The following is a 57,671-nucleotide window of genomic DNA, read 5'->3' on the forward strand; positions in this document are numbered from 1 at the left end:
CGAACCCGCCCGCGCGCCCGTGGGATCCGGCGGATGCCCATCGACGGGAGCGTGAACGCCGCGAGCAGGAACGTCGTGATCGAGCGCGACCGATGCAGGATCGCTCGGCAGGGGCGGACCATCTGTCCCCATGATGCGCGGGTCGGTGCTTGACGCTCCGAGGCATGCGCAACTCATGCCCATCCACGTGATCGCGCCCGCCCGGGCGCTTGTAGCCCAGCAGGAACTCGAGTTCGCGGAACTGCGCGGACTGGAAGCCGGAGGATGTCTCCAGCCGGTCGCGGAAACTGGTGAACGACATGGGCGTCATGGTTTCGAGGATGTCGAGCTGGCCCACCAGCGTCTTCATGATGGTGCGGCAGCGCTGCCAGGTGGCGATGGCGCCGTACAGGTCGCCCGCGCTGAAGTCGCGCTTGATCTTGTCCAGTTCGTGCAGCAGCAGCTTGAACCACAGCTCGTAGGTCTGGTGAATCACGATGAAGAGCATTTCATCGTGCTCGGGCGGGCTGGAGCGCGGCTTCTGCAGCGACAGCAGGGCGGGAATGTCCAGGTACGTCGAATAGGTGAGCGGCATCGATCAAGTGTATGGGCCGCCGCTCGAGCGCAACGAACGTGGCGCGGGGTCGCCGCGCCACGGGGCGTCATCGAGTTTCACGACGCACGAGCCGCCGACCGGGCGACGATCACCGTCGGCGCCGTCGCCGACCGAGCACCATCACCCCCGCGGCGGCGAAGAGCAGCCCCGCGCCGGGCGCGGGAATCGACGCCTGTTCGACGGCGATCGAGCGGAAGGTGAAGTCGCCGGCGTTGCTCGGACCGGGGTTGCCCGAGGCGAGCGTGAGCGTGGTGATGGGACCGGCGAAGATGCTGCTGCCGCTGATCGTCCACGCCCCGCCCTGGCCCTGGGTGGCGGGCGAGTCGTTCTGCAGCGTGCCGAAGCCGTTCCATGAGCCGCTCGTCGCGCCGCTGGCGATCAGCAGGTGCGAGCCGAGATCGGTGGTGATGAGCGCCGATTCATGCACCGTGTCGCCGTAGTTGCCCGCGGTGTAGAGCGCGCCCAGTGACAGCGAGATGACGTTGACCGGCTGCGAGAACGAGAATCGGATGAACTCGAGGTTGTCGATCTCGCCGGCCACGCTTCCGCCGCCCACGCCCACGCCGCTGAACCCGCCGACGGTCTTGCCCTTGAAGGCGCCGTTGAAGGATTCGACGGTGACGTTGACCCCCGACAGGGTGAAGCTGGCGGAGGTCTGCCCGTCGGTCAGCTGCCACGAGTTGAGAATGTCCGCGCCGGCGGCGCCGCAGCAGGCCGCCGCCACCGCGCCGGCGATCGAGGTGCTGGTGAGGATTCGACGCTTCTGGGGATGCATCCGTGTGCTCCTTGTCGCGGCGGTCGCCGCGACGGACGTTGGCCCGACCGCGATCCGTCGCGGGGGCGAGTCCTTCAACGGTCGAATTCGGTTGACGTGAACGCCAAGGCCGGCGGCGACAGGGGATCGCTTCGGCTCCGCGTACAGGGAAAATGTTGCCCAGTCGGTCGCACCAGTTGCGCGCGGCGGCAAGCATGCCAGGCGCCTGCCGAGTCGTTACCAGACGTTGCGGATCAGGGGCGGGGGCTTCCGCGCTGCCGCAGGATGGAACCGCAGGCGAGACGCCCGCGCCGTCGTGGAGGTCACGGGAGGGGACGTCTGCACGACTGATCTGGAGGGAAGTTGCTCACCCCTCCGCCGGGCTGATCTGCCAGTATTCCAGGTCGATGGGCGCCTGGCGGCCGAAGATGGTGACGAGCACCTTGACGCGCTGCTTCTCGGGCATCAGTTCGTCCACGGTGCCGTCGTAGCCCACGAAGGGGCCGTCGTTGATCTTGACGTGGTCGCCCTTGCGGAACTCCATCTTGACGGTGGGCGTCTCGTCGGGTCGGCGCGAGTCGAAGAGCATCTTCTCGACCTCTTCGGCCCGCATGGGGGTGGGTCGTCCGGCGGTGCCGACGAAGTCGCCCACGCCGGTGGTTTCCTTGATGAGGAAGAACACGTCCTGGGGGATGCGCCCGTCATCCTCGAGTTTCATTTCCACGAAGACGTAGCCGGGATAGAGCTTGGTTTCGGTGATCTTGACCTTGCCGGCTTTGAGTGTCTTGGTCTTCTCGGTGGGCACCATGATGCGCCCCACGCGATGCTGCAGCCCCTCGATCTCGACCTTGCGCAGCAGCGTCTCGCGGACCGAGTTCTCCTTGTTCGAGGCCACGCGCAGCACGAACCAGTTCATGCCGTCGCGGTACATCGGCAGGTCGGCGGCGGGGTCGAACTTCTCGACCGTCGGGTCACCCTTCTTGGTTTCGGTCTGGTTGGTCACGGCGGGTTCCCCTGCGAAACGGGTGAGTGCAACAGCGGACGGATGCGGCCAGCGGGATACGGAACGCTACGCGGCGTCGATGACCCGCAGAACGCGGAAGAGCGGGCTGAAAATCAGGTAGTCGATCACGAACAGGACGACCGCCATCACCGCGGTCAGGCCGATGACGACCATGGTCATGCCCGTGATCTCACGCCGCGTGGACCAGTTGACCTTCTTCATCTCCCCCTCGGTGGCGATCATGAAGTCCACCGTCCGGGGGCGGCGCCCGATGAAGTGGTACACGAACAGTCCGACGATCGCAGTCACTACGATGACCGTGCCGTACTGGATGTACACCGGCTGCACCCCGCTGACGCGGATGGCGGCCAGTTGCTCGCCCAGCCACAGCCCGCCCATGAAGCCCACCAGGCAGAACGAGGCGGCGGACACCACGCGGGTCCAGTACCCCTGACCCGGCTTGTGAATGGCGAATCCCATGTCGTTGCTCCAGCACGTCGAATCGTGACGCCGGATCAGTCCGGCGTTTGACAACGGAAACACGCCAGGAGTGACTCGAACACTCAACCTGCGGATTTGGAATCCGCTGCTCTGCCAATTGAGCTACTGGCGTTCATTGGGCGATCCGGCGGTGCGGCGGTCTGGTGATCGGGTCAGCCACATCCGGCCGCGCCGCATCGCCAGATCACCCTGTCGCCACACCACCAGGTCCGTTCATTTCCTCTTGATCTTGTGCAGCGTGTGCTTGCGCAGCGAGGGGCTGTACTTCATCAGCCCTTCCTTGAGGCGTTCGGCGATGCCGCCCTTGACCCGGATGTTGGTTCGGTAGTTCAGGTCGCCCGTCTCCTCGCAACGGAGCCACACGTATTCTCGATCTTCGGACTTCTTGGCCATTGTTCGGCGCTCAGCTTTCCGGGACTGTCGGCCAGAGATTCACTCGCCGCCGCCCTGTCGTTCTCCCCTCCGGCCCCGGCCGTCCGCCCGAGGGCGGACGACCGGAGCGGGGGGCGGATTGGTGACTACTCGAGAATCTTCGTGACGACGCCCGAACCCACGGTGCGTCCGCCCTCGCGGACGGCGAACCGCAGCCCCGGCTCCATGGCGACCGGCTTGCCCTGCAGGTCGATGGAGACGGTGATGTTGTCGCCGGGCATGCACATTTCGGCGCCGCCCAGCAGTTCGAGGCGTCCGGTCACGTCGGTGGTGCGGAAGTAGAACTGCGGCTTGTAGCCCGTGAAGAACGGGGTGTGTCGTCCGCCTTCCTCCTTCGTGAGCACGTAGACCTCGGCCTCGAACTTGGTGTGGGGGTTGATGGAGCCGGGCTTGCAGAGCACCTGGCCTCGCTCCACGTCCTTCTTTTCGATGCCTCGCAGCAGCGCGCCCACGTTGTCGCCCGCCATGCCCTGGTCGAGGGTCTTGTTGAACATTTCGACGCCGGTGACGACGGTCTTGCGCTTCTCGGCGGTCATGCCGACGATTTCGACTTCATCGCCGACCTTGACCAGTCCGCGCTCGATGCGTCCCGTGACCACCGTGCCGCGTCCCTTGATGGAGAAGACATCCTCGATGGACATGAGGAAGGGCTTGTCCTGCTCGCGCTGCGGAATCGGCACGTAGGAGTCCAGCGCATCCATGAGTTCCTGGATGCACTTGGTCTTCTCGGGGTCGCTGGGGTTGGTCAGCGCCGGGTACGCCGCCCCGCGGATGATGGGCGTGTCGTCGCCGGGGAAGTCGTACTTCGAGAGCAGCTCGCGCACCTCGAGCTCGATCAGGTCGAGCAGTTCGGGGTCGTCGACCAGGTCCACCTTGTTGAGGAAGACCACGATCTTGGGCACGCCGACCTGGCGGGCCAGCAGGATGTGCTCGCGCGTCTGGGGCATGGGGCCGTCGGCGGCGGACACCACCAGGATGGCGCCGTCCATCTGGGCGGCGCCGGTGATCATGTTCTTCACGTAGTCGGCGTGGCCCGGGCAGTCCACGTGGGCGTAGTGGCGGGTGGCCGACTCGTACTCCACGTGGGCGGTGGCGATGGTGAGAATCTTGGTGGGGTCGCGGCGACCGTCGGACTCGGAGGCCTTGGCGACCTCGTCGTACGCCTTGAAGGTGGCCAGACCCTTGGCCGCCTGCACCGCAGTGATGGCGGCGGTCAGGGTGGTCTTGCCGTGATCCACGTGCCCGATGGTGCCGACGTTGACGTGCGGCTTGGTGCGCTCAAAGACTGCCTTTGCCATGATGGCGTACTCCAGCGTGACGGTTTCGTCGGGCTTCCACCCGACCTGATTCGGAACTCGGCCGACCGCGACAGGCGCAGCAACAGCCGACACACTCACAGCGCGCAGCGCCCTCCACCCGAGCGCTGCCGAAGCCACCGACGGGGCTTGAACCCGTGACCTCACCCTTACCAAGGGTGTGCTCTACCACTGAGCTACGGTGGCGGATTGACGACCCCAGCGTGCCCCCATTCTAGGGCAGCCCACCGGCTCCGTCGTGCCTTCAAGCCCACGTGCGGAACCCTGATTGAAAAACCGTCCCTCGGGGGACGGCTCGCCGGACATGCTAGCCGGTTCCGCAGGCGAGGCAAGTCACCCGGTGGCCTGTATGCGCGGGGGTTCGATGCGCCCGTCAGGCGGGGTCGCGCGGCATGTGGTGAACTAGGATGCAGCCACCCGAACCGGACATTCCAGTCTCCATGCTCTCCAAACTCAAATCCATGCGCAACCGAACCAAGCGGCTGGCGAGGAGAGTCCTCGACGGCCAGTCCGCCAACCCATCGGTCACCCCCTCAGGGGAGGTCGTCATCAAGGTTCCCTTCGACCGGGCGGATGTCGAGGCGTGGCAGACGCTGACCAACGAGGAGCAGAACGAGCGCAACGTCCGCCACCTGCGGCAGAAGGTGCTGCAATGGGAAGGCATGCCCGCCGCCGAGGCGGCCCGCAACCGCTGGTTGGCGCAGCCGTTCTTCTTCACCCACGTGCCCAAGACGGGGGGCACCTCGCTCGAGCACATCATCGCCAAGAACTACAACATCACCGGTGTCAACCGCATGAACGGCCCGGCGGTGTCGGAGAACCCGGCCGGGCTCTTCAAGATGGGCGTCATGCCCCACGCGGTGATGGGCCACTACGAACTCAACTACCTTGTATACCAGGGCTTCACGCAGCCCACCGTGCACACCACCATGCTGCGCGACCCGGTGAAGCGGGTGATCTCGTTCTACAACTGGATCCGCGAAAGCCCCAACCACCCGCAGCACGCCAAGGCCATGTCGATGCCGCTCATCGACTTTCTGCGCGACCACGACCGGCCCGAGACGCGCAACGGCCAGATGCTGCGGCTTTCAGGCCGCATGGGCGCCAAGTACGTGCGCAACCCCAAGAAGGCCCGCGAGGCGCTGGAGATCGCCAAGGAGAACCTGCTGACGATCTTCTCCTTCTTCGGCCTGCTGGAGCGGTTCGACGAGTTCCTGCTCACCTGCCACATCGTGCTGGGCTGGCGCGACATCCTGTATGAACGACGCAACGTGAGCGCCAGGCCCGCGGAGAAGACCGAGGTGACGGATGCGGACCTGGATTTCATCCGCGAGCACAACGCGCTGGATGTGGAGTTTCACGACTTCGCGCGGAAGATCGTCGAGGAGCGGGACGCCCACCTGGGCATCACGCCGGAGCGGGTGAAGAAGTTCCGTGAGGCGAACGCGACCTTCTCGGCGATTCTGGCGGCGGGGCATTGAGGCGGGCTTGGCTGTGACACGTGCGGCCCCGGTCGATACGATGCACCCGGAACGGGGGGCGTCCATCACCCCGCTGGCGGAGCCCGTCTTGACCCTCACCGATCCCGCCCAATCCCTCTGGTCCATGCATCACCGCACGCGACCCCTCACCTGCCTGGGCGACGCGCGCGAGTTGTATTCTCGCCAGCCATCGACGTTCGCCAGGGCCATGCCCGAGCACTACGTGGACCGCCGCGTCTTCCGCAAGTGGTGGGAATGGGAGTACATCGCCGAGTGCGCCGACCTGCTGGGGTGCCTGGAGCGGGGCAGGACCGGCGTGGGGCTGGGCGTGGGCTACGAGCCGCTCATGTTCCACTTCGCAAGCCGCTGCGAGCGGATCGTGGCGACGGACCTGTACTCAGGCGACACCGACTGGAAGGAAGCCCGCTACGACACGGTGCAGAAACTCTACGACTCCGCCCCGATGGTCTTTCCCAAGGAGCGGCTGGAAATCCGCTCCGCCGACATGCGCTCGCTGGGCGTGCCCGACGGTTCATTTGACTTCGCGTGGTCGTGCTCATCCATCGAGCACATCCCCACGCTGGAGGACCTGGTGCAGGTCTTCCGCGAGCTGGCCCGCGTGCTCAAGCCGGGCGGGCACGCGATCCTGACCACCGAGTTCTGCATCACCGAGACGCCGTACCTGCTGCCGCACGTCAACGCCCTGGACCGCGACCTGTTCCGGCGCATCGTGCAGTCGCTGGGCGCGTTCGAGGTGCTGGGGGAGACGGACTGGTCGTACAACTGGACCCTGGCCGCCAACGCGCCTCGCGCCAGGCGGGTGCTCTTTCCCGCGCTGGTGCACGGCACCTACCTGCCGTCGCTGGAGGGCCACTTCACCGGCCACATGGCCAACTACGTGGGCGTGTCGGTGATCTGTCCGGTGGCGTTCGTGCTGCGCCGCGTGAATGATGCAGGAGTCCGGGTGCCGGACTGGAAGGACTTCGACCTCGACCCCCGCGTGCGCGACTTCGCGTGGGCGGTGAAGATGATCCAGCAGCGCAAGCCCGCGGACGTGGTGGAGCGGCTGAGGCCCATCATCGAAGCCGGTCCGCGCGGCTCATCCATGCAGTTCTTCCTGCATGTTTTCCGCTTCTACATCGAGGCGATGGCGCTGGATCACCACTTCAGGCATGCGGACCTGGTGAAGGCGATTCACGACCACCTGCTGCCGAATCTTCCGCCCGGTCCGCTGCAGGACGGCGACTGTCTGGACCTGGTGGGCTACCTGCTGCACGAGGCGGGCGACACCGGCAACAGCGCGGAGATGTACCGCATCGCCGCGCTCAGCCCCAGCACGCTCAACGATCACGCCATCACGCTGGCGTTCGGCTACCTGCGTTCGATGATGAAGATGAACCTGACCGATCCGGGGATTCACTTCGTGGCGGACATCGTGGCCCATCTGATTGCGATGGGCTGGCCGCCCGCGTCGCTCGACGCCGCATGGCGCAAGGGTTTGTCGCTCGTGACGCTCTCGCGCGCTCAGCGGAAGGCGCTGCATGAGAAGGTCGTCGCCGAGACGAAGCGGCGGGAATCGCTGCTCTTCGACCACGCCGCGCTGGAGGGGATGCTCGCGTCCGGCGGCGCATGAGCACGCGAACCCTGGCCCAGGCCGGTCGCTCCGCTCGACGCCTGCAGCGTCAGACGGGGCTGTATCTCTCGCGCGTGAGGTGGCTGGCGCGGGACGTGTGGAGCACGTTCGGTCCGCGCGTCCTGGGCGTGGCCGCCGTCAATCTGCTGGGCGTGGCGTGCGCCATGGCCAGCATGGGCGGGGCGTTTCTCATCGCCAGGCGGCTGGAGAAGGGTGAGGCGATCGACCTTCTCGGCCTGCGCATCGAGCACCTGGGCGAGACGGGCACGCTCACCATCATCGCCTCCTTGATCGCCCTGCTGGGCGTGCTGAGCGCGGCGTTCCTGTACCTGGCCCAGTGGCTGATCGAGCGCATCGCCGCGGCGCACCAGAAGCGCAACGCGGCCCGGCTGTTCCGCGTCGTCACCGACCCGGCGTACCGCGGCTGGCCGGCGCTGGTGGAAGGCGACCCCCGCCGCACCATCTCGCGCATGGCCTCCACGGGGCTGAAGATGACCGGGCTGTCAGTCATCGCCCTGCTGCAGATGATCCTGCCGATCGCGGTGTTTCTCGCCAGCGCGGCCGCGCTGGTGGTGATCGACCCCGTTGTCACGCTCGGGCTTCTGCCGGTGGCGGCGGTCTACCTGCTGCCGCTGCTGCTCATCAACCGGGGCGTGGTGCGGGTGCAGAAGCGCGTCGCCGAGGCGACCAGCGAGTCGCGCCAGTCGATCGACGCGGGGCTGCGCCTGGCGATCGACGCCAGCGCCCCCCACGTCATCAAGCAGTCGTGGGCCGAGCACGCCCTCGAAGGGCCGGAGCACGCCAGGGCCGCGCGGCTGCTCTCGCATCGGCGGTTGTCGGTCCAGCGCATCCAGGCGGCCAACACCGTGGTCTTTGTGCTGGCGATCCTGGGTCTGCTCATCTTCTTCGGCCACGCCACGCGGACGGGTGAGCGCACGTGGTCGGAGTTCCTGGTGTACCTGGTGGCGCTGCGGTTCCTCGTGGGCGCGATCCGGCAGGTGACGAGCAAGTTCATCCGCCTCAGCCGCTTCCACGGCGCGTACCGGGCGTACACCGAGTTCATCGACGACGCCGAATCGCTCCGTTCGATGCTCGCCGCCCAGCCCGCGCCGACAATGCCGGAGAAGATCATCATCCGTGCGCCGGACGAGCCGCTCTTCGAGTCGGACCTGCGCCTGCGGCTGGAGCCGGGTCAGGTCGCCTGGCTGCTCTCGCCCGATCGACCCACGCACGCGGTGATGCAGCGGCTGCTGGCGGCGGCGTCCGATGCGCTGCGCGGGGGAGGCGACCTGGTCACGCCCGCGTTGTGCTACGCCGGGCTGCCCGCGGTGGACCAGTTGCGAACCCTGCGCGAGAACGCGCTTGGTCCGTCGCCGGACGACGCGGCGGCCCGTGCTCACGAGCAGCGCCTGATCGCGTGGGGGTTCGGCGAGGAGATCGAGCGGCTCCCCGACGGGCTTGACACCCGGGCCGATCACCCCGCCTCGCGGGCGATCGACCCGGCGTTCCTCTTCGCGCTGGGCGCCGCCGCCCTGCCCGACGGCGCGCCCGTGCTGGCGCTGGCCGCGAGAGCGGGCGAACTCGGCGCCGACCGGCTCACCCGGGTCATCGACGACCTGCGCCCGACGTACCTCTTTCTCGCGGGAGACAGTCCCGACGATCCCATGAACGGGGCCTTCGAGCCGCTCGACGATCGCATCGTCGGCGCGGCGGTGGTGCTGGACGGCGCGGTGGTCGCCTGCGGCGACGGCGCGTGGCTGGCGCGGGCCCGCGGGTCGATCCGGGCGGCGTTCGACGAGCGGCGCGGCGTCGCCGGGCCGGGCGACGACGAGGCGGAGATCGACGCGATGGACGAGGAGGAAATCTGACCGATCCACGATGCCGGACGCGTAGAATCCGGCGAGGCGACATCCATGACCATCCCCAACATGCTCGCCAAGATCCGTCGGACCCTGGTGGACGCGCGCGACGCCTCGCGCGGCGACGCCGACCCCGGGGTGCATGCCAGGCGGGTGCATGAGTGGCGCGGGCTGTCGCTGGACGAGCAGAATCGGCGCAACAGCGAGCGGCTCAATCGGCTGGTGGTCAAGTGGCCTGACCTGCTGGCCAATCCCACGCCGGTGGGCGAGGCGCGGAAGCGCCCGCTCATCTTCACGCACGTTCCCAAGGCGGGGGGCACCACGCTCGAGTACCTGATCGCCAAGAACTACATTCCCGCGCGGCTGCTGCACATCAACGCCCCGGCCCTGCACAAGAACCCCAGCGCGCCGTTCAAGAAGGGGCGCTCGCGCGACGTCATCATGGGCCACCACAAGCTCAACCACGTGGTGTACCAGCTGGTCAATCAGCCCTTCGTGCACCTGACCATCGTGCGCGAGCCGGTCAGCCGCATCGTGTCCTATTACAACTACCTGCACACCACGCCCAATCATCACCTGCACAAGCAGGCCACCACGCTGCCCATCGAGGAGTTCGTGGAGGCGGACAACATGGTCGAGCTGCAGAACGGCCAGACGCTGCGGCTGGCGGGCGTGCAGGAGCGGCGCATCCTGCGCAACCGCCCCAACGCCCCCAAGTGGCTGCAGCAGGCCAAGGACACGCTCATCAACCGCTTCACCTTCTTCGGCGTGATGGAGGAGTACACGCGGTTCCTCCTCCTGTGCCGGCGACTGCTGGGGTGGGAGGACGTGTACTACGAAACCCGCAACGTCTCCACCAAGTTCGTGCGGATGGAGGATCTGTCGCCAGCGGTCATCGAGCGCATCCGGGGGCGCAACCCGCTGGATGTGAAACTGTGGGAGTTCGCGCGTGGACTGTTCCACGAGCGCTGCGCCGAGGCGGGCGTCACCGACGCCGACGTGGACCTGTGGAAGCAGAACAACAAGCGGTACCTGGAGCTGATCCACGCGCCGCTGACCCGGACCTGAGCCGCATGGTCCGAGGACTCCTCCACGCCGCGACGATCTGGACCTGGCCCCTGCTGCCGGCGTCCGTACGACGGGCGCGCGTGCGGCGGCGTCTCGATCGCTGGGTCATGCCCTTCGAGACGCTGGCGGCCCGCCCCAGGCCCTTTCCGGGGCGCGTGCTCTTCACGCACATCCCCAAGGCCGGCGGCACCACGCTCGAGCACCTGCTGGCGAAGAATCATCCCCCCAACGGCACGGTGCTGATCAACTCGGAGAACCTGTTTCTGCACCCGATGGTGTTCGGCCGCTTCGGCGGACTGCCGCGCGTGGTGATGGGCCATCACAAGCTCAGCCAGCCGCTCTACATGCTGATCGACCACCGGACGGCGCACGTCACGATCCTGCGCGAGCCGGTGTCGCGCGTGCTGTCGCACTACGACTACCTGCGCGTCAGCCCCAACCACCGCACGCATCGGACGGTGCGCGAGATGACGGTGGAGCAGTTCGCCGCCAGCCGCGTGACCCCGGAATTGTGCAACGGTCAGACGCTGCGTCTGGCGGGGATGCTGCCGCGTGTGCTGTCGTCGCGTTTCCGCGCCCCGGCGTCGGCGCTGGCGTCGGCGAAGGAGAACCTGGAGCGACGGTTCTCCTTCTTCGGGCTGACCGAGCGGTACGGCGAGTTCCTGCTGATGGCGGCGCGGCTGCTGGGATGGCGCGACGTGTTCTGCGAGCCGCGCAACGTGTCGAAGCAGCGGACGCAGCGCGACGCGGCGATGGACCGGGCGATCGAGATCATCCGGGAACGGAACGCACTGGACATCGAGCTGTACGACTTCGCCCGCGCGCTCTTTCAGCGGCGGCTGGACGCCCTGGGAATCACCCCCCCCCGCAGGACGCCGCCCGCTACGAACGACTCAACCGACGGCACGCCGACATGTGCGACCGGGTCGTCCGCTCCGCTCCGGCATCGCGCCCGGTTCACGGGGCTCCGGTCAGCGGCGCTCCATCGGATGATTCAGGCGGTTGATCGCTCCCTCAGCGCCTCTTGCGTCGCTCGACGCACGTCGCCCACGCGCTTCGTCACCCCGACCCGGTCAAGGTGCTCCGCCAGCGGCACGGCGTGCCGGCGGCTGACGCCGATCACCTCGCGCAGTTCGCCCATGGTCATCCCATCGGGCCGGGCGGCGAGCGCCTCGATCACGCGCTGGCGCAGCGCCCGCTCGTGCATCGCGTGCATGTAGAGCGGCCCGCCGACGTGGACGAGGTCGCCGGTGGAGACGCCCACGTCGAGAATCCGCCTGGCGTCCTTGTCGCTCAGTCCGGCGGCGCGGGCGACTTCGTTCACCTCGGTCGGAGCCAGGCCCGCCTGCTGGCAGAGCGCGATGGCCTTCGTCAGCGCGACCTGCTGGGCCGGCGACAGCACCGGCCGCGCCCTGGGCGTCCACACGCCCCGCTCATCTCCCGCCAGAACCCCGTGCGCGACCAGGTGATCGAGCAGCGCGTGGAGCGTGTCGGCATCCGCCTCGCGCTTGAGATGCTGGATCAGACGGAGGCGAGGAATGAAGGTTTCGAGGGGCGAGGCCTCCTGCATGGTCCTGACCGCGTCCAGCGCCGCCGTCGTGAGCGCCTGCGCCACATCCGCGTGCAGCCGATAGGCGCCTCCTGATGTCGTCGTGACGGTGACGAGGCGGTCGCCTCGCCGGAGCGCGTCGATCAGCGTCGCGGCCTCGGCGGGCGATACGTCGGCGTCACGCGCGAGATCGAGATCACTCCAGGACCGCGCTGCGAAGAAGCGGATCGCCGCTTCGGCGCGGATTCGGGCGTCGGGCGAGCGCAGTTCCGCCAGTCGCGGCAGCAGGGCGCGCGTTTCGCGCCCGCGCCAGCGGCGGCACACCGGCAGCAGCACGTGACCGCCTCCCAGCGTGACCAGGGGCGACTCGGCGCGGATGACGAAGGGCTGCCCCCCGGACGCGACCACCGGCTGCGCCAGCACCAGCTGGGCATACCCCTCGCCGCCGGGCGGCAGGGCGGTTGATCGCGGCTCCGGGGCGCCGCGGGGGGCGCTGGGGGGGGCGCCGGGACTTGGCGACAGCAACCGCACGCGGGCCATCACCTCCGCCGTGCCCAGGTGCAGCCGCACGCGGGCGCGATCCTTCAGCGGCCACGGACACTCGGGCAGCAGCGAAAGATGCACCGTGAGCACGCGCGAGGGCGCCAGCGACCCCGGCGCGGCGAGTTCGTGACCGCGCGTAATGTCCGTGTGATGGACGCCGATCAGGTTGATCGCCGCCCGCTGCCCGCGCGAAACCGACTCGACATCCCGTCCGTGCGACTGCAGTCCGCGCACCCGCACCCGCTGGCCGCGCGGCAGCCACTCGACTTCGTCGCCAAGGCGCAGCGTGCCCGCGTAGACGGTGCCCGTGACCACCGTGCCCACGCCCTTGCCGGCGAAGGAGCGATCAATCGCCAGGCGGAAGGGTCGATCGGTCCGCGCGGCGTCGAGCGATTCGTACGCCTCTCGCAGGGCGTGCTTCAACTCGTCAAGCCCCATGCCGGTCGCCGCGCTGGTGCGCACGAGGCGCGCGTGTTCCAGGAACGAGCCGCGCACCAGCGAGCGAATCTCCGCCTCGACCAGATCGAGCCACGACGGTTCGGCCAGATCGCACTTGGTGATCGCGATGACGCCGCGATTCACGCCCAGCAGCCGCAGGATCGCCAGGTGCTCTCGGGTCTGGGGCATGATGGCGTCGTCCGCCGCGATGACGAGCATGGCCAGGTCGATGCCCGTGGCCCCCGCCAGCATGTTCTTGATGAAGCGTTCGTGGCCCGGCACATCGACGATGCCCAGCCGCGCGTCGCCCAGGTCGAGATGGGCGAAGCCGATGTCGATGGTGATGCCGCGCTGCTTCTCCTCCGGCAGGCGGTCGGTGTCCACGCCGGTCAGGGCGCGCACCAGCGAGGTCTTGCCGTGGTCGATGTGGCCAGCCGTGCCGAGGATGATGGTTCGAGGCGCGCTCATGGCGTGCGGGGAAGGTGTGGGGGGCGGCCCAGGAACGCCCAGCCGTTGTCCCACAGGATGCCGCGCCGGACTGGCTCCGCCAGGTCGGTCATCGACTCGACCAGCGCGCCGGGCGTCTCCTCTCCGAGCGGGAAGGGGTAGTCCGACCCCAGGGCCACCCTGTCGTGCCCCATCGTTCCCAGCAGGTAGCGCAGGGCGTCGGCATCATGCACCAGCGAATCGACCCAGAAGCGCCCGAGGTACTCGCGCGGGCTGCGGTCGTTGTGGACGGCGCAGAGGTCGGGCCGCGCGCGGAAGCCGTGCTCGATGCGCCCCAGCGTGAAGGCGAACGACCCGCCGCCATGCGCGAAGCAGACGCGCAGCGTGGGCAGCCGCTCGAACACGCCGCCGAAGATCATGGAGCAGATGGCCCGCGAGGTTTCCGCGGGCATGCCCACCAGCCAGGGCAGCCAGTAGTCGGGCATCTCCTGCCGCCCCATCATCTCCCACGGGTGGATGAAGATGCACGCGCCCAGCGCCGCCGCCGCCTCGAACACAGGGAACAGCTGAGGTGCGTTCAGGTTCCAGTCGTTGACGTGGCTTCCGATCTGCACGCCCGGCATGTGGAGTTCACGAACGCAACGCTCCAGTTCGCGCACCGCCAGATCGGGGGCCTGCATGGGAATCGTGCCCAGGCCGACGAAGCGGCCGGGAAAATCGCGGCAGACCGAGGCGACGTGATCGTTGAGCAGCCGCGAAAGGTCCAGCGCGTGCTCCGGCTTCGCCCAGTACGAGAACATCACCGGCACGGTGGAGAGCGCCTGCACGCGCACGCCGCTGGCGTCGCACTCGCGCGCCCGGCGGGCGGGATCCCAGCAGTTCGACTCGACCTCGCGGAAGAATCGATCGTCGATCATCATCCTCGCGCGGCAGGGGGCGCAGTGGTCCAGCCGCACCCAGCCGCCCACGCCGTACCGCTCGCGCAGGTCGGGCCAGCGCTCGGGCAGGATGTGTGTGTGCAGGTCGAGTTTGGGCGGCGATTCGGCGGGCATGGCGTGTGGGCGATGGTACACAAGCGGCATGATTCCATCGAAGTCGGCGCATCCCCGATATCGTGTCGCCATGACACCGGCCCCTTCGCCCCCCGCGCCCCCGGCATCCCCGGCGCCCGCGTTCGACGACGCCTCGGAGGACTTCGCGCGACATCGTGACGCCGCCGACCCGCTGGCGACGTTCCGCGAGCGGTTCCTGATTCCGCGACGCCCGGACGGGTCGGATGTCATCTACCTGTGCGGCAACTCGCTGGGTCTTCAGCCGAAGCATGCGCGCACGCTGGTGATGGAGGAACTGGACGACTGGGCGTCGCTGGCGGTGGAGGCCCACTTTGAGGGGCGCCGCCCCTGGTACCCGTATCACGAGGTGGTGCGCGGCGGGCTGGCCCGGCTGGTCGGGGCGCGCGAGCACGAAGTCGTGGCGATGAACTCGCTCACCGTCAACCTGCACCTGATGATGGTGTCGTTCTACCGGCCCACGCGGCAGCGATTCCGCGTGCTCATGGAGTCGCCCGCGTTTCCGTCCGACACCTACGCCGTGTGCTCGCACGTGGCTTGCCGCGGATTCGACCCGCGCGACGCGGTCATCGAAGTCTCGCCGCGCCCAGGCGAGCACCTGATCCGCGAGGACGACATCGAGCAGGTGCTGCGCGAGCGGGGCGACTCCATCGCCTTGGTGCTGCTGGGCGGCGTGAACTTTCTGTCCGGGCAGGTGCTGGACATGCCGCGGCTGACGCGGGCCGCCCACCACGCGGGAGCGATGATCGGCTTCGATCTGGCCCACGCCGTGGGCAACGTGCCGCTGGCCCTGCACGAGTGGGACGTCGATTTCGCCTGCTGGTGCTCGTACAAGTACCTCAACAGCGGTCCCGGCGCGGTGGCGGGGTGCTTCATCCACGAGCGTCACGCGCGCGATGTCACCCTGCCCCGCTACGGCGGCTGGTGGGGCAACGACCCCGCCACGCGCTTCCGCATGCACCTGGAGCACGAGTTCCGCCCCGTGCCCACGGCGGACGGCTGGCAACTGAGCAACCCGCCGATTCTGGCGCTGGCGCCGGTCAAGGCGTCGCTCGATCTGTTTGATGAGGCGGGCATGGCGGCGCTGCGAGTCAAGAGCGACGGGCTGACGCCCTACCTGCGCTGGCTCATCGAGCGCGAGCGGCCGGAGTGGTTCGAGGTCATCACGCCGCGGGAGACGGTCGCTCGCGGGTGCCAGTTGTCGATCCTGGTGCACGACCGGCCGCGCGAGCGGTTCAAGGCGCTGACGAGCGCGGGCGTGGTGTGCGATTTCCGCGAGCCGAACGTGATCCGCGTCGCTCCCGCGCCGCTGTACAACACGTTTCTCGATGCGTGGCGTTTCGCGCGGGCGCTGACTGAGTTGCGGTGACGTTCAGCCCGCGCCGTCCGATTGGCCGCCGGCGCCGCCCGGCAACTGGGCCTCGAACTCGCGCAGATGCTGCTCGATCTCATCGCGGATGTCGGCTCCCTCGGGCACCAGCGACAGCGCCCGCTGCTGCGTCTCCACGGCCATGCGCACGTTGCCGGTGAGGAACCAGGCGCGGGCGAGGGTGTCAAGGTACGCGGGGTTTCTGTGATCGGTGAGGTTGTTGGAGCGCCTGGCGAACTCCAGTGCAGCCACGGGGTCGCGGGCCTCCGGCGGCTCCATGGTCAGCAGATCCCACGCGGCGTTGTTGAGCGTTTCGGCGCTGGCGTCAGGCGACGCGCCGGCGTGCTTGAGCATGTTGGCGTAGTCGAAGGCGAGACGCCGCGCCTCATCATGTCTTCCGCGGGCCTGGTAGATGCGCAGCAGCGTGGTGCGGATGAGCGCGGTGCCGCCGTTCAGTTCGCCGCGGCTGCGGCGCAGGGCCGAGAGCGTGTCCTCCGCCAGCGGCTCGGCGTCGTCCAGCCGGTTCTGCTGCACCAGCAGCAGCACGATGTTGATGCGCGCGGTGAGCGTATAGGAGTGCTCCGGTCCCAGCGCCTTCTCCGACACGTCGATGACCTCGCGCAGCCGGGCTTCCGCCTCGGCGTGCCGCCCCTGGCGCCTCGCCTGGATCGCGAGCGTGAGCATGGTGGTGATGGTGTCCGGGTGGGACGGCCCCAGCACGCGCGTCTTGCGTTCGAGGGCGTCTTGGTAGAACGCCTCGGCCTCCTCCAGCCGACCGAGGCCGCCCGCCGCGTTGCCCAGGTTGTGCAGGGCGAGGAGCGTGTTGGGGTGGTCGGGTCCGAAGGCCCTGCGATATCCCTCGAGCACGCGCTGGGCGAGTTCGTACGCCTCTTCATAGCGCGACATGGAGAGCGTCAGGTTCGCCAGCCCGCCCAGCGAACTGAGCGTGATGTTGTGAAGCGGGCCGAGCGCCTTCTCCGACAGGGCGAGCGCCTCGCGGAAGAGCGGCTCGGCGTCCTCGTGTCGATTGCGCGCCTCGTAGCACGCGGCCAGGTTGTTCATCAGCCCCAGCGTGGTGGGGTGGTCCGCCCCCAGCGACTTCCGCGCCCGCTCCAGTCCGCGGCTGAAGGCCGCCTCCGCCGCGCCGTGATCGCTGCGGGCCATGGCCACCGCGCCGATGGTGTTGAGCGCCTTGAGCGTGTTCTCATGATCGGGGCCGAGAGTTGCCTCACGCACGCGATGCGCCTGCTCGGCGTGACGTCCGGCGGGCTCCAGCTCGCCCAGGCCCAGGTACGCCCGCGCGATGGTGTGGCGCAGCGTCGCCTCGACCAGGGGCTTGTCCGCGAAGCGCCCGCCGACCGCCGCGGCCTGCTCCATGCGCGCGGCGGCCTTGTCGAGCACGTCCCGCAGCAGCACCCCGCGTCCCGTACCGGCGGCGCCGGATGGTTCGGCGGCCCCCAGCAGGTCGTCGTTGAGAAACTCGATCACCGCCTGCGAGAGCGCCGCCTGCTCCTGCGCCTCGATCATCGCCAGCTTCGACTGCTCCTGGGCCTCCGTCGCGCGGCGTGATGCGGCCATCGCCAGGATCATTCCCGTCGTCGTGCCGACCAGCCCCAGCAGAAACACGCCCGCGATGACCGACGCGGCGAGCATCGCCCCGCGATGACGCCGGGCGAACTTGCGGAAGCGATACCCCGTGGTCGGCGGACCGGCCAGCACCGGCTGGTTCGTCATGTGGCGGACCACGTCATCCGCCAGCCCCGCGGCGGTTTCGTACCGACGGGTGCGGTCCTTCTCCATCGCCTTCATGACGATCCAATCCAGGTCGCCGCGCAGCTCGCGGACGAGTCGATCCGGATCGCTTCGCCGGTGGCGGGCGATGTCGTGGATGGACGAGCCGGGCGTTCCCGCCACGGGAGAGGCCGCGCCGCCCCCGGCGCCGGAAGGTTCTCGCATCGAGCCGGACATGATCGTGCTCAGCCGCGTACTGGGCTTGGGCGGCTCCTCCTCGCGGATGATGCGCTGGATTTCATCCACCGCCGCGGCGCGAAGCCGCCGCCGATCGAAGGGCGTGGTGCCGGTGAGCAGTTCGTAGAGCAGCACGCCCAGGGCGTAGATGTCCGATCGGGTGTCGATGTCCAGCCCGCTCATCTCCGCCTGTTCCGGGCTCATGTACTCGGGCGTGCCGATGAACTGGCGGAACTCGGTGAAGACGGTCTTGTCCGTCAGCTCCGCGTGCGTGGCCTTGGCGATGCCGAAGTCGATCACCTTGGGCACGGGCCTTCCGTCGTGCAGGGTGACCAGCACGTTGCCGGGCTTGAGGTCGCGGTGGATGATGCCCTTCTGATGGGCGTGCTGCACCGCGTGGCAGACCTGGATGAACAGGTCCAGCCGCTGATCCGTGGAGAGATTCTCGGTGTCGCAATACTGCGTGATGGGCACGCCCTTGACGAGCTCCATCACGAAGTAGGGGCGACCCGCGGCGGACGCACCCGCATCCAGCACGCGGGCGATGTTGGGATGGTCCATCATCGCCAGCGCCTGGCGCTCCGCCTCGAAGCGGGCGATCACCTGCCGCGTGTCCATGCCCAGCTTGATGAGTTTCAGGGCGACCTTGCGCTTGATGGGCTCGCGCTGCTCGGCCATGTAGACGGCGCCGAACCCGCCCTCGCCGATCAGTTGCAGCAGCCGGTACGGGCCGATCGCCGACCCCACCATGTCCGATGCGGCGCCGGGCGGGGCGTCGGCGAGGGTTTCGGATTCACGGGGGTCATCGGGCGTCGTGGTCATGGCGTGATTGATCCCGAAATGCACAGCCCATCAGCCAACCGGCTGGTTCGCAGGGATTGGCAAGGTGGTTTCCCGAATTCGCGTTGCACGACCGGCAAAGCGTATCCAGCCGGATGTCCAATGTGCGGTGGCCTGTGGATGCCAGCGGGCGGCGCCTCGATCAGTTGCCCGAGACAGGCACTCGAACCGTGGCTTTGATGCGCTGCAGGCGCGTCCTCAGGGTCATAGCGGAGAGGCCCAGGTGGACCGCGATCTCCCGGTGCGAGTATCCACGCGCCCAGAGCCGCAGCAACGCCTGCTGCTCCGTCTCGAGCGTTTGGAGAAGGTGCGCCAGCAGCCGCTCCAGTTCATCCGAGTTCGGGGACCGATGCGGTTCCAACCCGCTCATTCGAGGAATCACCCCCAGGCCTTGAGCGTGTCGGATCCGCGCCTGTTGCCGGCGCTCCCGTCGCATCGCACTGGCGACGATGTGGGTCGCGGCCTGCTGGGTGTACTTCGTCAGCGTGGATTCGTCCGGCACGCCCCCTCCGAAACGACCGACGACCCAGGCGCGGTCGATCCGTCTTCGCAGCGAAGCCATCACATCATCCAGGTCGTAGAGGTGCTGGACCGACCGTACGCGGGACCGGAACCGACGGCGGATCAGGGGTTCCAGCCGATCAATCAGCCGCTGGACCGCTTCGCGGGCGGCGGCGGCGTCGGGATGATCCGGGCGAAACAAGTGCAATCTCCGATCTTGGATGACGCAACAACGTGGTGGGCGGCGTTATTCCTCTGCGGGGAGGATTCTCCCAGCGTCCGATACGAACATCTGAAACGGATGGTTCCCAAGCCAGCGGATGGCATTCTCAGATTCAGAAGAGAGGTACGACACGATCTGTGGAAAGACCGCGACAATCCTTCTCGTTGTCAGGGCTTTGGTGACTGCCGCCGGAGCGAGTGGGCAGGGTTATCCACCCGGTTACACGTTTGGTGCCGCCGGAGACGAAGACCATCCCGATGGATATCACGGATATCCAGGAGCTCACGCATCAAACACCAACCGACCTGATGGGGGGCGTGGTGGCGATGGCTGGACTTCGAACGATCAATCGGTCTCCGGCGATGGTGGTCCAGGCGGACACGGCGCCAACACGTGGGATGACGTCTCGTTTGGCCGCGCCGGTCATGGTGGGAATGGTGGCCATAGTGGTACTGCGGGCGGCGTAGGGGGAAGAGGGGGCGACGGCGGATGGGCATCGACCGCCCTGCCCGGACAGACGGCAACATTTGCCGGCGGTGATGGTGGACGTGGTGGTCTCGGGTGCGAGTTGGGAGGTCGAGGTGGTGATGGCGGGAATGGCGGCCCGAACCCCTACGGTGGAACTGGGGGTGAGGGAGGCGAGGGCGGCGCTGGGGGAGATCTGTGGCCGAATGAAGTCGGAATGGGTGGACCGGGTGGAAACGGAGGCGACGGCGGGAAAGGGGGAGATTCGGTCAATGGCAACGGAGCGAATGGCGGGAGGGGCGGGAAGGGCGGCGATGGAGACGGTCCGGGTCAGGGTGGCGCCGGGGGTGAACGCGGAGTGTCGGAAAGCAACGGCGTGAACGGTTCGCCCGGAGCCGCCGGCGCCAACGGGATCGTCCTGTGGTGCAATCCGGCTGGGGGCGGAGGGCTTTAGTCACGCGACAGCGTCTGGAACTGCAATGAAGTCTGTCACGCCGTTGAACATCCTTCTTCTGGTTCTGATGGCGGCAAGCCATCAGGAACCGGACACGATCGATTCACCATGGGACCGGATTCCCACGGTGATCAGTGAGTCCCAGTTCCTCCGTGCTTCCAAGCGTCTGCATCTGACCAACGAACAGGAGTTGATTGCTCGTCTTCTGTACGACACGTACGTGAAGGAGCGCCGCGAGCGCTTTCAGAACGAAATCCGCGAGTTTCATCGCGAGGAGGCGGATGCCATCCGCCGCACCAATCTGCCCGGCGTTCCGGTGTCCCGGATTCGGGAAGACTTCCAGCAACTGCGTGACCGCATGGGCGAGATTCGACGGCGCGTGCTGATACATGAACAGGAATTTCTTTCTCACTTTCAGGCCGTGCTTCACGAGGACCAGCATGCGCGGTGGCCGCTGGTCGTTCGAGGACTTGCCCGTGCGCGCCTGACGGCCTTCATGTCGCAGTTTCCGGAGGGACGTATTGATCTCGTCGCGCTGGGTGAGGGATTCGCGATCGAAGATGTTCCATGGATCGACTTCGTGAACGAGTACGAGCCGCTCTACCTCAGCGCGCTGCGGAAGGCCACGAACGCCGCGCATGAGTTTGAGTGGAATCTCCTTGAGATTCGCGAGATTCAACAGCGCCTGCAGCAGGAGGAGCCGGACAGCTTCAGAGCACACCAATTTCGAGAGCGCATCCGCGCGCTTCAAGAGCGATTCGGGCGTGCCCGTGTCACCGCGTCAGAGCAACTGGCTGAAGTGAATCGCGAATGGATCGAGCGACTGATCGCTCGGGTGGATGATCCTCTCAAGCCGGTCATTCGGGAACGGTACCTGGAGGCCGCCTACCCAGAGGTGTATCCCGACCCGACGGCCGCAACTCGACTCTTTGATGTGATTGAAGCGATGGATGACCTCTCTGACGGCCAGCGGGAAGTGATGAGCATGCTTCGCCAAAACTGGAGCAATCATCATGCAGTTCTGTGTGAACGGATGGTGGAGACGATTCACTTTCGATACTGGTCCATGTATGCCGGCAAGCCCAGCCCCATTGGAAACGATCAGGAGCTGTGGGAGGCCCTGAAGTCGATCGGTTATGAGCGAGAAGCCCTCAACCAGGCCCAGATTGGTCAAGTGCGGCCGCACCTGACGGGGGATCAAATCGCCCGTTTGCCTCAATGGGATTTCGTGAAGAACCCCCCGCCGCGGCCGTGGGACCGGGACTATGACCGGCTCTGGCGGCAACGCACCGAGCGGCGGGATCAATAGCGCCTTCTGGATGCGGTTCGGGAGCGCCGACGACTGTGTGCACGATCGGCGCGGACGCCAAGCGTCACGTCGGAGGGGAAGACGCCGCGATCATCCGCCCACGTACTTCCCGAACACCAGGCACACGTTATGCCCGCCGAAGCCGAAGGTGTTGTTCAGGGCGATGCGGACGGGCCGCTCCTGGGCGTGATTGGCGGCGAAGTCGAGGTCGAAGCCCTCATCCGGGTTGTCGCAGTTGATGGTGGGCGGAATCACGTCGTTCCTGGCCGCGAGGATGGCGACGACGGATTCGATGCCGCCCGCGGCCCCGAGGGCGTGGCCCGTCATGGACTTGGTGGAGCCGACGACGAGTTTCTTCGCGTGGCTGCCGAAGAGTCGCTTGATGGCGTTGACCTCCGCCGCGTCGCCCAGGGGGGTGGAGGTGCCGTGGGCGTTGATGTAGTCCACCTGGTCGAGGTTCACACCGGCGTCCTGCAAGGCGAACTTCATGGCGTGCAGGGCGCCCTCGCCCTGCTCATCCGGGGCGGCGATGTGGCCCGCGTCGCCGGTGGCGCCGAAGCCGAGCACCTCGGCGTAGATGGCGGCGCCGCGTTTGCGGGCGTGCTCCAGTTCCTCCAGCACGATGACCGCGCCGCCCTCGGACAGCACGAAGCCGTCGCGGTCGCGGTCGAAGGGGCGTGAGGCCTTGGTCGGGGCGTCGTTGCGCGTGGAGAGGGCCTTCATCGCCGCGAATGAGCCGATGCAGAGGGGGGTGACGGCGGCCTCGCACCCGCCGGCGAACATGAGGTCGGCGTTGCCCCGCTGGATCAGGTGGAAGGCCGCCCCGATGGCGTGCCCCCCGGTGGCGCAGGCGGTGGCGGTGGAGGTGTTGGCCCCCCGCAGGTTGAAGCGGATCGACACGTTGCCCGCGCAGGCGTTGACCATGAGCTTGGGCACGGTGAAGGGGCTGATGCGGCGGGGGCCGGTCTCGAGCAGCTTGGTGTGTCCGGTTTCGATGGTGATGATGCCGCCGATGCCCGAGCCGATGGCCACCCCGTGCCGGTAGGGGTCGCCCGAGTTGGGGTCGAAGCCCGCGTCGCGGGCGGCCTCCACGGCGGCGCAGAGCCCGAAGGCGCAGAAGCGGTCCATTCGCTTCAGTTCATTGTGCTCGATGACCGCGCCGGGGTTCCAGCCGCGGACTTCGCCGGCGATGCGGACGGTCCACTGGTCATCCTGGGGGAAGGCGGTGATGGTGTCGATGCCGGACCTGCCCGCGACGAGCGCAGACCACAAGCCGGGGATGTCGGGGCCGAGGTTCGTCACGGCGCCGAGTCCCGTCACGACGACGCGTCTCGGGGCGCGGGGGTTCATCGTCGGCATGGGCCGTCCGGGAGCGGCCGGGGGGTCGATGCCCACCCGGCCAGGTCCGCTCAGCCCTTGTTTCCGGCGGCCTTGCAGATGTATTCGATGGCCTGACCCACGGTCTGGATCTTCTCCGCCTCCTCATCCGGAATGGAAGTCTCAAACTCGTCCTCGAACTCCATCACCAGTTCGACGGTGTCGAGCGAGTCGGCGTTGAGATCGTTCGTGAAGTTGGTTTCCCGGGTGATTTCGCTCTTGTCGACGCCCATCTGCTCGGCGACGATGTCGATCACCTTGGCTTCGATCTCGGCTTCCGTCACGTCCGTTCTCCTGCGATAGGAAGAGCCAGCCCGCCGGCGGGGCGGTTGGGCCTCGATGGTAGCGTGTCCCTGAGCCAGTTTCAATCCGGGGCGCTTCGCTTCGGGTTCCGGGGACGGGGAATCGTCCCTCATCGACCCGGCGCGGGGGTGGAATCCCTTGACATTTCACGCAACCTCGCCAATCCTCTGCACATAGCCATCAGGGCCGACGCGAGCGGGGAGCCATCAAGGTGCGGAGATGGTCGGGGCTTGCTCGTGGTTCGGCCAACACCCGTCGTCAACCGCATACACCTCACCCTATCGCAGGAGAGAACACATGAGGCGTCTCCTCACGCCCGTCGCGCTGGCGGCCTTGGCACTGTCAGCGTTGACCAACATCGGATGCCAATCCACGCAGTCCACGTCGTCTACGACGGCCACGCAGTCGGCCCCGGCGCAGCGGGCCGGCTGGCCCTCCATGTCGGGAGGCGGAATGACCTGGTCGTCGCTGGCATACCCCACGGGTGATGCCCGCACCAGCGCCATCGGCATTGAGAAGGGCGTTCCGGGAGAGGTCCGCCTCAACCAGCCCTATGAGTATCTGATCGTCGTCACCAACCTGACGGGCCTGACCCTGAAGGACGTGGCCGTGTCCGAGCAGCTGGAAGGCGCTCTGACCATCAACTCGTCCACCCCGGCGGGTCGGGCGGGCACCGCCGGTACGTACAACTGGGTCATCGGCTCGCTGGGACCGAACGAGTCCAAGACCATCCGCATCAACGCCACCGCCACCAAGGAAGGCACCGTCGGCTCGTGCGCCTCGGTGACGTACAACTCGCTGCTCTGCGCCACGTTCCGGTGGTGCAGCCGGCCCTGGCGATCACCAAGACGGGCCCGGCGGAAGTCCTCAAGTGCGAGGAAATCACCTACCGCTTCGTGGTGCGCAACACGGGCACCGGCTCGGTTGACAACGTGGTCATCAACGACCCGCTGCCCAACGGGCTGACCACGCTGGACGGCAAGAACGCCATCTCCTTCTCGGTCGGCACGCTGAAGGCCGGCGAGTCGAAGGAGTACACCGCCAGGGTGAAGGCCGCCGCCAAGGGCAACTACTCCAACACCGCGACGGTGAGCGCCACCGGCGGCTACAACGCCTCGTCGCAGCCCGTCGCCACCGTGGTGCGCGAGCCCGCGCTGCGCATCACCAAGACCGGCCCGGCCCGCGAGTTCATCGGTCGCAACGCCACCTATGAGATCACCGTCACCAACACCGGCGACGGCGACGCCCGCGACACGATGATCGAGGACACCGTGCCCGCCGACGCCCGGTTCATCAGCGCCAGCGACGGCGGCGCGTTCGCCAACGGCAAGGTGACCTGGAACGCCGGTACGCTCAAGCCCGGCGCCTCGAAGAAGGTGACCGTCACGCTTTCACGTGACAGCGCCGGCGCCCTCAACAACACCGCCGTCGCCCGCGCCTTCTGCGCCGAGGCCGTCACCGCCAACGCCCAGACGGTCTACTCGGGCATCCCGGCCCTCCTCCTCGAAGTGATCGACATCGAGGATCCGGACCTGGTCGGCACCACCGAGACCTACGTCATCACGGTGACCAACCAGGGCTCCGCACCGGCCACCAACATCCGCATCGTGGCCACCGTCGAGCCGAACCAGACGCACGAGTCGAACTCCGGCCCGACCCGCGGCACGGTCGCCGGCCCGGTCCTGACCTTCGAGCCGCTGGCTTCGCTGGCGCCGCAGGCCAAGGCCACCTGGCGCGTGATCGTCAAGAACGTGAAGGCGGGCGACGTCCGCTTCCGCGTCTCGATGACCGCCGACCAGCTGACCAGGCCGGTGGAGGAGACCGAGTCCACCAACATCTACGAGTGATTGGCGGCTCGGAGCACTGCTGACTGACCCGACGGTGCGGCGGGAAACCGCCGCACCGTCCTTCACAATCAGGCCGGGAGACGAGGGAGTCCGCATGGGGTCGTTGTGCGATCGTCTGGTCCGTCCGCTCCTGGCCGCCGCGATGGGGCTGGCTGCCTGCCTCGGTCCGATCGGGTGCGAAACCCTGCGGTCAATCGCCGCCGACGCTCCCAGGCCGACCGCGGACATCACGTCCCTGCGCGTCACCGGGCTGTCGCTTGAGTCCGCCAGCGTCGAAGTGGGCGTGCGCGTGGCCAATCCGTACGCCGTTCCGCTGCCAGTCGCCGACATCACCTACGCCCTCTCGTCGGGGCAGGCGACTTTTCTGACCGGCGCCGCCGGGGCGCAGGGGACGATTCCCGCCAAGGCGTCGCGCGACTTCGCCCTGCCCGCCACCATCCGTTTCGCTGACCTGATGCAGGCGGTATCGGGCATCAGGCCTGGGGCGATGGTTCCCTACGCCGTGGACTCGGTGATCTCGCTGGACACCGAAGCGCTGGGCCGGGTGGAGGTTCCGCTGAAGAAGGAAGGCGAACTGCCCGTGCCCGCGCCGCCCACGGTGAGCGTTGACTCCATCGAGTGGGGGGAACTGACGTTCGCCAACGCTTCGGCGACGGTGAACCTGCGGCTGGGCAACCCCAACGCGTTCGGCGTGGATGTCAGCCGCATCGCCTATGGCCTATCGCTGGGCGGGACCGAGGTCGCCCGCACCGACCTGGCGCAGGCGGCGACGATCGCGCCGGGCCGGGACGCCGTGCTGCGGCTGCCGCTGTCGTTCTCGCCCCGCGGCGCGGGGGCGGGGCTGTTCAACGTGCTGATGGGGCGCGGCGCGTCCTACGGCGTGTCCGGTCAGTTGAGCGTCACCACGCCCTTCGGCCCCCTCACGCTGCCGCTCAGCGGCGGGGGCGACACGCGCTTCACCCGATAGACCCGATCACGCTTCGAGCCGGCGCGGTTCCTGGTGGGAATCGGCCTCTCGATCGAGCCAGAGGAGAGTGCAGATGCCGTTCATCAAGGAGTTCAAGGAATTCGCCCTTCGCGGCAACGTGGTGGACATGGCGGTGGGCATCATCATCGGCGCCGCCTTCGGCAAGATCGTCTCGTCGATGGTCAACGACGTGATGATGCCGCCCCTGGGCCTGCTGCTGGGAGGCGTGGATTTCTCGGACAAAACGCTGGTGCTCAAGGAGGCCGTGGCCGCCTCGGAAGGCGTGAAGGAAGCACCCGCCGTCGTGCTCAAGTACGGCGTGTTCATCAACGAGATCATCAACTTCACGATCGTGGCGTTCGCCGTTTTCCTGCTCATCAAGGCGATCAACACCGCCAAGAAGCGCATGGAGAAGGAGAAGCCCGCCGCCCCCCCGCCCGGCCCCAGCGAGGAAGTGAAGCTGCTGACCGAAATCCGCGACGCGCTGGCGCGGCGGTGAGGCCGATCCGTCACATCGCCAGGCCGCCGTCCACCGTCAGCACCTGGCCGGTGATATACCCCGCCGCGTCGCTGGCGAGGAACGACACCGCGTGCGCGATCTCCTCCGGCTGGCCGAAGCGACGTGCGGGGATCACCTTGGCGTACTCCTCCTTCACCGTCTCGGGCAGGGCGGCGGTCATGTCGGTCTCGATGAACCCCGGGGCCACCACGTTGGCCGTCACACCCTTGCTGCCCAGTTCCTTGGCGATGGTCTTGGTCATCCCGACCAGCCCGGCCTTGGCGGCGGCGTAGTTGGCCTGGCCCGCGTTGCCCATCAGCCCTGTCACCGAGCCGATGTTGATGATCCGCCCGAATCGCCCGCGCATCATCGGTCGGGCGGCGGCGCGGCAGGCGATGAACGCCGAACGCAGGTTCACGCGGATCACCTCGTCGAAGTCCGCGTCGCTCATGCGCAGGATCAGCCCGTCCCGGGTGATGCCGGCGTTGTTGACCAGCACGTCCAGCCGCCCGTGGTTGGACGCCGCGCTCTCGATGGCCTGCTGCAGGGCGTCGCCGTCGCCCACGTCGCAGGTGACGACTTCCGCGCTTCCCCCCGCCGACTCGACGCGCTCGCGGACTTCGTGCAGCGACTCCGCCGAACGGGCGACCAGGACCAGGTGCTTGCCGTCGGCGGCGAGGCGTTCGGCGATGGCGCGGCCGATGCCGCGGCTGGCTCCGGTGACGATGGCGACGCGTTTCTCGCTCAACGGCGGCTCCTGAACTCGACAGGCGATCGGGCGGGAGCGTCCGGCTCGCACCTTCCGTCGCCTGGCCCGGATCATACACGCGCCCGCGACGGGGACGCGACCTCGTCGAGGCGCGTCACGAAAACAAGGCGTCGTCCGAAGACGACGCCTTGCGATGAATCACACGATGCGGGCGGCGATCAGAGCGGCACGCCGGGACCGGGTCCGCCTGGCGGGTTGCCGCCGGGGCCGGGGGGCGCGCCGGGGCCGGGCCCCGGGGGCGAGCCGGGTCCGGGTCCGGGCGGGGCGTTGGGATCGCCGCCGGGCCCGCCGCGCTGCTCCAGCACCGTCTGCGGGACGGTGATGTCCACGTCCGGCTGGCTGGCGCGGGCGATCTCTTCCTCGATGATCTTGTGCCACGCGGCGATCATGTCATCGCCGCTGATGCGCTGCAGGATGTCCGGCGGGGTGGGAGCGGAGACGAACTCCGGCCCGTCCACCGAGTAGTCCATGTACCAGAGCGTGGGCTCGAACTCGTCGTCCACGGTGAAGATGGCCAGCACCGCCAGCGCCCCGGCGCCGGTGCTGACGCCCGTGATCTGCGGGTTGGAGCCGGTGACGATGTGGACCTCGCTGATGCCCGCCACGCCGCGCTGCCACTGGCCCGAGGCGAGCAGGTCATCCAGGGCCGCCTGCTCCTCGGGGCGCAGCATCTCGCGCACCGTGTTGGCGTCGCCCTTCACCCAGGCGTCGAAGAAGCGCAGCATGGCCCGCACTTCCTGCGGGTTGTTGGTGGTCAGACGATCCACCTTGACCCGCTCGTCGATGTTCATCTCGGCGCGGAGCTGGTCCACGCTCGGAGGCGGCGGCGGAGGCGGGGGAGGCGGCGGCGTGTTGTTGATCACCACAGGCGGGGGCGGGTCTTCACCGCAGCCGGCCAGCGTCAGCGTCGCGGCGACGCTCGCCAAGGCCATCGTGCCCAGGGGCAGCCAGCCGAGGCGTCGATCAGGCATCCGGTTCATCATGGCTCGTGACCTTTCTGTTGCGGTCGATCCGTCGCATCAACCCGCGGAGAACCGTTCCGGGGGCCAACTCGTGGCATTCACAAGTATACCGCGCCGTCAGGGCTTCGCACGACTGCGACCATCGGACGGGGTTCACCAACTGTTCGACGAGGCGGGTGCGGAGAAGTTCCATGTCCCCGGCCAGATGCGGCTGGGCGGTCACGTTGGACCAGACCACCGTCGAAGGGGGCGTGAGCGCCACCCGTGCCAGCGCGTCGGCCAAACCATCCGCCGCGGGCTGCATCAGCGGGGAGTGAAAGGCCCCGGCCACCTTGAGAATAGTTGCTCTAAACCCTTTTTCAGAAGCCACTTGCGACGCTCGTTCGCACGCGGAAGCGTGCCCGGACAGGACGATCTGGCCCGGTGCGTTGAAGTTCGCCGGCACCAGCACCTCGCCCCGGGCGGCGGCGTCGCAGATCTCGCGGGCCTGATGCTCGTCCGCCCCGATCAGGGCCACCATGCCCCCCTTCGATGCCTCGGCCGCCTGCTGCATGAGCCGTCCGCGGGTCGCCACCAGCCGCAGCCCGGTCTCGAAGTCGAATACCCCCGCCAGGTGCAGTGCGGTGTACTCGCCCAGCGACAGGCCCGCGGCGGCGGCGATCGTCCAATCCGCTCCACGCTCGATCAGTCCGTGCCATGAGGCGATCGAGCAGGCATAGATCGCCGGCTGCGAGATGTCCGTGCGATTGAGACGCTCTTCCGGCCCGTTGAAGCAGAGGTCGGAGAGGGCGCCTCCCAGTTCCACCCGAAGCATGGCGTCGGCCTGCTCAAAGAGGCGTCTGGCCGCGGCGCTCCGTTCGGCCCACGTTCGTCCCATGCCCATCGCCTGCGCCCCCTGGCCGGGGCAGAGCACCGCGATCTGCTCGCTCATGCGCGTCTCCTCGTCTCGTCGCCGGAAGGCGTGACTGTAGCGCGGGGCGGATGCGGGTCGCGGCGGTCCAGCGGTGGACAGTGCAATCGCAATCTTGCTGGGGGGAAGGTGACGGTTAGTGGAGCGAGCGCCCCGCCCGCTCCCTGACGGTCGCGGCTCGCTTTGAAAATCATGTGATCGCCCGGCCGTGGCGGCTCAACTCATCCGCGAAGCGGCATCACCGGTACACTTGCTCAGGGAACCGTTCAACGTCCCGAGGGAACACCCATGCGCCCCGTCATCCGTCTCGCATTCGGTCTGCTGCTCGCGTCAGTGGCTGCTTCGTCCGCCGCTCAGTCGCCCGGGACCGGCATGCCCATCGAGAAGCACGATAAGCCCGCCGCGGGAAAGGGGATCGAGGGCGTGACGGGAACGCTGATCGTGCTGAACAAGTCCGAGGCCAGCGCCTCGCTGATCGACCTGGCCAGCGGCGTGGAGATGAAGCGCGTGCCGACCGGGGTCGGGCCCCACGAGGTGGCCGTATCGCCCGATGGAAAGACCGCCGTGGTGGCCAACTACGGCGAGGGTCAGCCGGGCCAGACCCTCAGCGTCATTGACCTGACCACCGGCACGCTGACGAAGATGATCGACCTGGAGAAGTACCGTCGTCCGCACGGCATCGTGTTCCTGCCGGACGGGGAGCGCGTGGTCGTCACCGCGGAGGCGGAGCAGATGCTGCTGGTGGTCCATGTCGGGAAGGGCGAGGTGGAGCGCGCCATCGGCACCGAGGCAAGGGTGAGCCACATGGCGGCGCTCTCGCCCGACGCCACGCGCGCGTTCGTGGCCAACATCGGATCGCATTCGATGACCGTGATTGACCTGGAGAAAGGCGAGCGCCTTGGCCAGGTGTCCACCGGCCCGGAGGCGGAAGGCATCGACGTGTCGCCCGACGGCTCGCAGGTGTGGGTGAGCAATCGCCGGGGCAACACCGTGAGCGTGGTGGACGCCAAGTCGCTGGACGTGATCGCGACGCTCGACTCGCCGACCTTCCCGATCCGCCTGAAGTTCACTCCCGACGGCGCCAGGGTGCTGGTCTCCAACGCCAACTCGGGCGACGTGGCGGTCTTCGACGCCAGGGAGCGCCGTGAGATCAGGCGCATTCACATGAACGAGAAACCCGTGGATGACACAAGCGACCGTCTCTTCACCGATCAGTTCGGCAACAGCCCGGTGCCCGTGGGCATTCTGGTGCTGCCGGGGGGCACGCATGCCTTTGTGGCCAACACCAACGCCGACATCGTGACGGTGCTCGACCTGCGCAGCATGTCGATCTCCGGGCGGCTCAAGGCGGGCAAGCAGCCGGACGGGCTGGGGTATACGCCTGTCACGCTGAAGCAGTGAGAGCCGATGTCAGAATGGGCAACCTGTGTAGGACAGGCAATTGCTCCGTCAGACCACGGGTCATCGAAGTCATCAGGCAATCGATTGACACAGTCGGTGCTTTCCCGTACGGTGGAACTTCGAAGCCAGCACGCCGGGATTCGCTCGGCGGCTTCGGGAGAGATCATTTCGATTCCCTGAGAGAGGAGAAAGTCGATGAAGAAGTCAGTTTTCGCGGCGTCCGCCGCGGCGTGCGTGGTTGCCTTGGGCGCGTCGGCCGGCAACCCGCTGAACATCGTCCGCTACGATGTGATCAACGCCGCACGGTCCGGCTTCGGCGGCTGGGCCCACACGTACAACGGCACCATCACCGACACGGGCTCAGGCAGCGCCAACGGCATCAGCTTCACCCGCGCCGACTACACGGGCGGCTCCGGCACGCTGAACGACGGCAGCCCCGGCACCAGCCCCGGCGACACCCAGCTGTTCGCCAACAACGCCTTCGCCAGGCCTGTGATCACCCTGTATCTGGACGGCATGTACACCTTCAAGGACATCACGCTGTTCAGTTTCGACAGCGGCAACAGCATTCCGGGCTGCATCGCCAGCTTCGACGTGACCATCGCCGGGCAGACGGCCACCTTCGTCAGCACGCACATCACCACGAATGACGAGTGGGTGCAGATCACCGGCTCGTCGCTCGACGGTCTGGCGGACAACAAGGTGATCCTGTCCAACTTCGTTCACGACGGTCGGAACAACGGGCTGTCCGAGCTGTTCTGCATCGGCGAAGTGGTGATCAACGGCAACGTGGTGCCCGCGCCGGGCGCGCTGGCCCTGCTGGGGCTGGCCGGTTTCGCGGCGCTTCGTCGTCGTCGGGCTTGATCAACGCCCATCCACCTGATCCACGACAAGCCGCACGCCGCCGTGCGGCTTGTTCATTGGTTGCACCATTGCCTGGGTATGAAGGCGTCAGCGCTCACGCCGCCCGCGGGCGACGATCCGCCGGGTCATTCGGACCGGGCAGGTTGAAGGCCCGCGCCAGGTCGTCAATCCGACGACTCATGCACTCGATGGCGTACAGCGCCTCGGCTCCGGCGTCGATCGTTCGTGAGTCCGGGCCCGGCGGCGCGGCGGGAGAGTCCGGGCGGACCAGTCGAAGGCGGGGCCGGGTTCGATCAGGCGTGGTCAGGTCGTGCGACATCGTGGTCACTCCGATTCAGCCGTCCACCACCTTGCAGCATCGGATCGGTTGATGCCCCGCACCTGTCCCGTGGTCCGTCATCCGACCGAACAGTCGCCTTCAGCCCGCAGGGTTTGCCCAGTTTCACGATCCATTCGGACCTCGGCGACGTAGAATCAGCGGCATCGCCGAGTCGGATCGTCGGCAACGCATCACGATGAGGAGTCGCCATGCGGGATCAGAATTTTCGCATCATCATCGGAACCGCCGCGCTCGCCCTGATGCTGGCGGCGCTGACCGGCTGCAACACCATCGAGGGCGCTGGACGCGACCTCAAGGCCGTGGGCGAAGGAATCTCCGAGGCGGCCTCGGACCTCAATCCATCCCAGTGACGCCGCGTCGGGTCAGCCGATGGGCTCCGCCGCCGGGTCCGTTTCGTCGAAGATGCGCTTGGCCCGGCTCAGACGCACGTAGGCCAGTCCCGTCAGAAGCAGCAGGGCGGCATATCCCGCTCCGAAGATGACGCCGGCCCGCTCCAGCCGACGATCCTCGATCGGCGTGGGGTTGATCTGGGCGTAGCGTGTCTGTCCGTCCTGCTGGTGCTCGCCCACGAGTTCGGTGCGCGCCCCGTCGGGCCGCTTGCCGGCCTGTCGGCGTGATTCGGAGACCAGCGTCATCGCCAGCGTGTCAAGCGTGGTGAGCAGCGTCGGCTGGTCGCTGCCGCTCATCGTCAGCACCAGCTCGCCATCGCGGGTGGAGTCGGTGGTGAGATGCGCCTTGAGGTGGCTGCGCAGCGAGGCGTCGTCGGAGAGCATGGGCATCTGCCGATCCGCGTACCGTCGCGCGGCGGTGCGAAGAAAGGCGTCATCCTCCAGCTGACCGGCGTGCCAGAGCTGCCACTGGGCCGCCTGCTCATCGGTGAGCGGGAAGCCAGGCCGCGGCTGGGCCTGGATGGTCACCGACGCGGTGTAGACGGCGGGGAAGAACTGGTCCGCCGCGAACCATGAGCCGACCCCGACCAGGGCGGCCATGATGGTCAGCCACGCCACCGTGGCGACGGCGCGGGGACGCGCCCACCTGCGGATCATGGCCTTCTCGGATGCCGCCAATGCTCGCGCCGCCTCGGCCAGCGCCTCGCGTTCCTGCTGGATGCGGGCCGCCAGGCGCATGCGCTCCTCGGTCTCCTCGCGGGAGGGTCGGTTCGGCGTCGTGGCGGGTGACGCCAGCTGGATCGACTCGGGCGATCTGGAGCGGGCGTGCTCCCGCAGCAGTCGACGGACGCGCGAAAGACGGCTCTTCCGGCGCCGCAGGTGCTCCGCCGCCTGTCGCAGCATCGCCGCCTTCTCGCGCAGTTCGCGGGCGTGCTGATCGCTCTTGCCGGTGACGGCCGAGGCCGCCCGCGCTTCCGCCGCGGCCAGCAGCGCCTCCAGTTCGCTGATGCGCGCCTGCAGCGCGATGGTGCGGTCATCCGACTCCACGCGGATGTCCGCCCTGGCGTCGTCGGCTCCGCGACGCGCCTCCTCGGCGTCGATGCGGGCGCGCTCCAGCTCGGCGCGCAGCGCGTCGATCTCCGCCTGCTGCTCGACGATGCGCCGGTCGCGCCTGGCCAGGTCGTCGTCATCCGCCACCGTCTGGCCTCGCGCCTGACGCAGGGCCTCGGTCAGTTCGCGGATGCGCTCCTCGCGCCGCTCCAGTTCCGCCGGATCGGCGGCCAGCTTGGCCTTCGCCAGCTCCTCCTTCAGCCGGGCCACCTGCTGCCGCAGGTCGCGCACGGCGGCCAGCGCCTCCGCCCCGCGCTGAATCTGCTCCGTCTGCTCGCCGATGGCGGCGGCGAACTCCTCCAGGCGCGCCTTGGCCGCCTCCAGCGTGGACGACTGCCGGGAGATCGTCTCGTCGCGCTCGGCGATGGTCGCCTCCAGCGAGGCGGCGCGACGACGGGCCTCGTCGCGCTCGCGCTCCGCCTGCTCCGCCAGTTGCAGCCCTTCGGCCTCCGCCGCCTCGATGCGGGCCCGCGCCGATGACAACTCCGACTCCAGCGCCGCGCGGGATTCCGACGAGACGTCCAGTTCGGCCTGCATCGACTCGACGCGCGCGATCAGTTCGCCCACGTTCGATTCCGCCTTCTCCACGCGGGCGGTCAGTTCGGCATGTTCGCGCTCCAGCCCGGCACGGTCGCGACCGGCCTGCTCCAGCGACTGACGCGCCTGCTCCAGCTGGGACCGGGTGTTCGAGAGCGACTCGCCCGTGTTCGCCAGTTCCGCGCGAAGCTGCTCCATCTCGGCGGAGACGGCGTCGCGCTCCTGGCGGGCCGCCTCGGCGTCGGCGTCGGCGCGGGCGGCGTGCTCGCGCGTGCGCTCCAGATCGGCGCGCAGCGTACGCTCCACCTGCTCCAGTCGCTCGGCTTCCTCGTTCAGACGCTCGCGCTCGACCTTCAACTGGTCCCAGTGCTCCTTGAGCAGCTGCTCGGCCTGGGCGTGCTGCTCGCGCAGCCGGGCGACCTCAGCCCGTTCGCCGGCCAGCGCCTCACGCTCGGCGTTCAGGGCGGTGCGCGAGGCGTTCAGGTCGTTCTCCGCCGCCTCCAGCACCCCCTCGCGCTCGGTGAGCGATTGCTCCTGCTGACTGAGCTGATGGTGACGCTCGGTGAGAAGACGCTCGACCTGCTCGGCGTCCGCCTGGCGCCGGGCGAGCGCCGCTTCCGCCTCGTCGAGCGCGCGGGCGCGATCCTCCAGCGAGGCCAGCTGCTCGGCCTGCTCCGCCTGCGCGCTGCGGATGCGGCTGAGCTGCGCCTCCACCGAGGCGATGATGTCCAGCACCGAGCCGGAGGCGTCGGAGCCCCGCGACGTGGGATTCGACGGTGCGGCGTCGCCCTTGGATCGAACGGCGGCGGAGGCGTTCTGCGGTGCGTTGCTCATGGCGGTCGGCCCTTGTGCGAAGGCAGGAAGTGGCGCTTCTGTCCGGGGTTATCGACACTCGAACGACCCGTCTGAAGCCGATCCGCCCGCGCGGGTGGAGAAGTTGTCCGAGGTTGACGCCCCCACTACGCTCCCGTCAGGAGAGGCCGCATTCACACCCGCCACGGGCCATCGGAGCGACCATGACCGCGTTCGCCATGACCGAGAACTCGATGCGCGACACCCGCCGGGCGACGCCCCCCTCCTTCGACCCCCGGCTGGAGCCGATCGCCGCCAAGGTGGACGCGGGCGAGCGACTGTCGCTCGACGACGGCCGCATCCTGTTCGACACGCCCGATCTGTGGACCGTGTGCGACCTGGCCCATCGCGTGCGCACGCGTCTGCATGGCGACGTGACGTACTACAACGTCAACCGGCACCTCAACTACACCAACATCTGCGCGCTGTCGTGCAAGTTCTGCGCCTTCCACCGCAAGAAGGGGCAGGACGGCGCCTACGAACACTCGCTGGATGACATCCGGGCCGAGGCGAGGCGGGCCGTGGAGGCCGGCGCCACCGAGATTCACATCGTCGGCGGGCTGCACCCGTGGCTGCCCTTCGAGTACTACACCGACATGATGCGCACCATCCGCGAGGTCGCGCCGCACTTGCACATCAAGGCCTTCACCGCGGTGGAGATCGTCCATCTGGCCCGCATCAGCAAGCGCGGCAAGTTGAAGCAGGACGGCATCCGGGCCGTGCTGCAGGATCTGAAGGATGCGGGCCTCGGCTCGCTGCCGGGCGGCGGGGCGGAAGTCTTCGACGACCGCGTGCATGACGAGGCGTACAAGGGCAAGATCCGCAGCGACGAGTGGCTGGATGTCCACCGCATCGCCCACGAACTGGGGCTGAACACCAACGCGACGATCCTGTACGGCCACATCGAGTCGATCGAGGATCGGCTGCATCACATGGACCTGCTGCGCCGGGCGCAGGATGCGGCGCTGGCGCGCCTCGGGTACGAGTCGGACGCGACCGGTGCGATCACGCTCACACGCCCCGGTGCGAAACTCCCCTCTCCCACGGGGAGAGGTGCTGGTGGCGAGGGTTCTTCGTCAACAGCCCCCCCCGCTTCCCCCGCCGGCTACTTCCAGACCATCATCCCCCTGCCGTTCTTCCCGGATGAGAGCGAACTGGAGCACCTGCCCGGTCCCAGCGGGCTGGACAACCTGCGCACGCTGGCGGCGGCGCGGCTGATGCTGGACAACTTCCCGCACGTGAAGGCATTCTGGATCATGCAGACGCTGTCAATGGCGCAGGTGATGCAGCAGGCGGGCGCCAACGACCTCGACGGCACGGTGGTGTGGTACGACATCACCAAGTTGACGCAGGGTGTGGATGGCGTGGCGACGCATCAGGAGACCACGGTGTGGGATCTGCGCAAGGCGATCCGCGAGGCGGGATTCCGCCCTGTGGAGCGCGACACGCTGTACCGGCCGGTGGTGCGCGAGGGGATGGCGTGGCGGTTGGAAGATCCGGTCCCTCGTTTCAACAACGGGATTGCACGACTGGCAGGTGGATGGACAGCCGAGGAACACAGGGCGTTCGAGGAGGCGATTGCTGATTGCGAGAGGATCGACCCACCCACATCGTGCTGATCTGGCTCAAGCAGGGCGGACGCTGAACAAACTCGTGCGGTGCATCCGATAGGATGAGGCATGCTCCTCGACTCCACAGTCTTGTCTTTGTTTCGAGCGGCCTCAACCCCAGCGAGATGAGATGCTGAATCGCCATCGCGCCATTTTGTCACTCCTTCTCGAATCCGGAGGTGAGGCAGACCACCGACCGGTCACGAAGTGGGCCTTCATCCTGCGTCATGAGTCCACAACTGGCGGCGGTCCAGCGTTCTATCAGTTCCTGCCTTACAAGTACGGCCCGTTTTCCTTCTGTCTCTTTCAGGAAATGGCCGCGCTCGCTCGGGATGGGTTCGTGACAGAGAAGGATCACCGCTGGACGCTGACCGATGCCGGGAGGAAGGCCGCGAACACTACTCAGCCGGACGTGCGGCGCGACATTCGGCGGATTGTGCAGTCGCACACCAAGAGCACTCGCAAGGAAACGGACGACCATCTGATCGACTACGTGTATAAGAAGTATCCTTGGTACACGGTCAACAGCGAGATTCGCCAGTTGGCATCGCGCAGACGCGGCGAGGTCGCTGTCTACACCGCCGGGTATGAGGGATTGCTCGTCGATGGCTTTCTCAATGGGCTGATGGATGCCGGGATCGTTCGACTGATCGACGTCCGCAACAATCCCGTCTCTCGTCGATACGGGTTCCACAAGACAACACTGAGACGCCTGTGTTCGAATGTTGGCATCGAGTACGCTCACTTTCCGCAACTCGGCATCACGAGCGATGAGCGCCAGGATCTTGATCGTCCGGGTGTTCGCCAATCGCTCTTTGCGGAGTATGCTCGCACAACACTTGAGGACGAGGGCGATGCGATCGATGAGGTGGCCCGCCTGGTCAAGGACGCGCCAAGCGTGCTCGTGTGCATGGAGTCATGCCCATCGGAGTGCCATCGATTCCATCTCGCCAAGCCCGTCTCAACTCGGACACGTCTCCCGATTCGGCATCTGGAGCTGCGGGCATGACGGTTGAACGCCTGAAACTGCTGATCACGGTCAAGACTTACCCGATCCCTTCGGCGAAGTACGATGAACTCGTCTGCACTGCGGGTGTCACCGAGGAGGGCAGTTTCATCCGACTCTATCCGATTCGCTTCCGTGATCTGCCCTTCAGCCAGCAGTATGCGAAGTATCAGTGGATCGAAGTGGACGCCGAAAAGCACGCGGGCCGTGACAGCCGCAAGGAAAGCTACCGTCCGCGCGAAGACACGCTGAAGATTGTCGGCGAGAAGATCGGCACGCAAAACAACTGGGCCGAACGAGCCAGGTACGCTCTCCGCAAGCGAGCACCTTCAATGGAAGCTTTGTGGGAGCAGCAGAAGCAGGATCGCACCTCACTCGGCATCATTCGCCCGCGTGAGATCTTCGATTTGGAGATCGCCGCGGACAGCGCGAACTGGAATCCTCGATTCCTGGACGCCATGAAGCAGCAACGGCTCTGGGATGACCGTTCAGCGACACACGAGCCCCCGCGCAAGGTGCCGTGGAAATTCCACTACCACTTCCGATGCGACGATGAGCGGTGCAAGGGGAACCACCGGATGATGATCGAGGACTGGGAAGCAGGCGCGCTCTACTGGCGATGCGTCGATGAGGGGGCGACTCCTGACAAAGCCGCACAGAAAGTGCGGCAGAAGTTTTTCGATCAGATGTGCGCACCAAAAATCGACACGCACTTCTTCGTCGGCACTGTGCTCGAACACGGCACTTGGGTGATCATTGGAGTTTTCTGGCCGGAGAAGGAAACCCTCGGCCCGCTCTTTGACGGCAACCCATGACCAAGTATGTCTTCCGGCGCAACGACCTTGGCGGGAGCCCCTCGCACCTCGCCGCGCCGTTGCGTCGTCAACCTTGGAAGCACTCTGGTTCACGCCGCACGCCCCATCGCCCACCCCAGCTCCGCCATCCCCATCACCCGCGCCAGACCCGCCACCACAGCCCCGCCCACACCCACGAGCACCAGCAGGTGCAGCGCCGTCACGCCCCACCCGTGCGGCCCGGCGGGAAGCAGCAGCGACACGCTCCACACCGCGCCGGCCATGACCGCCGTCGCGCCTGCCGTGCGCGCCCAACTGGTCAGCACGCAGCGGTCGATCACGTGCGCCGCGTAGCGGCGCGTCAGCCGCAGCAGGATCAGCACCTGCACGATCGAGCAGATCGCCGTGGACCACGCCAGCCCGGCTTCCCGCAGCGGCGTGAAGATGAGCGACAGGTTGAGCGCCAGGTTCAGCCCCACCATGCCGATCGCCACCTTGACGGGCGTCATCGAGTCGCCCCGCGCGTAGAACGCACGTGTGAGCGTGTGCGTCATCGAGTACGCCCAGATCGCCGGGGCGTAGCCCATCAGCACGAAGGCGACGCGGCGGGTGTCCTCGGCGGTGAACTGCGCCCCCTGGTAGATCACCGCGGTGAGCGGCTCGCGCACCAGCATCAGCCCCGCGCTGGCGGGCAGCCCGATGAACATCACCAGCCGCAAGCCGCGGCGCAGGATGTCGGCGAACCGCGCCGCATCGTGGTTGACGCGTGCCAGCGCGGGGAAGATCGCCGTCGCCACCGCGATGCCGAACACGCCGAGGGGAAACTCATACAGACGCTGCGCGTTGTTGACCGCGGTGAGCGCGCCTTCCTGGAGCGGAAAGTCGATGCCGAAGATCGTCGGCCCCACGGTGGTCGGGTAACTGGCGATCAGGTCGTCCAGAAACACGTTGACCTGCAGCACGCCCAGCCCGATGAACATGGGCCATGCCTGCCCGAGCACGCGGCGCATCGACGCCATCGCCTCGCGCGCCTGCGCCCACGAGCCCACCCACCACTTCCATCGGCGCAGCGCCGCAAGCGACCAGGTCACCTGCGCCACGCCCGCGAGCAGCACCGAGATCGACACGATCATCACGTGTCCGCGCCCGCCCGTGTCGTCCGGTCGCAGCAGCGCGTAGCCCATCGCCGCGCCGACCAGGAACAGGTTGAGCACGATCGGGGCCGCGGCGGTCGGCCCGAACCGGCCATGCACCTGCAGCATGGCGCCCATGATCGCCACCAGGCACACCAGCGGCATGTAGGGCAGCATGACCATCATCAGGCGCAGGGCGTCGTGTCCGTGCTCGTGGCGTGTTGACAGCGCCCACAGCAGGATCTCGCCGACGATCGTCACGCCGCCCAGCGCCAGCGCCATGCCGCCGATGGTGAGCGTCGCCAGGCGTCGGGCCATGGCGGGGTCATCACGATCCAGCCGCGTGTACTCGGGCAGAAAGGCCGCGGAGAGCGCGCCTTCGCCGAACAGCCGCCGGAACAGGTTGGGCACCATGAAGGCGAACCAGAAGGCGTCCATGATGGCGCTGATGCCGAACAGCCGCGCCAGCGCCGCGTCGCGGGCCAGACCCGTCACGCGGCTGACGAGCGTCAGCAGGGTCACGGTTCTCGCGTTGGTCTCGAAGCGGTCGGACATGGGGGAAGGAGGGCATCAGGCGGTCGAGCGTGGCACGTGAGGTCGTTTCATTCGCCTGGAGCGAAGATCCCGTGTGTCATTCAGTGGTCGAGTGAGAGTGCGGGGCATTGCTTTCCACCGCGGCGAAGACCGTGCCGCATTCACCGCAGGCGCCCAGTCCGCCCTGCGTGGGCGTGGCGCGCAGGTCGTGGCCGCAGGTGATGCACGTCACGCCCTGCTGGTCGAACCGTCGGGCCAGGCGCACACGGTAGCCGTGCGCCACCAGCGCTGCGGCGCCCAGCAGGATCACCGCGTCCATGGTCATGGTGAAGTCGCGCGGCAGCCGCGTGAAGAACGTCGCCGCCGACCGACCCGCGGCGCCGAGAAATCCTGAACGCGCCAGCAGGTAGGCCAGCGCCACGCCCCCATAGATCGCCAACACCAGGATGACCCCGTTGAACAGCGGACGGAGCACGAGCCGCCGAATGGCCGCGGCGTCCATCGACGGCGGCGGTTGCCAGACGATGACGTGCATGCTCGCCGCACAGCGGGGACAGACGACCACGCCGCGTGAATCCTGTTCGCTTGCAGAGCACGGGTATCCGCACGCCGGACATCGCCTGGAGGCACGGGCCTCCTTCGACACCTCGCGCCAGATGACCATCCAGACCCACATCAGCCCGCCCAAGAGCAGGGCCTGCGCCGCGCCGTAGATGATCGCCGGCACGGGGTAGGGCAACGCCGCGACCACCTGGGGCCAGTGGCGCACCAGCCCGTACATGGTGAGCACCACCGTAGCGGTCAGCGCCGCCCAGGCGATGAAACTCCGCCGCGTTGAGATCGTCGAGAACACGTCTCCCGCGAGCAGGGCATTGAGCCGCAGCCGCGCGCGGTTGAGCGGGCCGCCAATGGGGCGCAGCGCCGCCGCCCATGCCGCCGCCACCGCCACCCCGCCCATGCTGGCGGCCAGGTCAGTCCAGGTGAACGTCCGCCTCAGCACGGGCAGCGACTGCGTCCACTCATCCATCGCCGCCCACGTCAGCCCGGTCACCAGCAACCATCCCGGCGAGCGAATCCATCGCGTCATCCACAGAAACCCCGCCAGCAGCGCGAAGGCGTACATGTGAACAAACTTGTCGGGCGGCGGCTCGCCCGGGCGGCCGATGTCCAGCGCGGGCCAGTGCGTCATTGTGGTGAGCGACAGGGCGTACAGCACGAACGCCACGCGCCACCAGAAGGCGTGCCGATGCGTCACGTCATCCGGCGCGGCCGGTTCGACCGCGGCCCCGCGCGGCGACTGCTCCGCTGGCGCTCGGTTGCGCGGGGTGGTCACGCCGCCTCGTTGGTGTGATTCGATCGATGTTCATCCGCCCCGGAGTCCGACGCAACGGCGCCCGGTTCCGGCGAAAGCGCGGCGACCGCGTCATCCAGTTCGATGGCGATTGATCCGTCCGTCGGCCCCAGCGCCTCGATGGCCTCGATGGCTTCCACGACTTCCAGCGCGTCCGGCTTCAGCTCGATCGCCGCGTCCGCGCCCGGCGTCGACTCGTCAGCCAGCGGCACGTTGAGATCATCGTCGTCCGCCGTCGTCGGCTGGATCGTCGCCGGCGGCGCGACGGGGGTTCTCGCCTCGATCGACACCCCCCACGACGCCGCCACGCGCTCGGCGAGCAGCCGGTAGTCGATGGCGCCGGCGCACCACGGCGCGTAGTCGAAGATGGTCTGCCCGAAACTCGGCGCCTCGGCCAGCTTGATGTTGCGGCGAATGGCCGGCTCCAGGACGCGGCAGTCGCGCCAGGGCACGTCCTGGCCGCGGGCCTGCTCGAAGAAGTTCTCCAGATCCGCCACGATCTCGCGCGAAAGCGTGGTATTGGCCTCGTGGGCGCAGAGCACGATGCCGCTCACCCGCAGGTCGGGATTGACGTTCTCACACACCAGCCCGACCGTCTCCAGCAGTTTGCCCACGCCCTGCAGGGGCAGGAAGTGGGCCTGCATGGGCACCAGCACCTCGCGGGCCACCGCCAGCGCGTTGAGCGTGAGCAGCCCCAGCGAGGGCGGACAGTCGAACATCACCACGTCGTACCGATCCAGCACGTGACGAAGCTTGTTGCCCAGCACGAACTCGCGCCCCGGGCGGGTGGAGAGCTCCAGCTCCGCGCCCGCCAGATCCGTTTCGGCGGGCAGCACGTCCAGGTTCTCACGCACGCGCACGATCACGTCATTGGCCTTGACGGGCGGCTCGACGAGCAGGTCGTACACCGTCGGGCGCTCCGACGGCTCGATGCCCAGGTGCAGCGTGAGATGCGCCTGCGGGTCGAGATCGACCAGCAGCACGCGCAGCCCGAGTTCCGCAAACGCCGCGCCGAGGTTCACCGTGGTGGTGGTCTTGCCGACCCCGCCCTTCTGGTTCATCAGGGCGATGCGGCGCGGGCCGTCCGTCCGGTCGTGTGACGTGGGTCTCATGCGGGTTCTATCGGCAGATTCCGCGCGTTTCGATGGCGAAACGGGCGCGCCGTCCGGCCGCCCCGACTCACCGCTCCACGGTGGTGAGCAGGTCGATCCGACGGGGCTGAATGACCATCAGCCGCAGACCGCCGTCGTAGGACTTGTCGCCCACGATGCCGACCAGCTGATCGATCATGCCCACGTAGTCGAACCGTCCGTCCGGCTGCAGGTAGGCGATGGTCCGCCCGGACGCGGGGTCGGTCAGCCGCAGCAGCCGGGGCAGCCGCGAGCCATCGTAAATGAGCGACGCGGCGACGCGGCCCACCGCGGTGTAGTCCGCCGCCAGATCGAAGGCCAGGCGGGCGGCCTTGGCGTCCTCTGACGTCATCTGCGCGCGGGCGCGGACCCGGTCGAGGTTGAGAATCTGCTGCTGAATCTCCAGCCGCGCATCGAGCAGCTCCACCTTCGCCCTGGCGATCGCCTTGTGACGATCCGAGGCCTCAGGCGACTCGATGATGGCGAGATACCGCTGCCGGAGCGGCTCGATCTCCGCCTCGCGGATGGGGGCCTTCTTCATGGCCTCGTAAGCGGCCTCCACGTCGTCGAATGTGACCTGAGCGATCGTCTTGGCCGGCGGCTGGGGCGCGGCGGGTTTCGACGCCTCCTCCGGCCTGGCCAGCGGATCGTTGGCCACGGGCGGGGTCGCCGCGCCGCTTCCAGCGCCGGTCGCTCCGTCGTCGGCCTGACCGTCCGTGTTCGTGCCGGTCGCGGGGGGTTCCGCGGGCCTGGCGTCCGTCGGCTTGTCTGATGCGGCGCCGGCGGGCGGGTTGCTGGTGGTCGAGGTGGATTGCGACGCGCCGCCGCCCGCGGGGATGGTGAGCGTGATGCTCTGCTGGTTGGGCTTGACGGCCGTCGGTTCCGCGTTGCCTGGTGCTCCGCTCCCTGCCGGGTTGGGCTGGGACGACGCGCCGCCAGCCGGGGGCGTGCTGGTCGTCGTGCCGCCCGCGGGTGGATTGGCGGCGGGACGACCGCCGGCGGGCTGATTCGCGGGCGTCGTCGGCGTCGCGGGATTCGCGGGCGTCGTCGGCGTCGCGGGATTCGCGGGATTCGCCGCGGGGGCGGTTTCGCGCGCCACGCGCTCCTTCCACGCGGCCACATCCTCCGCCGTCGCCTTGCGCAGATATGCCGTCGAAATCCAGCCCGAGGCGCTCTCGGGCATGGCGATCTTGAGGAACGTTCCCTGGTCGCCCGTCGCCGTGCCCAGCACGCGGACGCGCGTTTCCGGCTCCAGCCGGACCAGCCACTTCCAGCTGGAGTCGGGCGAACCCTCGCGGAGCAGGTTGGGAGCGATCACCTCGACGGTGCCCAGCGTCAGTCCGCTGGCGCCGTCGGCGCTCACTCGCACCTCGTCGGCCTTCACGTAGGCGTAGAAGCTTCGGAAGGCGTGACCCTCGGTGCGGATGCGCGCCCAGCCGAAGCGCTCGCCCATCACCGTGACCACGTCGCCCTTGTGAATCTTGCCGAAGGGATAGTACGTGTCGCCCGCGCCGGAGCGCACGTTGAGATCATCGCCCGTGACCACCGCCTGGTACGCGGACGCCTCGCCATCCTGACCGCGGGCGGCGAGGGGCGTGCTCGCGCACAGCAACGCGGACAGCAGCACACTCAGGGCACGTCGATGCGGCACGCGTGTCGTGAACATGGCAAGGACTCCTTTCCTGCGCGACGACCGATGAAAAGATGGTGCGTCAGTGTAGCACGTTACCCGGTGGGAATGGAAGAGGATGCAGTTGACAGCCGATGCACGCGCCCCCGGGTCCGGGACGTATCATGCACGCGGCCATGCGCTCTCCCCTGCCCGGCTCGATTCTCGCCTCAGCCGCGCTGTCCCGATCGGGTCGGGGACGCACTGTCGAGGGCGATTTTCCCTGCCGCTCCTGCGGGTACAACCTGCGCGGTCTGCCTTACGGAAGCCGCTGCCCGGAGTGCGGGCTTCCCATGCGGGAGAACGAACGCTGGACCAGCGGGAGCTTCCTGCCGCGACTGAACATCCTGCTGCCGCCCGAGCGCGGGGCGAGACGGCGGCTGGAGATCGGCTTCCTGCTCGCGGCGGCGGCCATGATCATCATGCTCGTGGTCGGCTTCATCCGCGGTCTACCGGTGCAGACGCTCGGCGCGGGGCACGCTTCGATCATCCTGACCGTCGCCAATGGTCTGTGGCTCGGAGCGGTCCTGCTTCTGACGCCACGGACGTTGACCGACTACGGCAGGCGGTTCAAGTTCGCCCGCTGGTTCGTGCGGGGGTCTGCGGTGGCGTGGATCGTGGCCCACGGCGCCGCGCTGCTGGTGGTCTACGGCCCGACCAACCTGCCCGGCGAGTGGGTCTTTCACGTGACGTGGTACCTTGGACGCTTCCTCGGTACGGCGGGGATGCTGGTCTTCTTCCTGATTCTGAGCGTCGCTTCGTGGGACGCCGACCGCGATGACGTGGGCCGGCGCCTGATGACGGTCTTCTGGGGCGTACTGTGCTTCGGTGCGATCATGCTGCTGGCCCCGCGCGGGCTGCTGGGCGTCTCGGCCATGGGGCCGGTCGTGGTCGGGCTGTTCGCGCCCTTCGCGCTGGCGTGGGCCATCTTCATGGGCGTGGGCGTGTGGTGCATGCTCACGCTGCACGGCACGGTGCGCTGGGTGACGACCGGCGCCCAGGGTCTGGCCGGCCGACCCGAGCGCATCAAGTCCACGCGTGAGGAGATCGACCGGCAGGTGAAGGCGTCGATCCGCCCGTGGCCGGGGGATTGATGGATGAAACACGAAGAGCCGCAGAGAACCACAGAGAGAGGCGGGAGAGCGTATTCAGCGTCGTCGTCCGTATTTCAACATGTTCTCACGCACACGGTCTTCGCCTCGGTGAAGAACTTCAGCGCCTCCTCGCCGCCCTCGCGTCCCACGCCGCTCGCCTTGACCCCGCCGAAGGGCACGCGCAGGTCGCGCAGCAGCCAGCAGTTGATCCACACGGTGCCGCTCTCCAGCCGCGCCGCCACGCGGTGGGCCTTGCTCACATCCCGCGTCCACACGCTGGCGCTCAGGCCATACTTCGTGCCGTTGGCCATGGCGACCACCTCATCCTCCGAGTCGAAGGGGATGATCGAGACGACCGGGCCGAAGATCTCCTCCTGATTCGTGCGGCAGGCGTGCGAAAGCCCGGCGACCACCGTCGGCTCGATGAACCACCCGCCCCGGCAGCGGTCGGACCCGGCGGGCATGACGGCCCGGCCGCCGCACAGGATCGTGCCGCCTTCCCGGCGGGCGAGTTCGATGTACGCGAGAATCTTGTCGAAGTGGGCCTTCGAGACGATGGCGCCAACATCCACGTCGTCGGTGAGCGGGTCGCCGACTTTCATGGCCTTGGTGCGCTCCACGAAGTCGCGTGTGAATCGGTCGAGGATGGAGCGTTGCACGAACAGGCGCGAACCGCACAGGCAGATTTCGCCCTGGTTCATGAAGGCGGCCCGCACGCTGGTCGTCAGCGCCTCGTCATACGCGGCGTCGTCGAAGACGATGGTGGGGTTCTTGCCGCCCAGTTCGAGTGAAAGCCGCTTGAACATGGGCCCGGCGGTGCGTGCGATCCACTCGCCCGTGGCCGTGCCGCCCGTGAAGGAGAGGGTCGGCACGTCCGGGTGCGAGACGAGGGCCGCACCGGCCTTGGCGCCCAGTCCGTGGACGATGTTGAGCACGCCGGGCGGCAGGCCCGCCTCGATGGCGAGCTGCGAGAGCAGGAAGGCCGTCATGGGCGTGACTTCGCTGGGCTTGGCGACCACGGTGTTGCCCGTGGCCAGCGCCGGGGCGACCTTCCACGTGAACAGGTAGAGCGGCAGGTTCCACGGCGAGATGCACCCCGCCACGCCCCGCGGACTTCGCGTGACGTAGTTGAGGGCGCGCGAGGCCATCACGCCGCTTTCGGTGGTGTAGCAGGGCGATTCGGTGTGCAGGATTGCGCCCGCGAAGAACCGCAGGTTGCTCGCGGCGCGGGGGATGTCCACGGTCCGCGACAGGGCCAGCGGTTTGCCGTTGTCGATGGTCTCGGCGCGCGCCAGCCGCTCGAGGTTGGCGTCAATCAGGTCGGCCAGCCGGAGTATGAGCCGGGCGCGCTCGGCGGCGGGCGCGGCGCTCCACCCCGGAAAGGCGCGTTTCGCGGCCTGCACGGCGGCATCGACGTCGCGCTCGTCCGAGTCCGCAACGCGCGAGTAGACCAGCCCCGTGGCGGGCTCGGGATTGTCAAGCCACGACCCACCCGCGGGGTCCGCCAGCCGTCCGTTGATGAGGTTTTGAAGATTCAACACGAGAGGTGATTTGAAACACGGAGGGCCACGGAGGGCCGCGGAGGTGAAAGAAGCAGTCAGAGAACTCGGCGGATGAGACCGTCTCGGAGCCGGAGTTCGTTGAAGTTCAGCAGCAGACCGACGGATTTGCCTGAAAGGCGGAGGTAGGTCAGCAGCTGCGCTTCGTGAATCGGCTGGACTTTTTCGACGGCCTTGAGTTCAACCACGACAGCATCCTCCACCAGCAGGTCGATACGAAACCCCGCATCCAGAAGCACGGCATCATAACGCACCGGCACATCGACCTGTCGAGCGAACCGCAGCCCTTCCTTGGCCAACTCGTGCGCCAGGCACACTTCGTACACGGATTCCAGAAGCCCCGGCCCCAGCGCGCGATGCACGCGGATTGCACAAGCGATGATCCGTTCAGTGATTGCCTCGTGAAGCAACGCCATGACCTGCTCCTCAAGATTCGACTGCAAACTTGGCGGCCTCGCGCTCTCACCGTTTCTCTCTCTTGCTTCCCTCTCCGCGGCCCTCCGTGGCCCTCCGTGTTTCAAGACCCTACTGCGTCGCCAGGCGGCCGCCGTCCACTGGCAGGTTCACGCCGTTGAGGTACGACGCCTCGGGGGAGCAGAGAAACGCCACGACATTGGCCACCTCCTCCGGGGCGGCGAAGCGGCGTGTGGGAATCTGCGCCGCGGAGCGCTCCACCACGTCCTCGTAGGTGGTCGCCTCGCGCGAGGCGCGGCCCTGCAGCAGCGTGCGCAGCCGCGCGGTGTCGGTGAAGCCGGGGAGCACGTTGTTCACGGTGATGCCGAACGGCCCGAGTTCGTCAGCCAGCGTGCGTCCCCAGTTGGCCACCGCGCCGCGGATGGTGTTGGACACGCCCAGCCCCTTGATGGGCATGATGACCGACGTGGAGATGATGTTGACGATGCGCCCGTAGCCCGCCTGGCGCATGCCCGGCGCGACCGCCTGCACCAGCGACTGGCCGCACGCGATGTGCATGGTGAAGGCGTCCAGGTACTCCTCCACCTTCGCCTCGATGGCCTTGCCGGCGGGCGGGCCGCCGGTGTTGTTGATGAGGATGTGGATCGGACCGTGCGTGAGCGCGTGCGCCATCGCCGCCTGTCGCACGCCCTGCCAGTCCCTGAAGTCCGCGCACAGGGTGTCGTGCGGTTGGCCGTGTTCACGCGGGAGTTGCTGACGGGTGAGTTCCAGCGCCTCGGCGTGACGGGCGATGAGCGTGACCGTCGCGCCCGCTCCCGCCAGCGCCATGGCGCAGGCCCTGCCGATGCCCTGCGTCGAGCCGCACACGTACGCACGCTTGTTCACCAGTTGCATGGGTTCTCCTTGGCGGGTCTTTCCGGACGGACGTTGTCAGTCCGACGAAACGACGCCCCGCGCCTCGTCCGGTTTCGTCGCGGGGTCAAGGGATGGTCAATGGCGGCCGGGCGAGCGGTGCGCCAGAATCCGCAGTGAGTTGGCCACGACCACCAGCGTCGAGCCCTCGTGTCCCAGCACGCCGATCCACAGGGGAATGTCGCCGATCACCGTCAGCGTGGCCAGCACCGCGATCACGCCCATGGCGAAGAACAGGTTGGCCAGCATGACGCGCCGCACCCGCCTCGCCAGCGAGATGGACCAGGGGATGCGGTCCAGGTCGTCGTGCAGCAGCACCACGTCCGCGGCTTCGAGGGCGGCGTCGGCCCCCACGCCGCCCATCGCCAGCCCCACGTCGGCCACCGCGAGGGCGGGGGCGTCGTTCACGCCGTCGCCGATGACTGCCAGCCCCCCCACTTCCCGGTGCTCGGCGCGGAGTCGGCGGATCTGCTCCACCTTGTCCTCGGGCATCAGTTCGGCGCGCACGTCGGTGATGCCCAGCTGCGCCGCCAGGCGCTCGGCGATGATCCGCGCGTCGCCGGTGAGCATGGTGACGCTCTCCACCCCCGCCGCGGCCAGGTCGCGCGTCAGGTGCTCGGCGCCCACGCGCGGGGTGTCGGCGAGGGTGAGCACGATGGCGTCGCCCTGGTGGGCGATGACGATGGCCTTGGCCCCGGTTTCGAGGATGCGCGACACCACCTCGCGCGTGTGCCCGCGGAAGCACACGTCGATCAGCTCCTCGCAGAAGTCGAGGTTCCCGATGCGGACGCGCTCGCCCTGGAACACGCCCTCCACGCCGCGTCCCGGCACGTCGGTGAGCGAGGCGAGCTCCCGCGGGTGAAGCTGTCTCTGCTGCGCCAGCCGCACCACGGCGGCGGCGATGGGGTGGGTGGAGCGCTGCTCGGCGGCGTAGGCGATGGAGAGGAGCGACTCGACATCACCCGCCGCGATGGGGGTGACGCGCGTCACCTCGATCTGCCCGGTGGTGAGCGTGCCGGTCTTGTCCAGGGCGACGCGGCGGACGCGCGAGAGCCGCTCGAGCGCGTCGCCTCCCTTGATGAGCACGCCGGACCTCGCCGCGCGCGACAGCCCGCACAGGGTGGCGGTGGGCGTGGAGATGACCAGCGCGCAGGGGCTGGCCACCACCAGCAGCGTGATGGCGCGGTACAGGGCGTCGGTGAACGAGTCGCCCCCCAGCAGCATGAACCCCCCATGCGCCAGCCCCGCCAGGATGAACACCGTCACGGTGTAGGGGGTGGAGAAGCGGTCGATCACGCGCTGCAGCGGCTGGCGGCGCTCCTGGGCCTCCAGCACCAGTTCGAGAATGCGGTGGATGCTTGATTCCTGCACCGGGCGCGTCACGCGCACCTCGATGGCCCCGTGCCGGTTGATGGTGCCGGCAAACACGCCGTCATCCACCTTCACGCTGCGAGGCATCGACTCGCCGGTCAGGGATGACTGGTCCACCTCGGTGTGCCCGTCGGTGACGACGCCGTCGGCGGGAATCGTCTCGCCGGGACGGACGAGCACGACATCGCCGGCGTGCAGTTCCTCCGGCTCGATGGGCTGCCAGGCGTCGCCGCGCTTCACCAGGGCGTTCTTGGGCATGAGCTTGTTCAGCCGCGACACCGCGTCGCGGGCCTTGTTCATGGCCCGGTGCTCCAGCCCGCCCGCGAGCGTGAACATGAAGAGGAGCAGGGCGCCTTCCTCCGGGTGGCCGATGCCCGCCGAGAGGAACGCGCCGACCACCATGAGCACATCAATGTCGGGCCTGAAGGCGCGCAGCGACTCGAGCGCCGCGCGCACGCCATGCACCGAGCCGAGCGCGAGGGACCCATACACCAGCCCCAGCCCGACCTGACCCAGCGCGGGGCTTGGCTCGGCGGCGAATTCCCAGAGCAGGAATCCGACCAGCAGCGTGATGCCGCACCAGATCGCCAGCGGCAACTGGCTGGCGTCGCTGACCCACCAGGCCAGGCCGCTGGGTCGGGCTGTCTTTCGAGGTTCACCCGATTCGCGCGATGTCGCCGGGGCGGCTTGCCCATCCGTCCGGCTGGAGAGGTCGAGTGGTGTGTGCATCGTCCGATTAGCGTAGCGCGAAGCGGGACGGAGCCCGGCGACGACGGGATCGCCTCACCGCCCCACCGGGCGCCCATCCGGCCCCAGCGAGGGCGGCAGGTCGGTCCAGGCGCGCAGGTTGACTTCGATGCGGCCGGGGTCGGGTCGCCACGGAACCGCCGGGTTGGGGGCGGTCTCCACCCCCCCGCTGTCGCCGTGCGTGCGCAGGAAGCCGATGCCCACGCCCCGGTCGGTTGAGGCGATCAGCCACGGATCGGGCAGCACCACGCGACAGAACCAGCGATCGCCGAGCGAGCGACGATGCACCTCCATCGCATCCTCGTGTCCGCCCGCCCAGAGCCGGTACCACCCGACTTCCGGCACGGTGATCGCCGCCACCGGGTTCTCCGATGGTCCGATCAGGATGGTGACGGCCTCCACGCCTCGAGTATCCAGCGGACCCGAGGCCCGGTTGAGCAGCACCGCCTGTCCCGGCGGACCCCCGGGGCGGAAGCATTCCACGAAGACCTCCCATCGCCCGTCAGCGCGGCGGATGGCCACGTTGGTGGACCATTCCGGCTCGGCGGGGAGCAGGTTGTTCGCGTTCACTTCCGCCAGGGTGAGTGGGGGTTGGAACGGACCCATCAGCAGACCGGGAGGCGTGGCCTCGAACACCCGCGGACGGATGGCGAAGCGGCGCTTCGATCGACCGGAGTCGATCTCCAGCAGCGGTTGAATGGTCCGCCGCGCTCCCAGCGGACCGGCGGGGGGCGGCGCCGGTCGATCGACGAATACCCGCGTCAGCACGCCCGGAGGCAGTTCCACGGCGGTGGGGATCTCGGCGGCGTCGCGCTGGGCGTCGCCCCACACCCAGCGGAAGCGCACCACCCGCTCCACTCGACCGGCGTTGGTCATGGCCAGACGCACCTGGTCGCCCTCGTCGCCGTCGGGCCAGAAGAGCACCATTTCGTGTCCGTCCACCCAGCCGTTGGCCTCCGCCGGTAGGGAGGAATCGGGTCGTGAGAAGTCCAGCAGCACGCGCAGCAGGGCCGAGAGTTCGAGCCCGTCGGTCACCCAGGCGGCGAAGGGCATGCCCCGATCCTCGCAGATGGCGGTCAACTGCTCGCGGCAGGCGCGAGCGGCGCTGACGCTGCGCGACGCCAGACGCCCCAGCGCCAGCAGCCACAGGTCGGCGTGGTATCGCGCCACCAGCATCTGCGCCTCGTCCCCGGCGGGCGGGGGCGGGGGAACCCGCAGTTTCGAGGCCAGCAGCACCCATCGCCAGTACTCGAAGGGATTGTCGGGATCGGGCCGATGCGGCGCCGTGAAGCGGTCGAGCGGCGGACCCGAGGCGTCGATCGGACCGTCGTCAAACGGGTCGTGCGGGATCGTCCGCCACGTCGGGTTGAGCGTCACGCCCAGCACCCGCACCGTGCCACCGGCGTCCGCCGGAACCCGCGCCACCAGGTGCGGCCGGCCCAGGCCGAGCGACGAATCGTCGGTCGGTTCGATCGCCCGAACGTTGAGCCAGGTGGGCGGGGTGGTCCAGTGCAGATCGCGCGGTCGATCGCTGGCGTAGAGCCAGATGACCTGCCCCGTTACATCGCCCCCCTGCTGATAGCGCACCGACAGCGTGCGCGGCCAGTTGTCGCCGTGCCTCTCCGCGTCCAGAGGCAGGAACAGCGCGCCCCCCGGCGCCAGCACCGGGTCGGCGATGGCGGGATCAAGACGCACGCCCTGTACCGAATCCCCCCGGGCCATCGGTGCATCCGACAGGGTCCACACGACCAGCGCCGTCACCACGATCCGCATCACGCGAGTGAAGGCGCGGCATCGGGCGGCCGACAACAGCAGGAGCGGCGGGTGTTCCGTCGTCATGGGTGGGGTCTTGGAGTCGCTGAAAGAACCTCGGGCCGTTCGCCAAGGAGTAGACGAGGCCGCGAGGCACGCGGGCGCGGAACATGGTACACCCCCGCCCCGGTCGGGAGAATCCGCTCATGGTGCGAATCGAAAGCAGCGGCGACGTGACCTTTGAACTGCACGACCCCGGCGCCCGCCAGGTGCTGCTGGTCGGCGCCTTCGACTCGTGGCACGAGCAGCGCCTGCCCATGCGGCGCGACGAGCGAGGCACATGGCGACTGACGGTGCAGGCCGGACCCGGCTGCCACCTCTTCCGCTACCTGATCGACGGCCGTCGCTGGCGGCTGGATGAGGCGGCGCATGGCGTTCATCGCACCGCCGATGGACAGGTCAAGAGCCGATGCTGGCGTCCGCCTCTTACGCAGGATCCCGACGCGATCGCGGCGTGAAGCAAGAGGAGCGGAAGAGCAGGACGGGCTGTCGGGCGTGCCCGCTGTGCCGCACGGCATATGCCGGGTGTGCCACGGCTCTGTGAGCCGTGCGAGCGCCAGGTGTGCCACGGCTCTGTGAGCCGTGCGAGCGCCAGGTGTGCCACGGCTCTGTGAGCCGTGCGAGCGTTCCGGAGCGATCCGTCGCACGGCCGACACGGCCGTGGCACGCAGTCGAACGCCGCACGCTCGTGGCGCGCGAGCGGCTCACTCCACCCCGTAGGGCTCGACCGTGCCGTTGACCTCCAGCACCACGGGCGAGGCGGGGCGAAGACGGGCGCGCTGGCGACGGATCAGTGATTCGCGTGACGCGGCCCGCACGGCGGGCATGGGCGTCAGGCGATCCGCCGCGATGATCCCGGATGCGTTCGCCGCCGGATGACCGGCGCGCTGGCGTTTCACCATCTCGGCGATGGCGGGCAGGGCCTCGATGACCCGAAGCGTGCCGTCGAAGTCCTCCACCACCGCGGTGCAGTTTTCGATCCAGTCGCCGCAGTTGTAGTAGGTGAAGCCCTCCTCCACGCGCTCCTCCGGCTTGTGAATGTGCCCGCAGATGACCCCCTGCAACCCCCGGCGGCGGGCTTCCTGCATCAGGGCGTCCTCGAAGCGGCTGATGTAGGTGCAGGCGGACTTCACGCGACCCTTCACGTACTGCGCCAGCGACCAGTACGGCTTGCCGCGCCACCGGCGCACCGCGTTGTACACGCGGTTGAGGCGGATGAGCCACTCATACGCCATGCTGCCGGCCATCGACACCAGCCGCGAGTGACGCACCACCAGGTCGAACTGATCCCCGTGAATGACAAGAAACCGCCGGTGGTCGGCGGTTTCATGCACGGCCTGATCCGCGATGCGGACCCCGCCCAGCTGCATGCCCAGGTATTCGCGCACCGCCTCGTCGTGATTGCCGGGAATGAAGACGACCTGAGCGCCATCCTGAATCAGCCGCAGCACCTGCTGCAGCACCTCGTGATGCTCCACCGGCCAGTAGACGCGGGTTCGCATGCGCCACAGGTCAACCACGTCCCCCACCAGGTAGAGCGTCTCGCAGGTCAGGCAGCGCAGGAATCGAACCAGGTCGCGGGCCTGGCTCCCCCGGCTGCCGAGGTGCGTGTCGCTGATGAAGACGGTTCGGTAGTGAAGCATGTCCTGTCTCCCGGAAGCACTCAGAGCGGCACAGGTCCAGCGGCCCAGGCGTCAGTGGCCCAGGCGTCCCGCCTGTGACCCCCGCCTCTCGCAGGATTCTTCGACCACCCCTGTGCGCACCCGGACGGCATCGCGCATGGATCGCGCCACGGATGCGCTCAAACCCGGTTCAAACCCCTGGAACGGCCTCGGAGACCCTCCAAGGCGCGGTTTTCTGACCACCGGCCCATCGAGCGGCATCCAAGTCGGTGTGGAATATGGCATGATCGCGGCCCGTCCCTGTTCCGGGGGTCGAGGGGCTGGGTGCGGCTCGTGCAGGCAGGAAGGAGTCGGACGATGAAGTTGCTTCACCCGGCGTGGCTGATCGGGTTCTCGGTGCTGGCGGCATCGCCGCTGGCGATTGAGCCGTCGCAGGATGACCCCGTCTCCGTGCAGGCCGCCCCCTCGACGCCTGTGGACCCGCAGCACGCCTACATCAAGGCGCTGCTCGAGGAGATCGCGCGGCTGGAGAAGGCCCTGAGCCAGGCCCGTCACGAGCTGGCCAGCGTGAAACTGAAGAACGATCAGGCCGAACGCGAGCTGGCGGAAATCCGCCAGTTCCTGGTCGACCACCGGGAGTTCGGCGACGACTTCGCCCGCTACCGCGAGGTCAAGGCCATCACCGAGCGTGAGGAGCGCCGGCGCACCGCCGAGGAGCTGCGCCTCAAGCGCGAGGAAGAGGCCGGCCGCCGCGCCGCCGAGCGCTCGCAGGGGCGGCAACAGCGCGAGGCGGAACGGGCCGAGGAGGAAAAGCAGGAGAACTTCCGCAAGGCCGGATTCCAGCCGCTGGGGCTGGAAACCTACCTGGGACGCGTGGGGTTCTTCTATCACACCGAGCGGTCCACCGGGGCTCGCGTGGAGTACGAGCCCATCATCGGGCACTTCCTCGAGCCGGTGGAGCGATCGCGCATCGACTTCTCCCGCATGACCATCTCCGGCAGCGTGCTCAACAACTCGGACGAGGTGCGCAACATCGGGGTGGCCATTGCGTTCTTCGACCGCCGGGGCAACCAGGTGGGCGCCGCGACGGTGCAGATCAACAACGCCAGGCCCAACGTCCCCTACCCCTTCACCACCGTGGTGGACATGGCCCTGGACGGCCCGTTCGCCAAGTCGTCGAGCTGGGTGCTCTACGCCGACCCGGTTCCGCCCGCGGGCGGATGACCGCGACGCGACGACGGTCGCGTCATCCCTGCACGCTGATCGACTGCTTGGGCGGGGGCGCGGCGGCGGCCTGCGCCGCGGCGCTCTGGGCCGCGCCCTTCGCCTCGCGGGCCAGCTGCTCCATCAGCATCACCCAGGTTTCGCGCTCGAACTCCAGCAGCCGGAGCACCTCGTCCACGATGCCGGCGTCGCGCTGACGGCTGGCGTCGAGCAGGCGCGTATACATGAAGGTATACAGCGCGGCGAGTTTCTCGCACAGGTCCGGGTCGTGCTCGGGCCGCAGCGAGTTGATCAGCTCCATCAGGATCGCCTGGCAGCGCGTGATCCCCTCGAATGACTTTTCGTAGTCCTTCCCGATCAGTCCTTCCCGTCCGAGGCGGGCGAAGCGGATGGCGCCGTCGAAGAGCATCAGCCGCAGCTCCTCCTGGCTGGCGGTGAGCACCTTGGTGCGCAGGTACGGGTTGGGGCCGCCGTCGCGCCTGGCGCCGCCGGGGGACGATGAACTGGATGCGTTCTGAGGCGTCATGCTGAGGGTCGTCGGCTGTTTCGCGGTGGTCCATCAGTCCGATCATCGTGACTCATCGCCGCGACCCGCTCAGCGAGGCGTTGAGCACCGCGCTCTGGAGCGCGGTGAGCGAGTTCTGCTGCGCCTGCAGGGACGCCAGCGCGGTCTCCATGGCGGTGAACTGTCGCTGCAACTGGGCCCGACGACGATCGAGCCGGGCGTCGAATTGCTCCAGCCGGCGGGTGTTGAGCTCGATGGCCCGCGTGAACCCGTTGTCCGCCGTCTTGAGCGTGCCGTCCACCGAGTCGGTCAGCCGGGTGAGCAGCTGCGCGAACTTCTCCGCCACGCCCAGCGAGGTGAACGTCTCCACCGTGTTGCCGGTGCTGACGCCTCCCTCCAGCGTCTCGGTCTCGGTGGACTTCTGGTAGGCGCTGAGCAGGTTCTCGACGGCGGCGGGATCGGCGGCGTAGGCGTCGCGGAAGCGGCCCTCGTCCAGCGTGATCGTGCCGTCCTTGCCGGGGCGGATGCCGATCTGCGCCAGCGACTGATACTGCGTGCCCACGCCGGTGGGGCGCGACTGCAGCGTGCGGTACATGGCGTCGCGCACGCGGGCCACGGTGCCGTTGCCCAGCAGCACGCCCCGGCGCTCGGTCTTGGGGTCGTACTTGTCGTACTCGTTGATGCGCCCGATCACGTCGTTGAAGGTGGTGACCAGCTGCTTGACCGCGGCGACGACCTGCTCGGTGTCGCGCGTGACGGAAAGCGTGACGGGCGTCTCGCTGGACGCCTTCAGGTCGATGGACACCTTGTTCACCACGTTGGAGAGCGTGTTGCTGGCGCCGGTGATGAGCACCGCGCTGGCCGGATCGCTCGAACCGAAGAACACGCGTGCGTCGCGTCCCTTCGAGAGCGAGGTGACGCCCAGCTCCGCCCCCGCCGCGTCCACGCTCAGTTCGCCACGGGCGCCCGCGATGCCCGACGTGAACGACAGCCGGAAGGGCGCTCCGCCCGAGCCGGTGTTGATGATCGACGCGCTCACCGGAATCCCGGCGTCGTTGATCTTGGTCAGCACCTGGTCGAGCGTGTCCGTCGCGGACACCGACACGCGGCGCTCGTAGGAGCCGTCGATGAAGTTGTTCGCGTCGCCGTCGGCCGCGCTGCCGAGAATGTTGAGATCTCTGGCCGTGGTGCCGCTCACCGATTCGACCTTGATCGCCAGCGCGCCGGAGGCGCTGGTGCTTTCGATCAGCAGGCCGTCGCCGGTGTCGTTGACGCGGGCGGTGATCGCCAGCCCGCGCGAGTTGATCTCGTCGATGACGTCCTGCAGGGTGACGGAGTCGGCGTCGATATCGACCGTGGCGGTGGCGCCTTCGGCGTCCTGGATGCGGAACGATCCCTTGGCGATGCCCCGACCGTAGTTCAGTTCGCTCAGCCGCGTCGAACCCGCCACGTACTGATGCTGCAGGTTCGTGCCCCGCACTGCGGTGCTGGCTACGCCTGACCCGCCCGTGGACAGACCCAGGGCGGCGGCGGCGTCGCCCGTGATGATGAGATTGCCCGACCCGCCCGAAGTGTCTTTGGCCAGCAGGCCGCTGCCCGCGTCGTTGTACGTCAGTTCGATGTCCACTCCCGCGCCGGACGCCGCGGCGTTGATCGCGCTTACCAGGTCCGCGAACGACTCATAGGCGTCCAGTCCGTTCACGGTGACGTTGGCGCCCGAGCGGTCCTGCAGCGTGATCGACGCGGCCGACCCCAGCCCGGCGCCGCCGTTGAGGCGCGAGGTCAGCACGCTGTTGATGCCGGCCAGGATGCGTCGGCCCGCGATGGTGTCCGACGCCACGCCCGCGTTCAGCAGTCCCAGGTCGCGGGCCGTGCGCTCCCCGTTCGTGCCCGCGCCGGACACGATGAACTGGCCCGCCTGCCCGGTGTTGTCGGCGAGCTGCAGCGACACGCCGTCGGCGGCGATCGACGCAGTCACCGCGCCGCCGGTGATCTCGTTGATGCGGTCGATCACGCCCTGAATGGTGGTGACGGCGTTCTCGGTGCCGCTCCCGGTCGTCCGCTTGCCCAGCACGATATTGTGGACCGTTCCGGCGCGGTCAGTGATGCGGAAGTCCGTGGTGTTCAGGCCGCCGTTGATGAGTACGCCCGCGCCGTCATTGAGCGACGCCAGGGACGCGCCGCCGGCCAGTCGATTGATGATCGACCCGGTGATGGACGTTCCCCCGCCGTCATCGCC

General features: G+C 68.1%; 47 protein-coding genes and 2 tRNA genes (2 of these 49 running past the window's edge). 18 read left to right on the forward strand and 31 right to left on the reverse strand.

What is annotated here, in order from left to right; all coding sequences use genetic code 11:
• The 8 genes from HRU76_06280 to HRU76_06315 form a co-directional block, all read right to left on the reverse strand.
• A protein-coding gene (locus tag HRU76_06280) for a hypothetical protein (protein QOJ17205.1) crosses the window boundary here: on the reverse strand, positions 1-574 show its 5' portion. The gene continues 71 nt to the left of window position 1, outside the view; only the first 574 of its 645 coding nucleotides appear in the window; its start codon is at positions 572-574; its stop codon lies off the left edge, out of view.
• Between the two features lie 109 nt (positions 575-683).
• Entirely contained in the window at positions 684-1,370 is a 687-nt protein-coding gene (locus HRU76_06285; protein ID QOJ17206.1) for a hypothetical protein, read from the reverse strand.
• A gap of 346 nt (positions 1,371-1,716) precedes the next feature.
• Entirely contained in the window at positions 1,717-2,280 is a 564-nt protein-coding gene (nusG, locus tag HRU76_06290) for a transcription termination/antitermination factor NusG (GenBank protein ID QOJ19124.1), read from the reverse strand.
• A 138-nt stretch (positions 2,281-2,418) separates the two neighbouring features.
• Complete coding sequence (gene secE, locus HRU76_06295; GenBank protein QOJ17207.1) at positions 2,419-2,832, reverse strand: preprotein translocase subunit SecE; 414 nt, start codon at positions 2,830-2,832, stop codon at positions 2,419-2,421.
• A 60-nt stretch (positions 2,833-2,892) separates the two neighbouring features.
• Positions 2,893-2,965: transfer RNA gene (locus HRU76_06300), tRNA-Trp, on the reverse strand.
• Positions 2,966-3,066: 101 nt separating this feature from the next.
• Positions 3,067-3,246: a 50S ribosomal protein L33 gene (gene rpmG / locus HRU76_06305; protein QOJ17208.1), complete on the reverse strand. Its 180-nt coding sequence runs from the start codon at positions 3,244-3,246 to the stop codon at positions 3,067-3,069.
• Positions 3,247-3,371: 125 nt separating this feature from the next.
• Positions 3,372-4,583 (reverse strand): elongation factor Tu, encoded by a 1,212-nt coding sequence (gene tuf / locus HRU76_06310; GenBank protein QOJ17209.1) that lies wholly within the window; start codon positions 4,581-4,583, stop codon positions 3,372-3,374.
• Positions 4,584-4,715: 132 nt separating this feature from the next.
• Positions 4,716-4,787, reverse strand: a tRNA-Thr gene (locus HRU76_06315).
• A 254-nt stretch (positions 4,788-5,041) separates the two neighbouring features.
• On the opposite strand from HRU76_06315, the gene HRU76_06320 reads away from it, so the two are divergent.
• The 4 genes from HRU76_06320 to HRU76_06335 all read left to right on the forward strand — a co-directional run bounded on the left by HRU76_06320 (position 5,042) and on the right by HRU76_06335 (position 10,642).
• Positions 5,042-6,082, forward strand: coding sequence for a sulfotransferase family 2 domain-containing protein (locus HRU76_06320; GenBank protein QOJ17210.1), 1,041 nt, complete (start codon positions 5,042-5,044; stop codon positions 6,080-6,082).
• An 88-nt stretch (positions 6,083-6,170) separates the two neighbouring features.
• The gene (locus HRU76_06325; protein ID QOJ17211.1) at positions 6,171-7,715 is read left to right on the forward strand and encodes a class I SAM-dependent methyltransferase; all 1,545 of its coding nucleotides are present in this window, start codon (positions 6,171-6,173) and stop codon (positions 7,713-7,715) included.
• Positions 7,712-9,583, forward strand: a complete 1,872-nt coding sequence (locus HRU76_06330; GenBank protein QOJ17212.1) for an ABC transporter ATP-binding protein — start codon at positions 7,712-7,714, stop codon at positions 9,581-9,583. Before HRU76_06325 ends, HRU76_06330 begins: the two co-directional genes overlap by 4 nt.
• 45 nt (positions 9,584-9,628) lie before the next feature.
• A complete protein-coding gene (locus HRU76_06335) occupies positions 9,629-10,642 on the forward strand; it encodes a sulfotransferase family 2 domain-containing protein (GenBank protein ID QOJ17213.1) in 1,014 nt (337 codons plus the stop codon).
• 994 nt (positions 10,643-11,636) lie between these two features.
• Here HRU76_06335 and selB read toward each other — a convergent pair.
• Together selB and HRU76_06345 are read right to left on the reverse strand one after the other, a co-directional pair.
• Positions 11,637-13,640 carry a selenocysteine-specific translation elongation factor gene (gene selB, locus HRU76_06340; protein QOJ17214.1) on the reverse strand — a complete coding sequence of 668 codons (2,004 nt, stop codon included), beginning with the start codon at positions 13,638-13,640 and terminating at the stop codon, positions 11,637-11,639.
• Positions 13,637-14,671 (reverse strand): amidohydrolase, encoded by a 1,035-nt coding sequence (locus HRU76_06345; GenBank protein ID QOJ19125.1) that lies wholly within the window; start codon positions 14,669-14,671, stop codon positions 13,637-13,639. The genes selB and HRU76_06345 overlap by 4 nt, the downstream gene beginning before the upstream one ends.
• Positions 14,672-14,741: 70 nt before the next feature.
• On the opposite strand from HRU76_06345, the gene kynU reads away from it, so the two are divergent.
• Positions 14,742-16,058 carry a kynureninase gene (gene kynU / locus HRU76_06350; GenBank protein ID QOJ17215.1) on the forward strand — a complete coding sequence of 439 codons (1,317 nt, stop codon included), beginning with the start codon at positions 14,742-14,744 and terminating at the stop codon, positions 16,056-16,058.
• 3 nt (positions 16,059-16,061) lie between these two features.
• Here kynU and HRU76_06355 read toward each other — a convergent pair whose 3' ends face one another.
• The gene (locus HRU76_06355) at positions 16,062-18,848 is read right to left on the reverse strand and encodes a tetratricopeptide repeat protein (GenBank protein ID QOJ17216.1); all 2,787 of its coding nucleotides are present in this window, start codon (positions 18,846-18,848) and stop codon (positions 16,062-16,064) included.
• Positions 18,849-19,008: 160 nt separating this feature from the next.
• Positions 19,009-19,569 (reverse strand): sigma-70 family RNA polymerase sigma factor, encoded by a 561-nt coding sequence (locus HRU76_06360; protein ID QOJ17217.1) that lies wholly within the window; start codon positions 19,567-19,569, stop codon positions 19,009-19,011.
• A 965-nt stretch (positions 19,570-20,534) separates the two neighbouring features.
• Between HRU76_06360 and HRU76_06365 the strand changes: the two genes are divergently transcribed.
• Positions 20,535-21,818 carry a hypothetical protein gene (locus HRU76_06365; protein QOJ17218.1) on the forward strand — a complete coding sequence of 428 codons (1,284 nt, stop codon included), beginning with the start codon at positions 20,535-20,537 and terminating at the stop codon, positions 21,816-21,818.
• A gap of 90 nt (positions 21,819-21,908) precedes the next feature.
• Here the strand turns inward: HRU76_06365 and fabF are convergent, their stop codons facing one another.
• A complete protein-coding gene (gene fabF / locus HRU76_06370; GenBank protein QOJ19126.1) occupies positions 21,909-23,168 on the reverse strand; it encodes a beta-ketoacyl-ACP synthase II in 1,260 nt (419 codons plus the stop codon).
• A 59-nt stretch (positions 23,169-23,227) separates the two neighbouring features.
• Entirely contained in the window at positions 23,228-23,611 is a 384-nt protein-coding gene (gene acpP / locus HRU76_06375; GenBank protein ID QOJ17219.1) for an acyl carrier protein, read from the reverse strand.
• Positions 23,612-24,319: 708 nt separating this feature from the next.
• Here acpP and HRU76_06380 point away from each other — a divergent pair.
• The 3 genes from HRU76_06380 (at position 24,320) to mscL (ending at position 26,811) form a co-directional block, all read left to right on the forward strand.
• Positions 24,320-25,345 (forward strand): DUF11 domain-containing protein, encoded by a 1,026-nt coding sequence (locus tag HRU76_06380; GenBank protein QOJ17220.1) that lies wholly within the window; start codon positions 24,320-24,322, stop codon positions 25,343-25,345.
• 94 nt (positions 25,346-25,439) lie between these two features.
• The gene (locus HRU76_06385; protein QOJ17221.1) at positions 25,440-26,312 is read left to right on the forward strand and encodes an LEA type 2 family protein; all 873 of its coding nucleotides are present in this window, start codon (positions 25,440-25,442) and stop codon (positions 26,310-26,312) included.
• 73 nt (positions 26,313-26,385) lie between these two features.
• Positions 26,386-26,811, forward strand: a complete 426-nt coding sequence (mscL, locus tag HRU76_06390; protein ID QOJ17222.1) for a large-conductance mechanosensitive channel protein MscL — start codon at positions 26,386-26,388, stop codon at positions 26,809-26,811.
• Positions 26,812-26,821: 10 nt separating this feature from the next.
• Here mscL and fabG read toward each other — a convergent pair whose 3' ends face one another.
• The 3 genes from fabG to fabD all read right to left on the reverse strand — a co-directional run bounded on the left by fabG (position 26,822) and on the right by fabD (position 29,473).
• Positions 26,822-27,634: a 3-oxoacyl-[acyl-carrier-protein] reductase gene (gene fabG / locus HRU76_06395; protein QOJ17223.1), complete on the reverse strand. Its 813-nt coding sequence runs from the start codon at positions 27,632-27,634 to the stop codon at positions 26,822-26,824.
• Between the two features lie 104 nt (positions 27,635-27,738).
• Positions 27,739-28,551 (reverse strand): hypothetical protein, encoded by an 813-nt coding sequence (locus HRU76_06400; protein ID QOJ16074.1) that lies wholly within the window; start codon positions 28,549-28,551, stop codon positions 27,739-27,741.
• Positions 28,544-29,473 carry an ACP S-malonyltransferase gene (gene fabD, locus HRU76_06405; protein QOJ17224.1) on the reverse strand — a complete coding sequence of 310 codons (930 nt, stop codon included), beginning with the start codon at positions 29,471-29,473 and terminating at the stop codon, positions 28,544-28,546. Before fabD ends, HRU76_06400 begins: the two co-directional genes overlap by 8 nt.
• 267 nt (positions 29,474-29,740) lie before the next feature.
• On the opposite strand from fabD, the gene HRU76_06410 reads away from it, so the two are divergent.
• Complete coding sequence (locus tag HRU76_06410) at positions 29,741-30,853, forward strand: beta-propeller fold lactonase family protein (GenBank protein QOJ17225.1); 1,113 nt, start codon at positions 29,741-29,743, stop codon at positions 30,851-30,853.
• Between the two features lie 195 nt (positions 30,854-31,048).
• A complete protein-coding gene (locus HRU76_06415; protein QOJ17226.1) occupies positions 31,049-31,717 on the forward strand; it encodes a PEP-CTERM sorting domain-containing protein in 669 nt (222 codons plus the stop codon).
• 94 nt (positions 31,718-31,811) lie between these two features.
• Here the strand turns inward: HRU76_06415 and HRU76_06420 are convergent, their stop codons facing one another.
• Positions 31,812-32,036, reverse strand: a complete 225-nt coding sequence (locus HRU76_06420; protein ID QOJ17227.1) for a hypothetical protein — start codon at positions 32,034-32,036, stop codon at positions 31,812-31,814.
• A 209-nt stretch (positions 32,037-32,245) separates the two neighbouring features.
• Between HRU76_06420 and HRU76_06425 the strand changes: the two genes are divergently transcribed.
• Entirely contained in the window at positions 32,246-32,407 is a 162-nt protein-coding gene (locus tag HRU76_06425) for an entericidin A/B family lipoprotein (protein ID QOJ17228.1), read from the forward strand.
• Between the two features lie 12 nt (positions 32,408-32,419).
• On the opposite strand, the gene HRU76_06430 is transcribed toward HRU76_06425, so the two are convergent.
• Positions 32,420-34,927, reverse strand: coding sequence for a hypothetical protein (locus tag HRU76_06430; protein QOJ17229.1), 2,508 nt, complete (start codon positions 34,925-34,927; stop codon positions 32,420-32,422).
• 182 nt (positions 34,928-35,109) lie between these two features.
• Between HRU76_06430 and HRU76_06435 the strand changes: the two genes are divergently transcribed.
• The 3 genes from HRU76_06435 to HRU76_06445 all read left to right on the forward strand — a co-directional run bounded on the left by HRU76_06435 (position 35,110) and on the right by HRU76_06445 (position 38,376).
• Positions 35,110-36,564: a radical SAM protein gene (locus HRU76_06435; protein ID QOJ17230.1), complete on the forward strand. Its 1,455-nt coding sequence runs from the start codon at positions 35,110-35,112 to the stop codon at positions 36,562-36,564.
• A 121-nt stretch (positions 36,565-36,685) separates the two neighbouring features.
• Positions 36,686-37,564, forward strand: a complete 879-nt coding sequence (locus tag HRU76_06440) for a DUF488 domain-containing protein (protein QOJ17231.1) — start codon at positions 36,686-36,688, stop codon at positions 37,562-37,564.
• The gene (locus HRU76_06445) at positions 37,561-38,376 is read left to right on the forward strand and encodes a hypothetical protein (GenBank protein ID QOJ17232.1); all 816 of its coding nucleotides are present in this window, start codon (positions 37,561-37,563) and stop codon (positions 38,374-38,376) included. Before HRU76_06440 ends, HRU76_06445 begins: the two co-directional genes overlap by 4 nt.
• Before the next feature lie 89 nt (positions 38,377-38,465).
• Here HRU76_06445 and murJ read toward each other — a convergent pair whose 3' ends face one another.
• The 4 genes from murJ to HRU76_06465 all read right to left on the reverse strand — a co-directional run bounded on the left by murJ (position 38,466) and on the right by HRU76_06465 (position 44,169).
• Positions 38,466-40,043, reverse strand: coding sequence for a murein biosynthesis integral membrane protein MurJ (gene murJ, locus HRU76_06450; GenBank protein ID QOJ17233.1), 1,578 nt, complete (start codon positions 40,041-40,043; stop codon positions 38,466-38,468).
• A 76-nt stretch (positions 40,044-40,119) separates the two neighbouring features.
• Positions 40,120-41,355 carry a hypothetical protein gene (locus tag HRU76_06455; GenBank protein ID QOJ17234.1) on the reverse strand — a complete coding sequence of 412 codons (1,236 nt, stop codon included), beginning with the start codon at positions 41,353-41,355 and terminating at the stop codon, positions 40,120-40,122.
• On the reverse strand, positions 41,352-42,485 hold the full coding sequence (locus tag HRU76_06460) for a ParA family protein (GenBank protein ID QOJ17235.1): 1,134 nt from the start codon (positions 42,483-42,485) through the stop codon (positions 41,352-41,354). The genes HRU76_06455 and HRU76_06460 overlap by 4 nt, the downstream gene beginning before the upstream one ends.
• A gap of 67 nt (positions 42,486-42,552) precedes the next feature.
• Complete coding sequence (locus HRU76_06465) at positions 42,553-44,169, reverse strand: hypothetical protein (GenBank protein QOJ17236.1); 1,617 nt, start codon at positions 44,167-44,169, stop codon at positions 42,553-42,555.
• Between the two features lie 140 nt (positions 44,170-44,309).
• Here HRU76_06465 and HRU76_06470 point away from each other — a divergent pair, with 140 nt between their 5' ends.
• Positions 44,310-45,266 (forward strand): hypothetical protein, encoded by a 957-nt coding sequence (locus HRU76_06470; protein ID QOJ17237.1) that lies wholly within the window; start codon positions 44,310-44,312, stop codon positions 45,264-45,266.
• Between the two features lie 74 nt (positions 45,267-45,340).
• Here the strand turns inward: HRU76_06470 and HRU76_06475 are convergent, their stop codons facing one another.
• The 5 genes from HRU76_06475 to HRU76_06495 all read right to left on the reverse strand — a co-directional run bounded on the left by HRU76_06475 (position 45,341) and on the right by HRU76_06495 (position 52,108).
• A complete protein-coding gene (locus HRU76_06475; protein QOJ17238.1) occupies positions 45,341-46,807 on the reverse strand; it encodes an aldehyde dehydrogenase in 1,467 nt (488 codons plus the stop codon).
• Between the two features lie 56 nt (positions 46,808-46,863).
• Positions 46,864-47,235, reverse strand: a complete 372-nt coding sequence (locus tag HRU76_06480) for a GxxExxY protein (protein ID QOJ19127.1) — start codon at positions 47,233-47,235, stop codon at positions 46,864-46,866.
• A gap of 115 nt (positions 47,236-47,350) precedes the next feature.
• The gene (locus HRU76_06485) at positions 47,351-48,133 is read right to left on the reverse strand and encodes an SDR family oxidoreductase (protein ID QOJ17239.1); all 783 of its coding nucleotides are present in this window, start codon (positions 48,131-48,133) and stop codon (positions 47,351-47,353) included.
• Between the two features lie 96 nt (positions 48,134-48,229).
• A complete protein-coding gene (gene cadA / locus HRU76_06490; GenBank protein ID QOJ17240.1) occupies positions 48,230-50,251 on the reverse strand; it encodes a cadmium-translocating P-type ATPase in 2,022 nt (673 codons plus the stop codon).
• A 54-nt stretch (positions 50,252-50,305) separates the two neighbouring features.
• Positions 50,306-52,108 carry a hypothetical protein gene (locus HRU76_06495; protein ID QOJ17241.1) on the reverse strand — a complete coding sequence of 601 codons (1,803 nt, stop codon included), beginning with the start codon at positions 52,106-52,108 and terminating at the stop codon, positions 50,306-50,308.
• 119 nt (positions 52,109-52,227) lie between these two features.
• Here HRU76_06495 and HRU76_06500 point away from each other — a divergent pair, with 119 nt between their 5' ends.
• Positions 52,228-52,539 (forward strand): hypothetical protein, encoded by a 312-nt coding sequence (locus tag HRU76_06500; protein QOJ17242.1) that lies wholly within the window; start codon positions 52,228-52,230, stop codon positions 52,537-52,539.
• Positions 52,540-52,785: 246 nt separating this feature from the next.
• On the opposite strand, the gene HRU76_06505 is transcribed toward HRU76_06500, so the two are convergent.
• Complete coding sequence (locus HRU76_06505) at positions 52,786-53,724, reverse strand: UDP-2,3-diacylglucosamine diphosphatase (GenBank protein QOJ17243.1); 939 nt, start codon at positions 53,722-53,724, stop codon at positions 52,786-52,788.
• A 336-nt stretch (positions 53,725-54,060) separates the two neighbouring features.
• Here HRU76_06505 and HRU76_06510 point away from each other — a divergent pair, with 336 nt between their 5' ends.
• Positions 54,061-54,927: a hypothetical protein gene (locus HRU76_06510; GenBank protein ID QOJ17244.1), complete on the forward strand. Its 867-nt coding sequence runs from the start codon at positions 54,061-54,063 to the stop codon at positions 54,925-54,927.
• A 22-nt stretch (positions 54,928-54,949) separates the two neighbouring features.
• Here HRU76_06510 and fliS read toward each other — a convergent pair whose 3' ends face one another.
• Positions 54,950-55,453 (reverse strand): flagellar export chaperone FliS, encoded by a 504-nt coding sequence (gene fliS / locus HRU76_06515; protein ID QOJ17245.1) that lies wholly within the window; start codon positions 55,451-55,453, stop codon positions 54,950-54,952.
• Between the two features lie 52 nt (positions 55,454-55,505).
• On the reverse strand, positions 55,506-57,671 hold the 3' portion of the coding sequence (gene fliD, locus HRU76_06520) for a flagellar filament capping protein FliD (protein QOJ17246.1). 690 nt of this gene lie beyond the right edge of the window; only the last 2,166 of its 2,856 coding nucleotides appear in the window; the start codon falls outside the window, past its right edge; the stop codon is at positions 55,506-55,508.

Source organism: Phycisphaeraceae bacterium, from assembly GCA_015709595.1.
Lineage (GTDB): Bacteria > Planctomycetota > Phycisphaerae > Phycisphaerales > SM1A02 > CAADGA01.

Excerpts from the sequence above, each read along its gene's own strand:
- HRU76_06425 (QOJ17228.1), top strand. The coding sequence starts at position 32,246 with ATGCGGGATCAGAATTTTCGCATCATCATCGGAACCGCCGCGCTCGCC.
- HRU76_06440 (QOJ17231.1), top strand. The coding sequence starts at position 36,686 with ATGCTGAATCGCCATCGCGCCATTTTGTCACTCCTTCTCGAATCCGGA.
- HRU76_06365 (QOJ17218.1), top strand. The coding sequence starts at position 20,535 with ATGAAGTCTGTCACGCCGTTGAACATCCTTCTTCTGGTTCTGATGGCG.
- HRU76_06345 (QOJ19125.1), bottom strand. The coding sequence starts at position 14,671 with ATGCCCGCCGAATCGCCGCCCAAACTCGACCTGCACACACACATCCTG.
- fabD (QOJ17224.1), bottom strand. The coding sequence starts at position 29,473 with ATGAGCGAGCAGATCGCGGTGCTCTGCCCCGGCCAGGGGGCGCAGGCG.
- HRU76_06500 (QOJ17242.1), top strand. The coding sequence starts at position 52,228 with ATGGTGCGAATCGAAAGCAGCGGCGACGTGACCTTTGAACTGCACGAC.
- HRU76_06385 (QOJ17221.1), top strand. The coding sequence starts at position 25,440 with ATGGGGTCGTTGTGCGATCGTCTGGTCCGTCCGCTCCTGGCCGCCGCG.
- HRU76_06330 (QOJ17212.1), top strand. The coding sequence starts at position 7,712 with ATGAGCACGCGAACCCTGGCCCAGGCCGGTCGCTCCGCTCGACGCCTG.
- fabF (QOJ19126.1), bottom strand. The coding sequence starts at position 23,168 with ATGAACCCCCGCGCCCCGAGACGCGTCGTCGTGACGGGACTCGGCGCC.
- acpP (QOJ17219.1), bottom strand. The coding sequence starts at position 23,611 with ATGAGGGACGATTCCCCGTCCCCGGAACCCGAAGCGAAGCGCCCCGGA.
- HRU76_06430 (QOJ17229.1), bottom strand. The coding sequence starts at position 34,927 with ATGAGCAACGCACCGCAGAACGCCTCCGCCGCCGTTCGATCCAAGGGC.
- HRU76_06420 (QOJ17227.1), bottom strand. The coding sequence starts at position 32,036 with ATGTCGCACGACCTGACCACGCCTGATCGAACCCGGCCCCGCCTTCGA.
- HRU76_06435 (QOJ17230.1), top strand. The coding sequence starts at position 35,110 with ATGACCGCGTTCGCCATGACCGAGAACTCGATGCGCGACACCCGCCGG.
- HRU76_06400 (QOJ16074.1), bottom strand. The coding sequence starts at position 28,551 with ATGCCTGATCGACGCCTCGGCTGGCTGCCCCTGGGCACGATGGCCTTG.
- nusG (QOJ19124.1), bottom strand. The coding sequence starts at position 2,280 with ATGTACCGCGACGGCATGAACTGGTTCGTGCTGCGCGTGGCCTCGAAC.
- secE (QOJ17207.1), bottom strand. The coding sequence starts at position 2,832 with ATGGGATTCGCCATTCACAAGCCGGGTCAGGGGTACTGGACCCGCGTG.
- HRU76_06320 (QOJ17210.1), top strand. The coding sequence starts at position 5,042 with ATGCTCTCCAAACTCAAATCCATGCGCAACCGAACCAAGCGGCTGGCG.
- kynU (QOJ17215.1), top strand. The coding sequence starts at position 14,742 with ATGACACCGGCCCCTTCGCCCCCCGCGCCCCCGGCATCCCCGGCGCCC.
- tuf (QOJ17209.1), bottom strand. The coding sequence starts at position 4,583 with ATGGCAAAGGCAGTCTTTGAGCGCACCAAGCCGCACGTCAACGTCGGC.
- HRU76_06355 (QOJ17216.1), bottom strand. The coding sequence starts at position 18,848 with ATGACCACGACGCCCGATGACCCCCGTGAATCCGAAACCCTCGCCGAC.
- HRU76_06285 (QOJ17206.1), bottom strand. The coding sequence starts at position 1,370 with ATGCATCCCCAGAAGCGTCGAATCCTCACCAGCACCTCGATCGCCGGC.
- HRU76_06470 (QOJ17237.1), top strand. The coding sequence starts at position 44,310 with ATGCGCTCTCCCCTGCCCGGCTCGATTCTCGCCTCAGCCGCGCTGTCC.
- HRU76_06445 (QOJ17232.1), top strand. The coding sequence starts at position 37,561 with ATGACGGTTGAACGCCTGAAACTGCTGATCACGGTCAAGACTTACCCG.
- murJ (QOJ17233.1), bottom strand. The coding sequence starts at position 40,043 with ATGTCCGACCGCTTCGAGACCAACGCGAGAACCGTGACCCTGCTGACG.
- HRU76_06495 (QOJ17241.1), bottom strand. The coding sequence starts at position 52,108 with ATGACGACGGAACACCCGCCGCTCCTGCTGTTGTCGGCCGCCCGATGC.
- HRU76_06510 (QOJ17244.1), top strand. The coding sequence starts at position 54,061 with ATGAAGTTGCTTCACCCGGCGTGGCTGATCGGGTTCTCGGTGCTGGCG.
- HRU76_06415 (QOJ17226.1), top strand. The coding sequence starts at position 31,049 with ATGAAGAAGTCAGTTTTCGCGGCGTCCGCCGCGGCGTGCGTGGTTGCC.
- rpmG (QOJ17208.1), bottom strand. The coding sequence starts at position 3,246 with ATGGCCAAGAAGTCCGAAGATCGAGAATACGTGTGGCTCCGTTGCGAG.
- fliS (QOJ17245.1), bottom strand. The coding sequence starts at position 55,453 with ATGACGCCTCAGAACGCATCCAGTTCATCGTCCCCCGGCGGCGCCAGG.
- selB (QOJ17214.1), bottom strand. The coding sequence starts at position 13,640 with ATGAGCGCGCCTCGAACCATCATCCTCGGCACGGCTGGCCACATCGAC.
- HRU76_06410 (QOJ17225.1), top strand. The coding sequence starts at position 29,741 with ATGCGCCCCGTCATCCGTCTCGCATTCGGTCTGCTGCTCGCGTCAGTG.
- fabG (QOJ17223.1), bottom strand. The coding sequence starts at position 27,634 with ATGATCCGGGCCAGGCGACGGAAGGTGCGAGCCGGACGCTCCCGCCCG.
- cadA (QOJ17240.1), bottom strand. The coding sequence starts at position 50,251 with ATGCACACACCACTCGACCTCTCCAGCCGGACGGATGGGCAAGCCGCC.
- mscL (QOJ17222.1), top strand. The coding sequence starts at position 26,386 with ATGCCGTTCATCAAGGAGTTCAAGGAATTCGCCCTTCGCGGCAACGTG.
- HRU76_06505 (QOJ17243.1), bottom strand. The coding sequence starts at position 53,724 with ATGCTTCACTACCGAACCGTCTTCATCAGCGACACGCACCTCGGCAGC.
- HRU76_06465 (QOJ17236.1), bottom strand. The coding sequence starts at position 44,169 with ATGTTCACGACACGCGTGCCGCATCGACGTGCCCTGAGTGTGCTGCTG.
- HRU76_06460 (QOJ17235.1), bottom strand. The coding sequence starts at position 42,485 with ATGAGACCCACGTCACACGACCGGACGGACGGCCCGCGCCGCATCGCC.
- HRU76_06485 (QOJ17239.1), bottom strand. The coding sequence starts at position 48,133 with ATGCAACTGGTGAACAAGCGTGCGTACGTGTGCGGCTCGACGCAGGGC.
- HRU76_06335 (QOJ17213.1), top strand. The coding sequence starts at position 9,629 with ATGACCATCCCCAACATGCTCGCCAAGATCCGTCGGACCCTGGTGGAC.